This is a genomic window from Brachybacterium sp. FME24 (assembly GCF_014897705.1).
In the GTDB taxonomy this organism is placed as follows: domain Bacteria; phylum Actinomycetota; class Actinomycetes; order Actinomycetales; family Dermabacteraceae; genus Brachybacterium.
Map to the genome: position 1 here is coordinate 1 of NZ_JABUXV010000008.1, position 57,671 is coordinate 57,671.

44 protein-coding genes and 3 tRNA genes (1 of these 47 running past the window's edge) are annotated in these 57,671 nt (G+C 69.2%); 38 read left to right on the forward strand and 9 right to left on the reverse strand.

What is annotated here, in order from left to right; genetic code table 11:
• Positions 1–399 precede the first annotated feature (399 nt).
• The 17 genes from INT51_RS10280 (at position 400) to INT51_RS10360 (ending at position 28,530) form a co-directional block, all read left to right on the forward strand.
• Positions 400–1,407, forward strand: coding sequence for a polyprenyl synthetase family protein (locus INT51_RS10280; RefSeq protein ID WP_193105222.1), 1,008 nt, complete (start codon positions 400–402; stop codon positions 1,405–1,407).
• A 216-nt stretch (positions 1,408–1,623) separates the two neighbouring features.
• Complete coding sequence (locus INT51_RS10285) at positions 1,624–7,878, forward strand: Ig-like domain-containing protein (RefSeq protein ID WP_193105223.1); 6,255 nt, start codon at positions 1,624–1,626, stop codon at positions 7,876–7,878.
• 49 nt (positions 7,879–7,927) lie between these two features.
• Positions 7,928–8,902, forward strand: coding sequence for a MoxR family ATPase (locus tag INT51_RS10290; RefSeq protein ID WP_193105224.1), 975 nt, complete (start codon positions 7,928–7,930; stop codon positions 8,900–8,902).
• Positions 8,899–10,323 carry a DUF58 domain-containing protein gene (locus INT51_RS10295; RefSeq protein WP_193105225.1) on the forward strand — a complete coding sequence of 475 codons (1,425 nt, stop codon included), beginning with the start codon at positions 8,899–8,901 and terminating at the stop codon, positions 10,321–10,323. The genes INT51_RS10290 and INT51_RS10295 overlap by 4 nt, the downstream gene beginning before the upstream one ends.
• On the forward strand, positions 10,320–12,833 hold the full coding sequence (locus tag INT51_RS10300) for a transglutaminase domain-containing protein (protein WP_193105226.1): 2,514 nt from the start codon (positions 10,320–10,322) through the stop codon (positions 12,831–12,833). The genes INT51_RS10295 and INT51_RS10300 overlap by 4 nt, the downstream gene beginning before the upstream one ends.
• The gene (locus INT51_RS10305) at positions 12,833–14,851 is read left to right on the forward strand and encodes an RDD family protein (RefSeq protein ID WP_193105227.1); all 2,019 of its coding nucleotides are present in this window, start codon (positions 12,833–12,835) and stop codon (positions 14,849–14,851) included. Before INT51_RS10300 ends, INT51_RS10305 begins: the two co-directional genes overlap by 1 nt.
• The gene (locus tag INT51_RS10310) at positions 14,848–15,729 is read left to right on the forward strand and encodes a PP2C family serine/threonine-protein phosphatase (RefSeq protein ID WP_193105228.1); all 882 of its coding nucleotides are present in this window, start codon (positions 14,848–14,850) and stop codon (positions 15,727–15,729) included. Before INT51_RS10305 ends, INT51_RS10310 begins: the two co-directional genes overlap by 4 nt.
• Positions 15,726–18,512 (forward strand): FHA domain-containing protein, encoded by a 2,787-nt coding sequence (locus INT51_RS10315; protein WP_193105229.1) that lies wholly within the window; start codon positions 15,726–15,728, stop codon positions 18,510–18,512. The genes INT51_RS10310 and INT51_RS10315 overlap by 4 nt, the downstream gene beginning before the upstream one ends.
• Positions 18,509–20,155: a serine/threonine-protein kinase gene (locus tag INT51_RS10320; RefSeq protein ID WP_193105230.1), complete on the forward strand. Its 1,647-nt coding sequence runs from the start codon at positions 18,509–18,511 to the stop codon at positions 20,153–20,155. Before INT51_RS10315 ends, INT51_RS10320 begins: the two co-directional genes overlap by 4 nt.
• Before the next feature lie 84 nt (positions 20,156–20,239).
• Positions 20,240–20,950 (forward strand): hypothetical protein, encoded by a 711-nt coding sequence (locus tag INT51_RS10325; RefSeq protein WP_193105231.1) that lies wholly within the window; start codon positions 20,240–20,242, stop codon positions 20,948–20,950.
• A gap of 142 nt (positions 20,951–21,092) precedes the next feature.
• On the forward strand, positions 21,093–25,556 hold the full coding sequence (locus tag INT51_RS10330; protein WP_193105232.1) for an FtsK/SpoIIIE domain-containing protein: 4,464 nt from the start codon (positions 21,093–21,095) through the stop codon (positions 25,554–25,556).
• Positions 25,557–25,768: 212 nt separating this feature from the next.
• Positions 25,769–26,038: a WXG100 family type VII secretion target gene (locus tag INT51_RS10335; protein ID WP_304502147.1), complete on the forward strand. Its 270-nt coding sequence runs from the start codon at positions 25,769–25,771 to the stop codon at positions 26,036–26,038.
• A 117-nt stretch (positions 26,039–26,155) separates the two neighbouring features.
• Entirely contained in the window at positions 26,156–26,638 is a 483-nt protein-coding gene (locus tag INT51_RS10340; protein WP_193105233.1) for a hypothetical protein, read from the forward strand.
• A gap of 240 nt (positions 26,639–26,878) precedes the next feature.
• Positions 26,879–27,139, forward strand: a complete 261-nt coding sequence (locus INT51_RS10345) for a hypothetical protein (protein WP_193105234.1) — start codon at positions 26,879–26,881, stop codon at positions 27,137–27,139.
• Positions 27,140–27,198: 59 nt separating this feature from the next.
• Positions 27,199–27,468 (forward strand): hypothetical protein, encoded by a 270-nt coding sequence (locus tag INT51_RS10350; RefSeq protein ID WP_226832223.1) that lies wholly within the window; start codon positions 27,199–27,201, stop codon positions 27,466–27,468.
• Positions 27,469–27,940: 472 nt separating this feature from the next.
• Positions 27,941–28,201 carry a hypothetical protein gene (locus tag INT51_RS10355; RefSeq protein ID WP_193105234.1) on the forward strand — a complete coding sequence of 87 codons (261 nt, stop codon included), beginning with the start codon at positions 27,941–27,943 and terminating at the stop codon, positions 28,199–28,201.
• A 59-nt stretch (positions 28,202–28,260) separates the two neighbouring features.
• Entirely contained in the window at positions 28,261–28,530 is a 270-nt protein-coding gene (locus tag INT51_RS10360) for a hypothetical protein (protein WP_226832223.1), read from the forward strand.
• 93 nt (positions 28,531–28,623) lie between these two features.
• Here INT51_RS10360 and INT51_RS10365 read toward each other — a convergent pair whose 3' ends face one another.
• Positions 28,624–29,112, reverse strand: coding sequence for a YajQ family cyclic di-GMP-binding protein (locus INT51_RS10365; protein WP_193105235.1), 489 nt, complete (start codon positions 29,110–29,112; stop codon positions 28,624–28,626).
• A 254-nt stretch (positions 29,113–29,366) separates the two neighbouring features.
• Between INT51_RS10365 and INT51_RS10370 the strand changes: the two genes are divergently transcribed.
• The 11 genes from INT51_RS10370 (at position 29,367) to INT51_RS10420 (ending at position 36,644) form a co-directional block, all read left to right on the forward strand.
• Positions 29,367–29,448, forward strand: a tRNA-Tyr gene (locus tag INT51_RS10370).
• 84 nt (positions 29,449–29,532) lie between these two features.
• Positions 29,533–29,605, forward strand: a tRNA-Thr gene (locus tag INT51_RS10375).
• Between the two features lie 54 nt (positions 29,606–29,659).
• Positions 29,660–29,736: transfer RNA gene (locus tag INT51_RS10380), tRNA-Met, on the forward strand.
• A 97-nt stretch (positions 29,737–29,833) separates the two neighbouring features.
• Complete coding sequence (gene rpmG / locus INT51_RS10385; protein WP_029360274.1) at positions 29,834–30,004, forward strand: 50S ribosomal protein L33; 171 nt, start codon at positions 29,834–29,836, stop codon at positions 30,002–30,004.
• Between the two features lie 200 nt (positions 30,005–30,204).
• Entirely contained in the window at positions 30,205–30,654 is a 450-nt protein-coding gene (locus INT51_RS10390) for a MaoC family dehydratase N-terminal domain-containing protein (RefSeq protein ID WP_193105236.1), read from the forward strand.
• 119 nt (positions 30,655–30,773) lie between these two features.
• On the forward strand, positions 30,774–31,310 hold the full coding sequence (locus tag INT51_RS10395) for a MaoC/PaaZ C-terminal domain-containing protein (protein WP_193105237.1): 537 nt from the start codon (positions 30,774–30,776) through the stop codon (positions 31,308–31,310).
• Entirely contained in the window at positions 31,307–32,434 is a 1,128-nt protein-coding gene (locus INT51_RS10400) for a UDP-N-acetylmuramate dehydrogenase (protein WP_193105238.1), read from the forward strand. Before INT51_RS10395 ends, INT51_RS10400 begins: the two co-directional genes overlap by 4 nt.
• Before the next feature lie 62 nt (positions 32,435–32,496).
• Positions 32,497–33,765, forward strand: a complete 1,269-nt coding sequence (gene glyA / locus INT51_RS10405) for a serine hydroxymethyltransferase (protein ID WP_304502150.1) — start codon at positions 32,497–32,499, stop codon at positions 33,763–33,765.
• A gap of 79 nt (positions 33,766–33,844) precedes the next feature.
• Positions 33,845–34,744, forward strand: a complete 900-nt coding sequence (locus INT51_RS10410; protein WP_193105239.1) for a bifunctional methylenetetrahydrofolate dehydrogenase/methenyltetrahydrofolate cyclohydrolase — start codon at positions 33,845–33,847, stop codon at positions 34,742–34,744.
• A complete protein-coding gene (locus INT51_RS10415) occupies positions 34,741–35,562 on the forward strand; it encodes an exodeoxyribonuclease III (protein ID WP_193105240.1) in 822 nt (273 codons plus the stop codon). The genes INT51_RS10410 and INT51_RS10415 overlap by 4 nt, the downstream gene beginning before the upstream one ends.
• A 209-nt stretch (positions 35,563–35,771) precedes the next feature.
• Positions 35,772–36,644: an alpha/beta fold hydrolase gene (locus INT51_RS10420; RefSeq protein WP_193105241.1), complete on the forward strand. Its 873-nt coding sequence runs from the start codon at positions 35,772–35,774 to the stop codon at positions 36,642–36,644.
• A gap of 103 nt (positions 36,645–36,747) precedes the next feature.
• Here INT51_RS10420 and INT51_RS10425 read toward each other — a convergent pair whose 3' ends face one another.
• From INT51_RS10425 to sdhC, 4 genes are all read right to left on the reverse strand, one after another.
• Entirely contained in the window at positions 36,748–37,518 is a 771-nt protein-coding gene (locus INT51_RS10425) for a succinate dehydrogenase iron-sulfur subunit (RefSeq protein WP_193105242.1), read from the reverse strand.
• Positions 37,518–39,293 carry a succinate dehydrogenase flavoprotein subunit gene (sdhA, locus tag INT51_RS10430; RefSeq protein ID WP_193105243.1) on the reverse strand — a complete coding sequence of 592 codons (1,776 nt, stop codon included), beginning with the start codon at positions 39,291–39,293 and terminating at the stop codon, positions 37,518–37,520. The genes INT51_RS10425 and sdhA overlap by 1 nt, the downstream gene beginning before the upstream one ends.
• Before the next feature lie 80 nt (positions 39,294–39,373).
• Entirely contained in the window at positions 39,374–39,832 is a 459-nt protein-coding gene (gene sdhD / locus INT51_RS10435; protein ID WP_193105244.1) for a succinate dehydrogenase, hydrophobic membrane anchor protein, read from the reverse strand.
• A 2-nt stretch (positions 39,833–39,834) separates the two neighbouring features.
• Positions 39,835–40,212 carry a succinate dehydrogenase, cytochrome b556 subunit gene (gene sdhC, locus INT51_RS10440; RefSeq protein WP_193105245.1) on the reverse strand — a complete coding sequence of 126 codons (378 nt, stop codon included), beginning with the start codon at positions 40,210–40,212 and terminating at the stop codon, positions 39,835–39,837.
• Between the two features lie 277 nt (positions 40,213–40,489).
• Between sdhC and INT51_RS10445 the strand changes: the two genes are divergently transcribed.
• The 8 genes from INT51_RS10445 to INT51_RS10480 all read left to right on the forward strand — a co-directional run bounded on the left by INT51_RS10445 (position 40,490) and on the right by INT51_RS10480 (position 50,829).
• Entirely contained in the window at positions 40,490–41,719 is a 1,230-nt protein-coding gene (locus INT51_RS10445; protein ID WP_193105246.1) for a mannose-1-phosphate guanylyltransferase, read from the forward strand.
• 95 nt (positions 41,720–41,814) lie between these two features.
• The gene (locus INT51_RS10450; protein ID WP_193105247.1) at positions 41,815–43,056 is read left to right on the forward strand and encodes a M20 family metallopeptidase; all 1,242 of its coding nucleotides are present in this window, start codon (positions 41,815–41,817) and stop codon (positions 43,054–43,056) included.
• A gap of 176 nt (positions 43,057–43,232) precedes the next feature.
• The gene (locus tag INT51_RS10455) at positions 43,233–44,351 is read left to right on the forward strand and encodes a BMP family protein (RefSeq protein WP_193105248.1); all 1,119 of its coding nucleotides are present in this window, start codon (positions 43,233–43,235) and stop codon (positions 44,349–44,351) included.
• Between the two features lie 99 nt (positions 44,352–44,450).
• Positions 44,451–46,022 carry an ABC transporter ATP-binding protein gene (locus INT51_RS10460; RefSeq protein WP_193105249.1) on the forward strand — a complete coding sequence of 524 codons (1,572 nt, stop codon included), beginning with the start codon at positions 44,451–44,453 and terminating at the stop codon, positions 46,020–46,022.
• Complete coding sequence (locus INT51_RS10465; protein ID WP_193105250.1) at positions 46,019–47,569, forward strand: ABC transporter permease; 1,551 nt, start codon at positions 46,019–46,021, stop codon at positions 47,567–47,569. Before INT51_RS10460 ends, INT51_RS10465 begins: the two co-directional genes overlap by 4 nt.
• The gene (locus INT51_RS10470; protein ID WP_193105251.1) at positions 47,566–48,903 is read left to right on the forward strand and encodes an ABC transporter permease; all 1,338 of its coding nucleotides are present in this window, start codon (positions 47,566–47,568) and stop codon (positions 48,901–48,903) included. The genes INT51_RS10465 and INT51_RS10470 overlap by 4 nt, the downstream gene beginning before the upstream one ends.
• 131 nt (positions 48,904–49,034) lie before the next feature.
• Positions 49,035–49,493: a cytidine deaminase gene (locus tag INT51_RS10475; protein ID WP_193105252.1), complete on the forward strand. Its 459-nt coding sequence runs from the start codon at positions 49,035–49,037 to the stop codon at positions 49,491–49,493.
• Entirely contained in the window at positions 49,486–50,829 is a 1,344-nt protein-coding gene (locus tag INT51_RS10480; protein ID WP_193105253.1) for a thymidine phosphorylase, read from the forward strand. Before INT51_RS10475 ends, INT51_RS10480 begins: the two co-directional genes overlap by 8 nt.
• A 91-nt stretch (positions 50,830–50,920) precedes the next feature.
• Here the strand turns inward: INT51_RS10480 and INT51_RS10485 are convergent, their stop codons facing one another.
• On the reverse strand, positions 50,921–51,982 hold the full coding sequence (locus INT51_RS10485) for an NUDIX domain-containing protein (RefSeq protein WP_304502151.1): 1,062 nt from the start codon (positions 51,980–51,982) through the stop codon (positions 50,921–50,923).
• A 395-nt stretch (positions 51,983–52,377) separates the two neighbouring features.
• Here INT51_RS10485 and deoC point away from each other — a divergent pair, with 395 nt between their 5' ends.
• Entirely contained in the window at positions 52,378–53,043 is a 666-nt protein-coding gene (gene deoC / locus INT51_RS10490) for a deoxyribose-phosphate aldolase (protein ID WP_193105254.1), read from the forward strand.
• Between the two features lie 67 nt (positions 53,044–53,110).
• Here deoC and INT51_RS10495 read toward each other — a convergent pair whose 3' ends face one another.
• Positions 53,111–54,859, reverse strand: a complete 1,749-nt coding sequence (locus INT51_RS10495) for a phospho-sugar mutase (RefSeq protein WP_193105255.1) — start codon at positions 54,857–54,859, stop codon at positions 53,111–53,113.
• Positions 54,859–55,710 carry a purine-nucleoside phosphorylase gene (locus INT51_RS10500; protein ID WP_193105256.1) on the reverse strand — a complete coding sequence of 284 codons (852 nt, stop codon included), beginning with the start codon at positions 55,708–55,710 and terminating at the stop codon, positions 54,859–54,861. Before INT51_RS10500 ends, INT51_RS10495 begins: the two co-directional genes overlap by 1 nt.
• An 80-nt stretch (positions 55,711–55,790) precedes the next feature.
• Between INT51_RS10500 and INT51_RS10505 the strand changes: the two genes are divergently transcribed.
• Positions 55,791–57,257 (forward strand): NAD(P)H-quinone dehydrogenase, encoded by a 1,467-nt coding sequence (locus INT51_RS10505; protein WP_193105257.1) that lies wholly within the window; start codon positions 55,791–55,793, stop codon positions 57,255–57,257.
• Position 57,258: 1 nt separating this feature from the next.
• Here the strand turns inward: INT51_RS10505 and INT51_RS10510 are convergent, their stop codons facing one another.
• On the reverse strand, positions 57,259–57,671 hold the final stretch of the coding sequence (locus INT51_RS10510; RefSeq protein WP_193105258.1) for a biotin carboxylase N-terminal domain-containing protein. It continues 1,366 nt past the right edge of the window; only the last 413 of its 1,779 coding nucleotides appear in the window; the start codon falls outside the window, past its right edge — the gene reads right to left on this strand; its stop codon occupies positions 57,259–57,261.

The following is a 57,671-nucleotide window of genomic DNA, read 5'->3' on the forward strand; positions in this document are numbered from 1 at the left end:
GAGAGTAGGTCGCCGCCGGACATCTTTGTGGGAGTGGGAGAGTGCTGGAGACCCTGTTGAGGGGCTCGCCTCTCCCACTCCCTTTTTTCATGCCCAAAAGCTCTGCCGGCGCCGGAGTGGTGCCCCCCGATGCCGGCTGTGCGGGCTTGCGCCCCAGCGCGATCGCCTGCGCCGCGCGGACTCCGGGGCGGCAAACGACTCCCCGACGTACTACCGGTCACGGCGGGACCTTCGGTACCGTCCAGTTCGAGGCGTCGTGGGTAGACTGGGCGGTCGTGCGAGCGCTCGCGTCGCACAGTGCCACGCACGCCGTCGGCAAGTACACCGCCGTCGAGCAGCCAGTTATCCGCGCTGGGGGAGAGCCACGAATGGTTTCCCCTGCCGAGCCCCAGGAGAGCCATGCCGTCCTCGCTGCCGGTCGTCCCCGACATCGATGAGCAGCTCGCGACGAGTGTCGCAGAACGCCTCGTGCTCATCGAGGATCGACTGCGGGATTCCGTCGCGACCTCCGATGACATGGCGCGCTGGACGTCGCGCCATCTCATGGACGCTGGCGGCAAGCGGGTACGCCCCATGCTCGTGCTGCTTGCGGCCGCGCTCGGAGACCTCGAGCAGGAGAGCGTCCTCGACGCTGCCGTGCTGGTCGAGCTGACGCACCTCGCGAGCCTGTACCACGACGATGTCATGGACTCGGCCCCCACCCGTCGCGGAACGGACAGCGCCCACGCTCTCTGGGGCAACAATGTGGCGATCCTGACCGGAGACTTCCTCTTCGCACGCGCGAGCGGCCTGAGCGCCCGTATCGGCGTCGAGGCGGTCGGTCTGCACTCGGAGACGTTCGAACGGCTGTGCCTCGGCCAACTCCACGAGACCGTCGGCCCGTCTCCGCAGGACGATCCCTTCACGCATTACATCTCGGTCCTCTCGGACAAGACCGCCTCGCTGCTCGCTCTGGCGGGAGAGCTCGGGGCCGTGCTCTCCGGGGCGCCAGAGGCAGCTGCGGACGTGATGAGGCGCTATGGCGAGAAGGTCGGCGTCGCGTTCCAGCTGGCCGACGACGTCCTGGATCTCGGCAGCGACGCGGAGACCAGTGGCAAGACTCCTGGTATCGACCTTCGAGAAGGTGTTCCGACGATGCCGACCCTGCTCGTGCGGCGCCGCGCGGCAGATTCGGCAGAGCCCCGCAGCCTCGAGATCGTCGAACGTCTCGACGGCGATCTCAGCACGGATTCGTCGTTGCGCGAGTTGGTGGCGATGCTTCGTCAGGATCCGGCCCTCGAGGAGACTCGTGCGCTGGCCCAGCGGACGGCCGACGAGGCCGTCGCGATCCTCGAGGAGCTTCCCCGGGGCGCAGTGCGCGACGCGTTGATGGAGTTCACGCGGACCCTGGTGCAGCGACGCCGGTGAGCTCGATCTGACCGCGTGCGCACCGTGCGCGGTGATACGGCCGTGCACACATCTCGGTGAGCCGTGACTCGTGGCACGCATCGGTGCCACCGAGTACCCTGAGACGGTTGCGCGCGCGGCAGGGCCGACACCTGGGGTGGAGTGCCCCGTGGACACGCAGTGGGGGCCACTGCGTGCGCGTGACGAGAAATGAATCTGGTTCTGGGGGTATCCACCATGTCTGTCACCACTGGGGTGAAGCGGCGCCGGCGACGTTCCACCGTCGTCTCCAGTGCCGTACTCGCTGTGGTGGCGCTGGTCGTGACCGGGTTCGCGGTGCACTACCCGGGCCTGTCCTCCTCCGATGTCGACGTCTCCAACGGGGGCGTCTGGGTGATGAGCGAAGAGGACCGGCTCATGGGCCGTGTGAATGTCGATGCGGGCGAGCTCGATGCCCGACTCTCCATGACCGGTGACGACCTCGATATTCTCCAGTCCGGGTACACCGTGTTCGAGACGGGCTCACGGGGCATCAGCTCGATCAATACTGCGTCGATCCAACGTGGGGGTCTGGTCGAGCTGCCGCTGGATTCCGAGGTGAAGCTCGGTGGCGATCGGGTGGCCATCGCAGCACAGGATGGCCGCGTGTGGATCCTGAGCCCGGGCGAGGCAGCAGCGTTCAGTCCCGACAGTGTCGAACCCGTGCACACGACAGACTCCGGAGCTCCCAAGGTCGCGGTGAGCACCGACGGCACCGTCTTCGTGCTGGACGGGACATCTCTGCTGAAGTTCCCGCACACCCCGGATACGCGCACGACGAAGGCGGACAAGCCCATCGACGTCGATGGCATCTCCTCCAAGGAGGAGCTGCTGCAGCTGAGCGTCGTCGGCCAGAAGCCGGTCATCCTGGACAAGGAGACCGGCGTGCTGCGCGGCGGCGAAGATATGGAGGAGTACAGCCTCGACGCTCAAGGAGCCCCGAACTACGAGTCGGCCGAGCTCCAGCAGTCCAGTCCCGCGTCGGACAACTTCGTCGTCGCCACCGAGGACACCCTGTTCGTGGTTCCGTTCGACGGGGGCCAGGCCCAGAGCATCGCAGCTGGTGGAACCGGTGCCCCGACCCCTCCTGCACAGGCCAAGGGCTGTGCGTACGGCGCCTGGTCCCAGTCGCTGCGGTACGTGCGCGCCTGCGAAGGCAGCGAACCTGTGGACGACGTCGTCCCCGAGGCGGACAGCGCAGCGGACCTCAAGCTCCGCGTGAATCACGATCTGGTGCTCCTGAACGATCAGAAGTTCGGTCTCTCCTGGGAGATCGCCAAGAACATGGAGCCCGTGGACGACTGGCCCATCGAGCAGGATCTCCAGACCGATGAGGCCAAGGAGAAGGAGAAGGAGACCCTCACCACCACGATCACCAATATCGCGGCCGAGCGCGACGAGGAGAACCGGCCGCCGACGGCGAACGACGACGAGTTCGGCGTGCGGCCGGGCGCGAGCGTGGTCCTCCCGGTGACTCGGAACGACACTGACCCCGACGGCGACATCCTCTCCGTCGCCGTGGACGGGAAGCAGCCTCCTATCGGGACGGTCACGCCGATCCGTGGGGGAACGCAGCTGCAGGTCGCCGTCGACGAGGACGCCTCCGGCAGCGCGACATTCACCTACCAGGCGGACGATGGGCGCGGGGCGGACGACACCGCGACCGTCACCCTCGACGTGCGCGAGGAAGGGGAGAACTCTGCGCCTCGCGCGGCAGAGGATGCCATCACCAAGGTGCAGGTGCGCTCCGGACAGGACATCAGCTTCAATCTCAAGCCGTACTGGGAGGACCCCGACGGCGATGCCTTCTACCTCACCAACGCGACCGTGCAGGGGGAGGACGTCGTCACTTTCCAGCCCGACGGGCTGATCACTTTCAACGACGCCGGGATCGCCACGGGCACCAAGAAGATCGAGGTGTCGTTCGTCGATGAGCAGGGCGAGACCGGAAAGGGGACCGTCGAGGTCGAGGCGGTGACCGACAGCGATCTCGCCCCGATCACCACAGGCGATCATGCCAGCATCGTCGCCGGCCGCGAGACGACTATCAAGCCGCTGGTCAACGACCTCAACCCCAACGGCGGCACCCTCGAGCTGACCAATGTCTCCGAGATCGACGGGCTCGAGGTCGATGCGGTGCTGGAGGCGGGCACCCTCAACGTGACCGGGCAAGCACCCGGCACCTATTACCTCGAGTACACGGTCGCCGCCAGCGGCTCGAGCACGGCGTCATTGGGCATCATCAGGGTCGACGTGGTCGAGCCCGCCTCGGAGGACCTCGCCCCTGTTGCGGTCGACGACCTGGGAACCGTCACGACCGGCACCGACACTTTGATCGATCCGTTGGAGAACGACGTCGACCCCACCGGGGGCGTCCTGGTGGTCAACTCTGTCGAGGTGCCCCCGGACAGTGGTCTGAAAGCGACGATCGTCGCCCATCACCTGGTGCGCGTGGAGGCGGAGCCCGGTGCCGCGGTATCGGACGAGCCGGTGGCACTGACCTATGAGGTCGCGAACTCCGCGGGCAGCACCAGTGGGACGATCCGCGTGATGCTCGCGGGCACGGATACGCAGTTCGCCAACCCGATCGCCGTGCCGGATCGAGCCGTGGTCCGCGCCGGCGACATGGTCACCATCGACGTCGTCGGCAACGATGTGTCCCCGACCGACTCCGAGATGCACCTGGGGGACATCCTCGACTCGGGCGACGCCGACGAGGAGGGCCACGTCGAGCCCCATCAGGACCAGGTGCGGTTCCGGGCCGATGACGATGCCAGCGGCGAGACCACGGTGACGTACCAGGTGATCGATGAGACGGGCCGTGACGGCGCGGCGAGAGTCACCATCACGATCGTTCCCCGCGATGCCGCGAACGCTGCGCCCCGACCCGACAACCTCACTGCTCGTACGGTCGCGGGGACCTCCGTGCGAATTCCGGTCCCGTCCTCGGGGATCGATCCCGACGGCGACTCGGTGATGCTCACCGGGATCACCAGTCCCGCCCCGCAGCTCGGTGAGATCACCAGCGCCAACGGCGAATGGATCGAGTACGAGCCGTACGAGGATTCGGTCGGCACGGACCGTTTCCGGTACCAGGTGATGGATCGCCACGGCGCGATCGGCACCGGTGAGGTCCTGGTCGGCGTGGCCGAGCCGCACGAGCAGAACCAGGCTCCCTACGCCGTGGACGACACGGTCGAGGTCCGACCGGACCGCGAAGTCCAGATCCCGGTCCTGGAGAACGACACCGACCCCGAGGGGACGACGCTCAGCGTCGTGCGCGACGACGTCGAGGCGACCACTGATATCGAGGTCGCGCCGCCGGACGAGGAGAACATCAGCGGGATGGTCACTGTGACCACCCCGACGGAGCCCGGCACGCACACCGTGCTGTACAGCGCGACGGACGGCTCGTTGAAGAGCACCGCCTCGATCACCATCAAGGTCGACCCGAACGCGCCGCTGCGTGCCCCGGTCGCACGCGATGACTTCGTCCCGGCCGAAGAGGTGATGGATCCCGAGGCGGAATACATCGACGTCGACGTGCTCGCCAACGACACCGATCCGGACGGCAGCTCCACCGATCTCGACGTCACGCTCGAGGGCTCCCCGGAAGGGGCCCGGCATCAGGGCGAGGGGACGGTGCGCGTGACCCCGCAGGAGGAACAGCAGCGGTTGCGCTACATCATCGAGGATGTCGACGGACAGACGTCCGCCGGGTACATCTGGGTGCCCGGCACCGCCAAGCAGGCGCCCGTGTGGGTCGGCGAGCCCGTCGAGGTCCAGGCCGGATCCGAGGTGGACGTGGACCTCTCCGACCCGGCGAACGTCCGCGTGCGCCCCGGTGGCCAGGCCGCCACCATCACCGATCCCGCACTGGTGACGGCATCCCACACCGATGGCTCCGAGCTCGTCACGGGCACGTCGACCCTGGCCTATCGCCCCGCGGAGGACTTCTCGGGCAAGGACACCATCTCCGTGGAGGTCACCGATGGTGAGGCCGGCGACGCCACAGCAGCGACCTCGACGCTCGCGATCCCGGTGGTCGTGGCCGCGGAGGACACCAACCTGCCCCCGACCCTGCAGGGAGCTCTGCTCGAGATTGCGCAGGGCGATGCCCAGGACCAGGTCGATCTCGCTGCGAACGCGAAGGACCCGGAAGGGGATGACCTCAGCTTCGCGCTCGGGGAGGTGCCCAGTGCCGAGGGCGTCGAGATCGCTCTGGACGGTTCCGAACTGACCGCGTCGGCGACTCCGCGCACGCCCAAGGGAACGGTTCTCGACGTCCCGGTCTCCGTCACCGACGGCACCAACCCTCCCGTCACCGCGACCGTGCAGCTCAGTGTGGTCGCCTCGACGAAGCCGCTGCTGGCTGCGGTGCTCGATGAACGGGAGATCGACGCCGGCAAGAGCGACACGATCGACGTGCTCGAGAACGACTCGAATCCCTTCCCAGGAGGCGAGCGAGCGGTGACCGACGCGAGCCTCGTCAGCGGCAAGGGCACGGTGGTCCGTGACGGCAACTCGGTCACGATCACGCCGGACGAGGACTTCCACGGAGTCCTGACCGCCCAGTACGCCGTCCTGGACGAGACCGGGGACCCTGCGCGCCAGGCCACCGGAGAGATCCGGGTGGAAGTGCGCGGGAAGCCCGCTGCTCCCTCGGCCCCGCGGATCGGCGAGGTGGGCGACGGCTTCGTCGAGCTCAACTTCACCGCCGGCGACGACAACGGGGCTCCGATCACCGGCTACGAGGTGACCCCGGCCGGCGGTCCCGCCGATACGACGACGTGTCCGTCGACCTCGTGCACGATCTCCGGACTGAGGAACGACACGGAATACACCTTCCAGGTCGTCGCGATCAACGACGTCGGCACCTCGGATCCCTCGGCGTCCTCAGCCGTGGCGCGCCCGGATGTGCGGCCCGAGACGCCGAGCGCGCCGTCAGTGGAGCGGGGAGACTCGCAGCTGACCGTCAACTGGGCCGCCCCGGTCAACCAGGGCTCCGCCATCCAGCGCTACGACCTGCAGATGCAGGACACCTCCACCGGAGAGAACCGGACGCAGGAGCTGGACGCGGGCACGACCCAATTTGTCTGGGAGGGTCTGACCAACGGGACCGACTACCGGTATCGCATCCGGGCGCACAATCTTGCCGAGAAGCCCTCGGACTGGTCTGGCTGGTCGCAGGCGGAACACCCGGCGGGGAAGCCGGCCACTCCGAGCGGCACCCCCACCGCGAGCCGCATCCAGGACCCGCTGGGCGGTGGCGTCGCTGTCTCCTGGCCTGCGATGTCGAAGGACGAGGCCAACGGGGAACCGATCACGCAGTACATCGTGACGTCCTCCTCCGGAAAGACGAAGGAGGTGAATGCGAACACGACCGAAGCAACCTTCTACGACCTCGACCAGGATGCCCAGCACACCTTCACCTACACCGGCGTGAACTCCGTCGGCACGGGGGTCGGAGCATCGGCGGCGTCCAATGCGGTGGTCCCCTGGGCGCGGGCCTCCGCACCGACGACCGTGAAGGCGTCGCTGCCCAGCACGGGGACGGCCGACGGGCCGAACGGGAGTGCCACGGTCTCCTGGTCCGGGGCGAAGGGCAACGGCACCACGATCAAGGACTACGTGGTCACGTGGAGCGGTGGCGGCAGAGCCGTCGTCGATGCCTCGAAGTCGTCCTACACGGCCTCGGGGCTTACCAACGGCAAGGCATACGCCTTCACGGTGCAGTCCAGGAATCGCTTCGAAGGGGGCGAGAGCGGCCTCTCGAAGGAGTCGAACTCGGTGACCCCGTACACCAAGCCGGACAAGGCGACGATCTCCTCGAGCAACGCCAAATGCGCCGACGGCTCGTCCTGCCCGGTGTCCTTCTCCATTACCGCGAACGGATCAGACGGCGGTGGAGGCGGCAAGACGCTGCAATATCGGGTCAACGGTGGAACCTGGCAGAGCGCCTCGGGCACCTCGTACACCCACAAGAAGAACCTGAGCTCCGGGAAGTCGATGACCGTCGAGGCACGCGTCGTCAACGGCAAGGAGCTGACCAGCGGCGTCGCCAAGCAGTCGCAGAAGGCGCAGACGTACACGCCGCCGCCCGAACCGCGCATCACGAACGCCCACGGCTACGGTGATGCGACCGGTGAGTCAGGCTGCCAGAACGGCTGGTGCTACTACATCGACTTCACCGTCACCGGACTTGAACCGAACACGACGTACGAATACTGCATCCGCGCCGATGGCCCCGCCGGCGGAGACTGCTGGTACCCGACGACCGATGGCGCGACCCCGACGACCGGCACCCTCACCACGGACTCCAACGGTCAGTGGGGCCTCCAGGACAGCGGCCGCAAGCCGTATTGGGGACACCCCGATGTGGACATGTGGGTCTGGGTGAGCGCTGACGGCCAGACCGGCAGCTCGAACAAGGTCCGGATCGGCTCCTCCTGACAACACGCGCATCCCGCCCCCACCACTCTTCGTAAGGAAGACATTCACCGTGAGCATGACCCCTGAACAGGCCCGCTGGTTCGCCGAGACCTTCGACAAACTCGTCCAGAGCGTGGGACAAGCCGTCCTGGGCAAGAACGAGGTCATCCGCCTGGTGTTGACCGCGATGATGGCGCCCGGTCACGTGCTGCTGGAGGATGCGCCGGGCACCGGCAAGACCTCGCTGGCCCGCTCCATCGCGGCCACGGTGCAGGGCACCAGCACCCGCATCCAGTTCACTCCGGACCTGCTGCCCTCCGACGTCACCGGCGTGACGATCTACGACCAGAACACGAAGTCCTTCGAATTCCACAAGGGCCCCGTCTTCGCGAACATCGTGCTGGCCGACGAGATCAACCGCGCCTCGCCGAAGACGCAGTCGGCGATGCTCGAGGTCATGGAGGAGGGACGGGTCACGGTCGACGGCGTCACCCACGAGGTCGGCAACCCCTTCATGGTGATCGCCACCCAGAACCCCATCGAGCAGGCCGGCACCTACCGTCTGCCCGAGGCGCAGCTGGACCGCTTCCTGATGAAGACCTCCCTGGGGTACCCGGACCACGCCTCGAGCGTGCAGATCCTCCAGGGCTCGGCCCTGCGCGACCGCTCCAGCCAGCTCAGTCCGCGCATCTCGCTGCAGGCCGTCAACGACATGACCGAACTCGCCTCGACCGTGCACGTGGACCCCGCAGTGCTGGAGTACGTCTCCCGGCTCATGGAGGAGACCCGGTTGGCCGCCGAGGTGCGCGTGGGCGTGTCAATCCGCGGTGCGATCGCGCTGATGCGCACGGTCAAGGTATGGGCCGCGGTCAACGGCCGTCACTATGTCGTCCCCGACGACGTCAAGCATCTGGTCGAGCATGTGTGGCTGCACCGCTTCGTCCTCGACCCCGAGGCCGAATTCTCCGGGACCACGCCCAAGACCGTCATGACCAAGATTCTCAGCGAGGTGGCGCCTCCCCAGGCGCGTCAGCAGACCGCATGAGCCCCGAGCCCTCCCTCCCCACCGATACCGCTGACGCCCGGGCCGCCAAGGCCCAGGCGAAGAAGCGGCGCGCCGCCACAAAAGCCGAGACCCGGGCAGAAGCCCGTCGTCAGCGCAAGCAAGCCACAGCGGAAGCGCGGAGCCCCTCCGGGGAGGCAGGTGCGTCCGGATCTCCCGACGGCCCGGGCGCGCAGGCTCACGCTCCTGGCAGCACCGGGCCCGCCGCGTGGCGAGACCGCATGGTCGACCTCTGGATGCGGCGTGTCCACCCCGTGCTCGATGTGGTGTCACCGATCGGGTGGGCGGTCCTCGCGGTCGCCGTGTTCTGCTGGGTCCTCGGCCTCGGGCTGCACATCACCGAGATGAATGTCGTCGCGCTCGTCCTCACGATGCCGCTGGTGATCGCAGGCCTGTTCGTGCTCGGCAGGGCCAACTACGCTGTCACCCTGGATCTGCAGACCCATCGCGTGGTGGTCGGTACCCGCGCCGTCGGCCGCATCGAGGTCGCCAACCCCACTCCGCGCCCGATCCTGCCCTCGCGCATCGAGCTGGCCGTCGGTTCCGCCACGGCCCAGTTCATGGTGCCGCGCCTGCCCCCCGACGCCGAGCACGAAGAGCTGTTCGCGGTGCCCACCAAGCGCCGTGCTGTGCTGGTCGTCGGCCCTGTGCGCTCGGTCCGCGACGACCCGCTGTCGCTCATGCGCCGACAGGTGACGTGGGCGAAGGCGCAGGAGCTGTTCGTGCACCCTCGTACCGTGCGTCTGGACGAGGCCGCCAGCGGCTTCCTCCGAGATCTGGAGGGGACGCCGTCCTCGGATCTCTCCAGCTCCGACATCGCCTTCCACGCCTTGCGCGACTACTCGCCCGGAGACGACCGCCGTCACGTTCATTGGCGCACCACCGCCCGCACCGGCAAACTCATGGTCCGCCAGTTCGAGGAGACCCGCCGCTCCCACGTGGTCGTCGCGCTGGACAACCTCGCCGCGCACTACGCCAGCGACGACGAGTTCGAACTGGCCGTGTCCGTCGCAGCGTCGATCTCCGCCCAGACCGTGCGGGAGGAGAAGGAGCTGACACCGTTCACCTTCGATGCGCGCCAGCGCACTGGCACCTTTCGTCGCCTGATGGACGACTACACCGTGGTCGACCCGCTCAAGGAACGGTTCTCCTTCCATGAGCTGGGTCAGAAGGCGACGGATCTGGCCGCCAATGCCTCGGCCGTGATGATGGTGGTCGGTTCGCACACGACGGCGCGCGAGCTGAACTCCGCCGCCAACCAGCTTCCGATCGGCGTGATGGCCGTGGCGATCCGATGTGTCGATGACGCCGAGGTGCGACGCTCCGCGATCGGTGCCCTGGACGTGGTCACGCTGGGATCCCTCGACACCCTGGCGCGGGCATTGCGGGCGGTGGGGCGATGACGACGACCGACACGAGAGGCGCCCGTTCCCGCTATTTCTCGAGTGTGCCCAACGGCCGCCGGGCGGTGGACATCGCCGTCCTCGGCGCCCTGTTCGTCCTGGCTCTGCTCGGGTTCCAGCAGGTCTACGGCGGCATCCAGTACCTTCTCACGGGCGTCATGGCCCTGGTGTTCGGAATCCTGATCGCTCTGGTCGCGGCGCGCTTCGGGTGGGGGCCACTGCGGATCACCCCGGCGGTGATCGTGGTGCACTTCCTGTTCGGCTCGATGTTCGCGGCCCCCACCCGGGCCATCTGGGGCGTCATTCCCAGCCTCGGCTCCCTGAAGGAACTGCTGTTCGCCCCGGTGACGAGCTGGAAGTCCGCCCTCACGATCGCGCCGCCGGTGGGCACCGCCCAGGGTGTCCTGGGGATCGTGTGGATCAGTGCCCTCCTGCTGGCGCTGCTGGGGATGTCCCTCGTGCTGCGCACCCGGTACTACGTCCTCGCGTGGCTGTTCCCGCTCGCGCTCGTGCTGGTGAGCATCGTGTTCGGGACCACCGAGGCGTTCTTCCCGGTGCTGCGCGGCGTGCTGTTCGCCGTGATCTCCGTGGGTTGGCTGACGTGGCGCTTCGAAGGCGGGCGCCTGGACAACGCGCAGTCCACGATCATCTCCGACACCGTCCGACCGGGTTCCTGGAAGAATCCGGTGCTGCGCAGGCGCGTGATCGGCGGCGCCGTGATCATGGCCCTCGCCGGGGGAATCGCCGTCGGGGCGCAGTCGCTGCTGGACCCGCCGGAGGGCACCGGGCGCTATGCGGTGCGCGACCACATCAAACCGCAGTTCGATCCCCATGAGTACGTGTCGCCGCTGACCGAGTTCCGGGGCTATCTCAAGGACCAGCGCGAGGCCGAGCTGTTCACCCTCACGGGCGTGTCCGGTGGCGAGCACGTGCGCCTGGCCACCATGGATGAATATGACCTGCAGGTCTACAACGTCGCCGGGAACTCCGACAAGGACAGTGTTTCCGGTGCCTTCCTGCGTACCGCGACGGGCGTGAACCTCCACGACGCGAGCGCCGCGCAGCGCAGCTCGACGGTCACGATCGGAACGTACACCGGGGTCTGGCTGCCCACACTCGGGGAGCGCACCGACATGGTCGGCATCGACGACATGCCGACCGAGCGCGCCGGCTTGACCGCGGAGAGCCTGTATCTCAACGAGAAGTCCCAGACCGCGGTCAATGCCGCCGGAGTGCGGGAGGGCGATACCTACGAGCTCAACTACGAGCCGTACACGGAACCGGACGCCGAGCAACTGCGCACAGCCCGCTTCGCCGAGTTCCCCGAGCAGGGGGACGAGCGCATGGAGAAGATGGCCGCGCTCGCCGAGGAGTGGGCAGGTTCCTCGGACTCCGACTACGAGCGGTTCCAGAACCTCTCGCGGTCCATCAAGCACGATGCCTACTTCTCCCACGGCATCGACGATGAACCGGCGTCGCTGTCCGGGCATGGCTCGAGCCGTCTGCTCGCCATGCTCGAACCGGTCGGCTTCGACAAGGACCGGGACGACGCACAACCCCTGGGACGCATCGGGGACGAGGAGCAGTTCGCCGCCCTGACCGCCGTGATGGCCCAGTCGATCGGTATCCCCGTCCGGGTGGTGATGGGATTCGAGGTCCCTGAGGAGCAGGAGGGGACCGTCTCCGTCACCGGCGACGACGTGACCGCGTGGGTCGAGGTCGCCTTCGAGGACATCGGCTGGGTGCGCTTCGAGCCCGCGCCGCAGGAGGACGAGGACCCGACGCAGCCCAAGCCCAAGGAAGTGGACAAGCCGCTGCCGCAGGTCGCCCAGCCTCCGCCCCCTCCGGCTGAGCCGCCGAACCCGCCGCCGGGTGCGATGAGCGACGATTCCGAGGACGAGGAAGACCTTTCGGACGAGACGTCCTCGTGGGTCGTGTATGTGGCCTACGGGATGATCCCCGTCCTGCTGGCGATCCTGGCCATGGTGGCGGTCATCGTGGCCAAGTTGGTCCGCCGGGGCCGTCGCCGCATTCGCGGAGCGTTGCCCGCTCGGATCGACGGCGGATGGCAGGAGATCCTCGATCGCATGACTGATCTCGGTCTCAGGCCCGATCCGATCATGACGCGCGCGGAGACTGCAGCGCGCCTGGAGGCGGATCTCCCGGCGATAGGGGCGCTGACCTTGGCCGGCAGGGCCGATCGTGCCGTCTTCGGCCCCGACGATCTGCCCGACGCCGCGGCTGAGGAGTACTGGTCCCATGTGATGGTCGCGCGACGGCAGATGTCTGCCACCATGCCGTGGCACAAGAGGCTCCGTGCGGCGATCTCCCTGCGCTCCTTCCGCAGCCGTTCCGCGGATCGTCACCGGGAGAAGAGACGCCTGCGCGCCACAGTGCGTGCTCGGGAGAAGGCACGACGCAGAACCGATACGATGCGGCGGCGACGCTCATCGTGGCGAGGTACGACCAGCAGCGCGAAGAAGAAGATGTCGAGGAGAGGCCCGTCCTGATGAGCCAGACGCGATATTGCAGCACCTGCGGGACGCTGCTGACCGAAGGGGCCGCGATCTGCGGAGAGTGCGGAGCGCGCTACCAGGCCTCGCCGTACGAGCGCCGCGCCACCGATGCGCCCGGTGCCTGGTCGCAGGCGCCCAAGCCGCGTTCCCGTGACCTCGGGAACCAGGAACCGGCTCCGGTGGAGGACGAGGGGGTCGAGCTGATCTCCCGGGACGCACTGTCCCCGAAGCAGCCCGGCGCGACGACGGTGCGTTCCCCGGAACAGTACGATCAGGTGATGGTCTCTCAGTCACCGATGCACCAGAACGGCCCCGGGGAATCCTTCGGCCAGTCCTACGGGCCGGGGTCACCGGGCTCCGCCCCTGCGCCTGGTACGTCGGCCAGCGCGACGGGGATCGTCTCCGAGATGGAACCGCCGCTGGACGGCTGCGCGCCGGCTTCGCCGGTCAAGCGACTCGTCGCTGCGCTGATCGATGGCGTGATCGCCACCGTGGTCCTGATCCCCCTGATCATCGGCATCGTGCTGCTGGTGGTCCAGGACCCCATCACCCTGCTTCCCCAGATCCTGGTCGGCGTGGGGGTTGCGCTGCCGGCGGCCTACACGGTGCTGATGATCTGGCTCTCCGGTGCCAAGGGCATCACCATCGGCAAGGTGATCCTGGGACTGCGCATCACGCGATTCAGCCAGGGCGGGCCCCTCGGCTTCCTGCGCGCGCTGGGACGCTGGGCGCTCTACGCCATCATCTGGTGGCTCATGGCACTGTCCATCTTCCTCGACCCGAAGAAGATGCTGCGAGGCTTCCATGATCGGGCGATCGATTCGGTCGTGGTCGATGTGAAAGCCGGCCGCAACCCGCTCCATCCGCGTCCTGATGACTTCGAACGCGCGAGCGACGAGCAGTACCTCGGCGCGCCGTCCGTGCCGGTGAGCACCCACGAGAACCTGCTGTCCGAACCAGGCGCCGCGTGGAGCCACGACCCCCAGGGCGCTGCAGGGGGACAGTCGCCCGCCTCCAGCGCCTGGGGCTCGGAGCAGCCGGCCGCCGCGAGCCCGTACGCACCGCCGGCCTCGAGCGGCTCCTCGGCGCCCGACGCGCCGATCGGCGGTTCCCCCTGGTCGTCGCCGCCACCGATGCAGGAGCCGGCAGCGTCCGGGCAGCACAGTGCCGGTGAGGGCTGGGCTCCGCCGCCGGTCGAACCCGTCGGACAGTCCGCGTGGGGCCAGCAGGCACCCACCCCGTCCTCCCAGCAGAGCGAGCAGCAGTGGGGGCACCCCGCTCCGATCGCGCAGCCCGAGCAGCAGTGGGGCCAGCCCGCTCCTTCTGCACAGCAGAGCGAGCAGTGGGGCGAGCAGCCTCCTGCTCAGCCTGTGTGGGGCCCGCCCCCGTCGGCCCCGGAACGCGAGCAACCGCCCGTACCGCAGTACGGCGAGCCGGAGGAGCCGTACCAGAATCCTGCCCCGCAGGGGGCGGTCGATATGTTCCCGCAGCCTCAGCAGTCGGACGGCTGGGACCAGGGTGCTCCTGCTACGGCCACGGGGCGGGCCGGCGGACCGAACGAGCTCACCGGGGATGCCTGGGGCGGTCACGACGACGGCGTCGACGAGCAGACGCGGATGTCCACCTCCCAGGAATCGATCGAGGATCTCGAGCAGACGCGAGTCTCCGCGGTCAAACTGCCCGCGGTCAAGAAGCTCCGTCTGACCGCGGACGACGGCTCCGATCGGGTCGTGGACAAGGCCGTCGTGATCGGGCGCAATCCCGCCGCGGAGGGCCAGGAGATGCTGTTCGTCCTGAAGGACGACACCCGCTCCGTCTCCAAGACGCACCTCCACATCGACGGCACCGGGGACGACATCACCGTCATCGACCTCGGGTCGACGAATGGCTCGAGCATCCTGCGTGAAGACGGCTCCCGCGAGGAGCTGGTCCCGAACACCCCGACAGTCCTGCCCTCCGGGGCGAAGCTGACGCTGGGGGACCGGACCCTGTCCGTGGAGAGGGAGCAGTGATCGACCGATCCCTGTCGGATCCCGATATCCAGGGAACGATCCGTGTCGTCTCGGCGTCCGCGACACATGTGGGACACGTGCGGGCCACCAATGAGGACAGCATCCTCAATGCCACGCCGATCTATCTGGTCGCCGACGGCATGGGCGGTCACAACGCCGGTGAGGTGGCCAGCGCCATCGCGGTCGAGGAGTTCGAGAAGCTCACGATCCAGCAGAACGTCACCGTCGAGCAGCTCGGGGAGGCGCTGAGCAGCGCGGCCGACCGGATCGGGGAGCTCGGGGGAGAGTCCACGCTGGGCGCCGGCACCACGGTCGCCGTAGTCGCCACGATGGTGCTGGACGGCATCGGGTACTGGGTGGTCCTGAACCTCGGCGACTCCCGGGTGTACCGACTCTCGGGGGAAATCTTCGAGCAGGTCAGCGTCGATCACTCCGTAGTCCAGGAGTTGATGGACCGCGGCGAGCTCACGATGGAGGAAGCTCGCGTCCACCCCTATCGGCACATGGTCACCCGAGCGCTCGGCGCGGGACCGGAATCCGATCCGGATTACTGGCTGATCCCCGCCGAGGTGGGGGACCGGATGCTGATCTGTTCCGATGGGCTCACCGGCGAGGTCGACGACGCCACCATCGAGCGTCGACTGCGCGGCACTGCGGACGTGCGCACCATCAGCGAGGATCTCGTGAGGCTCGCCCTGGACGGCGGCGGCCGAGACAACGTGAGCGTGGTCGTCGTGGAGTCCGTCGAGATCCTCGGGCTGTCCCTGTCCTCCGAGAACACAGCGGGCAGCAGCGCCGACTCCCCGCAGGAGGAGTTCGAGGTCGACGAGGACACGTTGCCGCGAGCGATCTCCGACGGTGGAGACGTCAGCCGATGAGTGAGGCCAGCGAACCGTCCCCGCCCGCCACTCTGCTCGGGCTCGGAACCTGGACCCAGCAGGGCCCCGCCATGCTGGTCGTGCGGCAGGCCGGTTGGGTGGTGCTGGTTCCCGGGCTCCGCAAGGAGATCACCGAGGCCGCATGGACGGTGCTGGGGGAGAAGCCCGCGCCCGAGAAGTTCCTCGAGCGGCTGGTCGAGGTCGCGGACCTCGACAGCGCGGACACTCTGACCGCGATCCTCTTCGGCCTCCTCGACGGGACGACCGGGACCTTCGGTGTGAAGGGGAAGACTCCGATCGCGGTGTACACGCCGGACGGCTCCCATCTCGTGGCCGGGACGGAGGACGAGCCGTTCGTCCTGCGAACATTCGAGGGCGTGCGGCGCACGGCCTTCGGGGACCTCCCTGCGGAAGAACCTGTGGGCGCTCCGCGTGTGTCCGACGGCATCGCCCGGGTGAGGGGGTTCGTGCACGTCACCGTCGATCCCGCAGAGCTGGGGGACGAGTCCCGCGTGGCGCTCGCCGACCAGGTGGAGGCGCATGGCCGATCCATCGCGGACCCGGAAGCCGCAGCGCGGCGCGAGAACTCGTCCTCCTCGCCGGCGCCCCCGGCGGCGTCCGGTGGCTCCTCGGCCTCGATGATCCGCAAGCCGGCGGTCGCAGGCCGGAAGTCGGGGGAGATGCCCTCGTCGGTCTCCCGCGGCGGGTCCCCCTCCCGGGAAGCAGCTCCCACGGCGGAGTCCGCAGGCCCGAACATGTTCGCCGGCCTGTTCTCGGATCCGACGCCTGAGAACCCGGCGCCGGCAGCCGAGCCCGTGAGCGCGATGCCGGAAACGACGGGACCCACCTCAGCGGGGACGACCGCGGGGCCTGCTTCTGCGGTGTCCGCACCTGTGACACCGGATCCTCCGGGGGTGACGGCAGCGCCACCGGAGGTCACGACTCCGGCAGCGCCCGTTCCTGCAGCACCGGCGCCCGCTGCGCCGACCGTTCCCCCGCAGAAGAAGGCCGAGGGAAGTCGCCGACGACTGGTGAGCACGTCGTTGTTCGACCGCAAGCGACGCAGCGCGGAGCCCTCCGACCGACGCCCGGACGAGGCGACGGCAGCTCCCGCCGACGCAGCAGCAGGGGCGGACTCCTCGCCCCCGCCCGCCCAGCCTCTCACCGCACTGCCATCGGAGCCGAGCTCCGCGCCGGAGGCGAGCAGTGCGCCGGAGCCGGGTCCGGCACGTGCCCCCGCTCCGGAATCGACTGCTCCGGTGGCGCCGATTCCGACCCGGTCGGCGGCAACCCCGATCCCCGAGCCGACGGTCTCGATTCCCACGCCGGACCCTCCGGAGGACGGCGACGAGGAGCTCAGCTCCCCGGTCACCCAGATCGCGCCGATCGACGACGGTGACGGCGAACCGCCGTACGAGGAGGAGCCGCCCGCGCCGGCACCTACCCCGGCCCCGAGGCCGGCGGCGACCGGTCGGCGTCATGCAGCCACCGAGCTCGACAACACCGGTGCCTATGACGATCTGTTCGGCAAGACGGTCTTCCGGCGGATCGAGGACGCGGCCATCCGCAGGGCCGAGGCCGACGGTGAGGAGGACGAAGCCGGTGAGGAGTCGCAGCATTCCCCCAGCGGCGGCCTCGCCCCGTCGTCGGTTGCTTCGCCATCGTCCGTCGCCGAGCCGGTTCAGAGTGAGATCGACCCTCCTGCAGAGCAGCCGGCTCCGGCCGCGCCGGCGAACGGTGGGGAGTTCATCGATTGGGTTCCCGGGGTCGGCCGGACGGCTCCGGAGATCGCTCAGGCCGCCGCGCGCCGTGCCGCGCAGCCGTCCCGCCCGGAACCGGCCTATCCGCAGGTCAACATGGCAGAGCGTCCACCGGCGCCCCGACCCGGGCCGCAACCAGCCCCGGTCCGGCCCGACAGCGGCATGCACAACGGCCAGGTCGGGCCGCCCCACCCCCACGGCGAGCCGATGAGCACCGGCTACGCCGGGCAGCAGCTCGGGTACCCGGCTCCAGAGGATGCCTCGCAGCAGCATCGCAACGGCCCGGTCGATCCCATGGCAGCCGCGAACCAGGTCGGCTTCCCCGGACGGCAGCCGACCGGTGGGCCTGCCCACCTCGGCCGCCCGGCCCAGAACGTCGGCGCGCCGTACGACGGAGCCCCGCCGCAGCACCGCGGTGCGCGCCATGCCAGCGCCCCGCACCCGGTGGCGCCGTCCGGACCGCCAGCCTCCCCGGGCGGGGCTCCCGGGCCGGCTGCGCGCTCCGGTCCGCTGCCGGGGAGCTCAGCGCCGTCGACCTCCGGGCCCGGGCAGCCGTCCGGTGGTGCGGTCGCATTGTCCGGTCTGGTCTGCCCGAACGGTCATGCGAACTCACCGGAACGCTCGACCTGCCGCGCCTGCGGCAGTCCGCTCCACGGGGCACCCCGCACCGTCGCCAGGCCGCCGCTGGGCGCGATCGAGATGTCGACCGGTGAACGGATCGTGCTGGACCGCTCCGCGATCATCGGGCGCCGGCCCCGGGCCTCCCGGGTCAGCGGGAACGACGTCCCGCAACTGGTCACCGTGCCGAGCCCGCAGCAGGACATCTCCCGTTCCCACCTCGAGCTGCGGCTCGAAGGGTGGCATGTGGTCGCGCTCGATCTCGGCACCACCAACGGCACCACGCTGTACCGCGAGGGGGCAGATCCTTTGCGCCTGCGCACCCGCGAGGGCGTCGTCCTCCACGAGGGTGACCACCTCGACCTCGGCGACGACGTCCACCTGTGGATGAGGGAGCGGGCTTGAGCCGCCGACCGCCCTCCCCGGAGCCCCGCCTTCCCGGCTACGAGTACGAGCAGCTGCTGGGCTCCGGAGGGTTCGCCGACGTCTTCCTGTATCGACAGTTCCGCCCGCAGCGTCGGGTCGCGATCAAGGTTCTGCTCTCGAACGTGCTGGACGAGTCGGTACGACGGCAGTTCGACGCCGAAGCGAACGTCATGGCGCAGATGTCGACGCATCCGTCGATCGTCACGATCCACCAGGCCGAGGTCTCCGACGACCACCGGCCCTACATCGTCATGGAGTACTGCCCGCGCCCGAACTACGGGGTGCGTTTCCGCAAGGAGCGCATCACCGTGGCGGAGGCATTGCGCGTGGGTGTGCAGATCGCGGGCGCCGTGGAGACCGCGCACCGCGCCGGCATCCTGCACCGCGATATCAAGCCCGCGAACATCCTGGTCACCGACTACAACAGGCCGGCACTGACCGACTTCGGCATCTCGATCGCCACCGGTCAGGCGCACGACGTCGACGATGCGCAGGGCATGTCGATCCCGTGGTCGCCCCCGGAGTTCTTCGCCGATCCGCCGCGCGCCGATGTGCGCAGCGATGTCTTCTCGCTGGCCGCGACCGTGTACTCGATGCTCGCAGGGCAGACGCCGTTCGAGCATCGAGGGCAGCGCAACACCGCCTCCGATCTCATCCATCGCATCGCCTCGGAGCCGCTGCCCCCCTTGAACCGGCCCGACGTGCCGCCGGAGCTGAACCGGGTGCTGTCCATCGCGATGGCGAAGGACCCGGGCGGACGCTACGACACGGCGCTCGCCTTCGGCCGCGGTCTGCAGCAGGTCGAGCTCGCCCTGTCGCTGCCGGTCACCCAGATGGACGTGCTCGACGACCGTGGGACCGCTGCGGCCCACAGTCACGACGACGACGAGCTGGACATGCATACCCGGATCCGGAAGGTCGCCACGGTCGATCCCGACTCCCGTCCGACTCGGACCGGCGGACGTCGCCGCCTCGACCCGTACGCCGGCATCGCCCCGGCGATCGGTTCCGCCTCGCCCTCGGCCGTGGGGCCGACGTCCTCGGCGCCCGCGTCGGAGTCTCCCGGGGAGGCGACCCTGCTGCGTCCGGCGGGTGGGCCGCTGACCGCGGCGTCCGCTCCCATACCCCCGACGGCGCCGGGCGGCGACCGGGAACCGGCCGTGAAGCAGAAGTCTCCGGTCTGGCCCTTCGTCCTCCTGGCCGCGATCCTCGTGATCGTCCTCGGCGTGGGCGCGACGCTGGCGGTGCGCTTCCTGGTCGTGCCCGAACCCGAGGAGCGGGCCTCCACGGAGATCAACACGCCGGACATCGCACAGGAGCCCCCGGGGGAGCCGACCTCGGTCACGGTCGAGGTCATCATGCCCGAGAAGGACGGCGACACTGCGCGCGCGCAGGTCGCCTGGGCCGCCCCCGAGAACTACGGCGAGGACGATTTCTACCAGGTGCAATGGAAGGATCTGCCCGAGAACTACGAGAAGTTCTCCGAGACGGAAGATGTCTACGATCACCAGTCTCTCGTGGTCGAAGTCCCGCCGAGTGTGGCTGCACCGTGCGTGGAGGTGCGTACCGTCACCCGCGACGGCCCTGCGAGCGCTTGGGTGGAGAAATGTCTTGAGCAGTAGTGACCGGTACGGTGCACCAAGGACCGTTGAGACAGCAGACCGCGCCGATCGCGGATACAGGAACGACAGAGGGGAAGGCTGACGATGGCGTCGACGATTTCGGTCGAGTTCTGCGGTGAGTGGTTCCGCGTGGCAGAGGGCGAGGAGATGACGATCGGTCGCGAGGCCGATCTCACGGTCGATGAGGACAACCATTTCCTGCACCGGCGGTTCCTGACGATCGTGCAGGTCGAGTCGATGTGGTGGCTGGTCAACATCGGCTCACGACTGTCGGCGACGATCACCGACGGATCCGGGTCCATGCAGGCGTGGCTCGCACCCGGAGCTCGCCTCCCACTCGTCTTCGACGAGACCAAGGTCGTCTTCACCGCGGGGCCCACCACCTATGATTTCTCGGTCCATGCCGACTCCCCGGAGTTCGCGCGGGTCGCGGGTCCGGACGACCCGGTAGGTGAGACCACCGTGGGGTCGGTGCAGCTCACGCCGAGTCAGAAGCTGCTGATCCTCGCGCTGTCCGAGCCGATGCTCTCCCGCGAAGGGTCCGGTATGAGCTCCGTGCCGACCTCGGCCCAGGCCTCGAAGCGACTGGGCTGGCAGATGACGAAGTTCAATCGCAAGCTGGACAACGTCTGCGACAAGCTCGACAGGCTGGGTGTGCGGGGGCTGCGCGGCGGCCCCGGCAAGCTGGCCAGCAACCGGCGTGCCCGACTTGTCGAGCATGCAGTCTTCTCACGGCTGGTCTCCCGCGACGACCTCCCGCTGTTGGACCAATCGCAGGATCTCGACGAAGACTGAGCAGACTGAGCAGGCTGAGCACATTGGGCAGGCCGGAAGGGCGATCTGCCCGGGCGCCGGCTGCAGGCATTGACGGATCGGATCACCCGCTGAGGGCGGATCCGGACGGCGGGCAAGGGTCCCGCCAGGGGGAGGAACACCGATGCGCATCAAGCTCACGCTGCGCAGGCCCGAGGACCGGCTCACGGACCTCGAGGTCACGGCCGATGCCACGGCCTCCGTGGCCGATGTCGCCAATGCGCTGTACCTCGCCGACCCGCTGCGCGATGACGTCGAGGCTCCCGAGGGACTGACGCTGCAGGTCCAGGACCCCGGTGCCGGACCGGGCGCGAACGGCGTCCGGTCCCTGGACCGCGAGATCGACCTGATCCAGGCCGGGCTGCGCTCCGGCAGCATCGTCTCGATCGCCCGTTCGTCGACCCAGTACGCCACCCGGTCAGAGTCCCGCGGCGCGGCGGTCGCTCTGATGAGGGTCCTCTCCGGCCCGGAGGCGGGTCGCGAGTACCCGCTCCCCAGCGGCTCGAGCGTCGTCGGCCGTGAAGGCGACCTCGACATCCGCATCGCCGATCCGATGCTCTCCAAACGTCACGCGCGCCTCAACGTCGGCGACTCGATCGAGATCGTCGACCTGGAATCCTCCAATGGCGTGGTCATCGGCGGCGAGCAGGTGCAGCGTGCCGTGATCGGACCCGCCGACACCGTCCTGATCGGACAGACCACGTTCTCCGTGATCGCCCTGCATCGACTGGGAGGGACCGCCCCGAGCTCTCCGGTGGTCGAGTTCAACCGATCCCCGCGGGTGGTTCCCCGGTTCCCCTACCGACCGCTGAAGTCACCGACTCCGCCGAAGGAGCCGGCTCCGCAGTTCTTCCCGATCTTCATGATGTTCGCCCCGATCCTCATGGGTGGATTCATGTTCTCGCTGACCCGCAGCCCGTTCTCGCTCATGTTCGTGTTCATGATGCCGATGATGGCCACGGCCGGGTATCTGAACCGCAAGTTCCAGGCGAAGAAACAGCTCGAACGGCAGATCAAGAACTTCGAGGACGGCCTGGCCTCCCTCAAACGGCGGGTCACCGCGGCGCAGGATCTCGAGCGCGCAGTGCGCCTGGTCGAGACCCCCTCCGCGGCGGACACGGTCGATGCGGCCTTCCGGCTCGGTCGACTGCTGTGGACCCACCGGCCGGAGCACAACGCCTTCGCCACCGTGCGTCTCGGACTGGGCGTCGCGGAGTCGCGCGTCGGAATCGAGATGCCGGGCGAGAACGACGCCATCCCCAAGTACTACGACATGCTCGATGACATGCATGAGGAGTACAAGCTGCTCGCGGGGGTGCCGATCGCCGCGGAACTACGCTACGCCGGCAACATCGGGGTCGCCGGAGGTGGGGGTGAGGCCGACGGGGTCGCCCGCGGCATCGTGACCCAGATGTTCTCCCTGCATTCGCCGGCGGAACTCGCGATCGCTGCGATCACCTCCCGGGCCAGCCGCGACATGTGGGAATGGCTGAAATGGCTTCCGCACACCTCGAGCCCGCATTCACCGCTGCCCGGCGATCACCTCGCCGATACCCCGGGCCGCGGCACGTCCCTGCTCTCGCGGATCGAGGAGCTCATCGCGCAGCGCGCCGGGGATGCCCCACCCACTCTGCGCACCCCGATGACACCGGACATCACCAGCGACCCGGAGATCCCACCGGAGCCGATCACCCCGAACCTCGTGGTGATCATCGAGGATGACGCACCCGTGGATCGTGCCCGTCTGGTCCGCATCGCCGAGCGCGGCCCGGACGTGGGCGTGCACGTGATCTGGTGCGCCTCGAACGTGGCTGCCCTCCCCGCCGCCTGCCGCACTTATGTGTCGGTGGAGGAGGCCATCGAAGGGGCGAGCGCCGGGCACGTGCGCCTGGGCGAGCGGTTCTACCCGGTCGCTGTGGAGACCGTATCGGTCGAGGTGGCTGCGGGCGTGGCCCGCCACCTCGCGCCGGTGGTCGACGCCGGGGTGCCGATCGACGATGACTCGGATCTGCCGCGGGCGATCTCCTACCTCAAGCTCGGCGGCCTGCAGATCGCCGAGGACCCGAACTACATCATCGAGCGGTGGAAGGAGAACAACTCGCTGACCCCGCGGGACGGCTCCGAACCCCAACGTCGCAAGCACGATGCGAATCTCCGCGGGCTCATCGGCCACAACGGCCAGGATGCCTTCCACCTCGACCTGCGCACCAACGGCCCGCACGCCCTCGTCGGAGGGACCACCGGTGCCGGCAAATCGGAATTCCTCCAGGCCTGGGTGATGGGCATGGCCACGGCCCACAGCCCCGACCGCGTCACGTTCCTGTTCGTGGACTACAAGGGTGGTGCGGCCTTCGCCGACGCCATCGAGCTGCCCCACGCCGTGGGCCTGGTCACCGACCTCTCCCAGCACCTGGTGCGTCGAGCCCTGACCTCGCTGCGCGCGGAGCTGCACTTCCGTGAGCACCTCCTGAACCGGAAGAAGGCCAAGGACCTGGTCTCCTTGGAGCGCACCGGCGATCCCGAGACACCGCCGAGCCTGATCATCATCGTCGACGAGTTCGCGGCACTGGCCAAGGAGATCCCGGAGTTCGTCGACGGGGTCGTGGACGTCGCCGCTCGAGGACGTTCCCTCGGACTGCACCTGATCCTCGCGACCCAGCGCCCGGCCGGCGTCATCAAGGACAACCTGCGCGCCAACACCAATCTCCGCATCGCGCTGCGGATGGCCGACGAGGCGGATTCCAAGGACATCCTCGGGGACAAGATGGCCGCCCATTTCGACCCCGGTATCCCGGGGCGTGCGGCCGCGAAGACCGGCCCGGGGCGGATCGCGACCTTCCAGACCGGATACGCGGGCGGGTGGACCACCGGCGAGCCCGAGCGTGCACGTATCGACATCGTCGAGAAGGATTTCGGCACCGGTGAGCAGTGGGACCTCCCCACGCCACCCGCCAAGGAGGTCAAGGACCCCGGCCCGAACGACATCAGCCGAGTGGTTACCACGATCATCGGGGCAGCCGAGCAGGCAGGGGTCCCCACCCCGCGCAAGCCGTGGCTGTCCGAGCTCGCCGACGCCTACGACCTCTCTCGACTTCCCACCCGACGGACCGACGAAGAACTCCTCATGGGTGTCATGGACGTCCCGGAGAATCAGGCACAGCCCACGGTCTCCTACTATCCGGACCGCGACGGCAACATGGCCATCTACGGCACCGGCGGTTCCGGCAAGTCGACCACCCTGCGCACGATCGCGATCTCCTCGGCTGCGACAGTGCGGGGCGGCCCGGTCCACATCTACGGACTGGACTTCGGCGCTTCGGGTCTGACGATGCTGGAGGACCTGCCGCATGTGGGCTCCATCGTCGCCGGTGACGACGAGGAGCGTGTCATCCGCCTGCTGCGCACCCTGCGCGAGCTGATCGATGACCGCGCGAAGGATTTCGCCAAGGTGCGGGCCGGTTCCGTGGCCGAGTACCGCGAGCTCTCGGGCAAGCCCGAGACCCCGCGCATCCTGCTGCTGGTCGACGGCATGGCCGCCTTCCGTGAGGCCTACGACTACTCGAACCTCACGAAGTGGTTCACGGCCTTCGTGCAGATCGCGACCGATGGGCGCCAGGTGGGCGTGCATGTCATCGTCACCGGTGACCGCCCCAACGCGATCCCGACCTCGCTGGGCTCGTCGATTCAGCGCCGCCTCATCCATCGCATGTCCAGCGTCGACGACTATGCCGGGTTCGGTGAACCCAAGGACGTACTGGACGGGAACTCCCCGGCGGGACGTGCGATCCTCAGCGGCCACGAGGTGCAGGTCGCCGTGCACGGCGGTGACTCGAACGTCGCGATCCAGTCACGCGAGGTCTCCAAGCTCGCCAAGGCCATGCGCCGCGCCGGAGTGCCCGAGGCCCCCGCCATCAAGCGGCTGCCCGAGCGCGTGGAACTCTCGCAGCTGCGCCCCGTGGTGGGTGACCGGCCCGTGCTGGGCCTGGCCGACGAGACGCTCGCGGAGATCACCTACGAGCCGCGCGGCGCCTTCATGGTCTCGGGCCCGATGGGGTCGGGCCGCACCACCGCGCTGCTGACCATCGCCACCGGGCTCAAGGAGATGAAGAACCCCATGCGCCTGGTGCGAGTCTCCTCGCGCCGCACGCCGCTCACGGGCCTGCCCATCTGGGACGTGGAGGCCTCGGATCCTGACAGCGTCCGAGAGCTCGCAGCACAGCTGCGACAGACCATCGAATCCGGTGCGGTGGGGGAGGGCCGTCTGGCCCTGTTCATCGATGGCGTCGCTGATTTCACCGGCACCGGGATCGAGAGCGACCTGGACAAGCTGATCCGCGCCAGTACCAGGGAGGGCCAGTTCGTGGTCGGGGAGAACGAGTCGGCCTCGTGGTCGCAGGCCTACGTGCTCGCACAGCCGTTCAAGGCCGGCCGTCGCGGTCTGCTGCTCCAGCCCAGCGACATGGACGGAGACTCGCTGCTGGGGACAGGACTGGGGAGGATCCGTCGCGCGGACTTCCCGGCCGGTCGTGGGTTCCTCGTCCACAGCGGCCGTGCCATGAAACTGCAGGTCGCGCAGATCACCGACTGACGTCACGGCCCCAGGCGAGCAGGGCGAGGCAGGTTTCGTGCTCTCTCGTGCAGCTCCCGGGCAGGGGCTGTACGGGGAGTTATCCCCATGGGGATAACTCCCCATGGTCCCGCCCGGCGCTTCGCTCTACAGTGAGGTGATCAGCACGACGGACGGGCCGGTGCACCGGATCAGGGCGCGGGCGCGAGAGACCAGGAAGGGGAACCCGAACCGTGAACGCCACGAAGGGTATGAATGTCGAAGAGGTCCGCCGGATGTCGGGCCAGCTGCGCGAGGCGGCCGAGGAGATCACTCGGATCGAGCAGGAGCTGACCTCCGGTCTCGAGGGCGTGGACTGGACCGGACCGGATGCGGATCGCTTCCGTGGCCAGTGGTCGGGGGAGATGGTCCCCGCGCTGCAGCAGATCATGAATTCCGTGAACGAACTGGGGGAGACGGCGGATCGCAATGCCGCCGAACAGGACGCGACCTCGTCGAACTGACGGCGCCCACCGCGGTTCTCGCGGTCTCCCCGCAAGCCCGAGCAGGACGACTGCTCGGGCTTGCGGCGTCCCTGATATGTTTGACGCCGTCACCCGTGGGAGGAGCGGAGCAATTTCATGGCCAAGAGCATTACCTATCCGAGCGTGGACTTTCCCGGTCCGCCGCGCATAGCTCTCGACATCCCGGACGATTGGGAGACTTTGACGGTGCCCGGCGTCCAGCTCGCCGCTGCACAGCCACGAGTCGATGGACAGTTCCGGGCGAACGTCGTCGTCACGGTGCAGCGTTTCGGCCCGGACTTCACCCTCGAGGCGGCCAAGGCCGGCCTCGAGCAGCGCAAGGCGGCGCTGCCTGAGCTCGAGGAACTCGGCACGGGGCAGATCGACGTGGAGGGGACCACGTGGATCGCCAGCGAGTACGGATATACCCAGCCGGGACGACCTACCGTGGTGCAGGCTGCCCGGTACACCATCATCGACCGCGGAGGGGTCGCCACGGACGTGCTCGAGATCGTCGGCAGCTGCGGCGCCGAGACGGCCGAGGAAGAGATCGAGATGGTCCGCACCATCCAGGACTCGGTGAGTCTCGATCTGAGCTGAACGGCCCTCTGCACGCCGCGCACCACCATTCCTCTGAAGGCCCCGGACCCGCACTGCAGGTCCGGGGCCTTCGGCGCGGGTGGGGGCCCGACACGGGGAGTTCTCCCCATCGACGGTGCGCAGACCCGAACCTAGGGTTGGGTCATCACCTGGAGGGCAGGGGTCGAGGATGCGGTCGGTGGCCGTGGAGATCGGGGCCGATGGGTGGGGACCAGTGGCAATGACGAGATGGAGGACATCATGAAGAAGGGTATGACGCCGGAGTCTGTTGAGCAGATGGGCACCCAGATCACCACTGCGGGCGAGCAGACGCAGCAGATCTTCACTCAGGTTCAGAGTCGTGTGACGGACTTCGATTGGACGGGTGAGGACCGTGATCGTTTCGTCAGCGAGTTCGAGGGTGAGCTTGGTCAGTTGGTGCAGCAGATCGTGCAGCAGGCCGGCGATTTTGCTGATCGTGCGAGTCGTAATGCTGCCGGTCAGCGCGATGCTTCTGCCTGATTCTCGGCGGAGTATTTTTCTGTAGCTTCAGTTTCTGATTTTTCTCGAAGGGGTATGTGATGGCTTTCAAGGGTATGAGTCCGGACGAGGGACGCGAGGTTGCGGGTGCGATCAATGACGCCGGTCAGCAGATTCTCGATGCGATTGATTCGGCGACGAGCACTGTGAATTCGGTGGAGTGGGTTGGTCCGGATTATGACGCGTATCAGGAGGATTGGAACACGTTTATCTCTGGTCCGGTGAACAGCCTGATTGAGGGTTTCCAGAAGCGTGCGGATCAGTTGAACACGCATGCTGATCAGCAGGATGAGACCTCGAACCAGCGGTGATTCGGTGGTGAGGTGGGGTGAGGGCCCCGTTCCCCGGGTGGGGGACGGGGCCCTTGTCATGTCCGGGCGTGACTGCCGCGCCACGACCCGCTGCCGGCACGGCCAGGAAGACTGGGAAGGTCGGGGAGGCGGAAGGCTTGGCCGGCGCGTCCGTCATGCACCCGCGCGGCGCGGAGCCGGCCGCACAGGGAGTGCGGAGCCTCCCGGCCCCATGCCGGGCGCCGGCGGCGCACGTCTCCCGGTCCTGGGTTGTCCACAACCCGAAGGAAGGCCGAATGTCATGTTGACCGGGATGGATGCCGATATCGTCGGCTGGGGAGGACGATGGGGAGTAGTCCCCATGGTCAACCCGGAGCGGCCGGTCTAGGGTTGGGTCATCACCTGGAGGGCAGGGGTCGAGGATGCGGTCGGTGGCCGTGGAGATCGGGGCCGATGGGTGGGGACCAGTGGCAATGACGAGATGGAGGACATCATGAAGAAGGGTATGACGCCGGAGTCTGTTGAGCAGATGGGCACCCAGATCACCACTGCGGGCGAGCAGACGCAGCAGATCTTCACTCAGGTTCAGAGTCGTGTGACGGACTTCGATTGGACGGGTGAGGACCGTGATCGTTTCGTCAGCGAGTTCGAGGGTGAGCTTGGTCAGTTGGTGCAGCAGATCGTGCAGCAGGCCGGCGATTTTGCTGATCGTGCGAGTCGTAATGCTGCCGGTCAGCGCGATGCTTCTGCCTGATTCTCGGCGGAGTATTTTTCTGTAGCTTCAGTTTCTGATTTTTCTCGAAGGGGTATGTGATGGCTTTCAAGGGTATGAGTCCGGACGAGGGTCGCGAGGTTGCGGGTGCGATCAATGACGCCGGTCAGCAGATTCTCGATGCGATTGATTCGGCGACGAGCACTGTGAATTCGGTGGAGTGGGTTGGTCCGGATTATGACGCGTATCAGGAGGATTGGAACACGTTTATCTCTGGTCCGGTGAACAGCCTGATTGAGGGTTTCCAGAAGCGTGCGGATCAGTTGAACACGCATGCTGATCAGCAGGATGAGACCTCGAACCAGCGGTGATTCGGTGGTGAGGTGGGGTGAGGGCCCCGTTCCCCGGGTGGGGGACGGGGCCCTTGTCATGTCCGGGCGTGACTGCCGCGCCACGACCCGCGATCAGCGGAAATTGATGAACTGCAGGGCGACGTCGAGGTCCTTGCCCTTCAGGAGGGCGATGGTGCTCTGCAGATCGTCACGGCTCTTCGAGGAGACGCGCAGCTCGTCCCCCTGGATCTGAGCCTTCATGCCCTTGGGGCCCTCCTCGCGGATGAGCTTCGAGATCTTCTTGGCGTCCTCGGTGCTGATGCCCTCCTTGAGGTCGGCTGCCAGGCGCATCTCCTTGCCGGACTGCTTGGGTTCACCGACGTCCAGGGCCTTCAGCGAGATCCCGCGACGGATCAGCTTGGACTGCAGCACGTCGAGCACTGCGAGCACGCGCTCCTCCGCGTTGGCGGTCATCACGATCTGGTCGCCGCTGAGGTTGATCGAGGCGCCGGTGCCTCGGAAGTCGTAGCGCTGGCCCACCTCCTTGACGGCCTGGTTGACGGCGTTGTCGATCTCCTGTCGATCGAGCTTGCTGACGATGTCGAATGATGAATCTGCCACGGTGCGTCCTTCCTTCCTGCGGTCGCCCTCGAGGGCGACCCTGTGCGTGTCCTCCGGCCAGAAGGGGTCCGGCCTCTCTGCTTTCGAGCATGCCTCTGTGCGGCGACAGGCCTGCTCAGCGGGCCTGTGACCTTCTTCATGCACCACAGACGGCCTCTGGGTTCGCGCCGTCGGCAGTGCGCCGGTATGCTGTTTCGAGTCCGCTTCCGGCGGCCACCCGATCGTGATCGGATGGGCAACGGAGGTGAACTTCCGGCAGGTTACCCGAGTGGCCAAAGGGAGCTGACTGTAAATCAGCTGGCATCGCCTTCGTGGGTTCGAATCCCTCACCTGCCACCGCGGAGGATCCTTGTGATCCGAAGCACCGGGCCTGCCCGCGAATTGCCTCGCAGCAAGGAGACGGGTAAGGTTTACCGGGTTGCCCTGATAGCTCAGACGGCAGAGCATCTCCATGGTAAGGAGAAGGTCAAGGGTTCGATTCCCTTTCAGGGCTCTGATGGGTGCGGCGGCCCGGTCTCGTGCGAGATCGGGCCGCTTCATCGGTCACGCCGGGGTAGCTCAGACGGTTAGAGCGCACGACTCATAATCGTGAGGTCGCGGGTTCGATCCCCGCCCTCGGTACCACGCCGGTTCCCACCGGAGTGCACGATCCACATCCCCCGAGTACGGGGACCCACGAGGCGCGCCGTTGTGCGTGTCACCCGGACGAAAGAGGCGAACCGTGGCGAGCAAGAGCTCTGACGTGCGTCCCAAGATCACCATGGCTTGTGTTGATTGCAAGGCGCGCAACTACATCACCAAGAAGAACCGCCGTAACACCCCTGATCGGCTGGAGCTCTCGAAGTTCTGCCCGACCTGCGGCAAGCAGACGGCGCACCGCGAGACCCGCTGACCGGGACGAGCGCACTTCACCAAAGGCCACACGGGATGTCCCGGGTGGCCTTTTGTGCGTCCGGCCACCGTCCGGTCCGGTGAGCTGCATGACAGGCATCGGCGCTCCGCGCAGGCCGCCACGGACTCGTGGCCGACGATGAGATCATCGGTGTGACAGCACCCATCGGTCCCAGTGGCCGTGCCCTCCCGGGAGATGACATGACGACCACCCCAGATCCAGCCTTCGCCGGCCGCACCTACCCGGCCGGCCCCGTGCACACCGTCTCGGCCGCGAAGATCGGCGAGTTCGCCCGCGCCACCGGTTCCCGCTCGGCGCTCCATACCGACGTCGATGCCGCGCGCGCAGCCGGTCACGCCGACGTGATCGCTCCGCCCACCTTCCTGGTCTCCCTGGCCCAGGCCACCGAGGCCCAGTACATCGAGGATCCGACCGCCGGCATCGACTTCACCCGCGTCGTCCACGGTGAAGAGTCCTTCACCCTGCATCGTCCCGTCGTCGCCGGTGACCACTTGGTCCCCACGCTGACCGTGGAATCGATCCGCGCCGCCGGAGGCCACGCCATGGTCGCCACGCGAGTCGACCTGGCCGATGAGGCCGGGGAGGACGTCGCGAGCGTGCGCAGCATGATCGTCGTGCGCGGCGACTGAACCTGCTCGCTCCACCCGGCCACCCGGCCCGCTCCACCGGCGCGTGGGCCCCTCTCGTCGATCCGTCCAGCATCTGTCCATCACGCCGCCCGCCCGGCACCAGGAACCCAGGAGCAGACATGACTGCCACTCCCGCCACCCCCTCCACTCCGGCCGCCTCCGCGAGCTCCTCGACGCCCGCGCCGTCGTCCGCCGCACCGCTCGTCCTCGCCGACCTGAGCATCGGCCAGGAGCTCGCACGCACGCAGCATGAGATCACCCGAGACACCCTGGTGCGCTACGCCGGGGCCTCCGGGGACTTCAACCCCATCCACTACAACGACACCGTCGCCACCGAGGCCGGGCTCCCGGGCGTGATCGCGCACGGCATGCTCACCATGGGCTCGGCGATCACGGGCCTGCTCGACGCCCTCGGGGACCCGACCCTCGTGCGCGCCTACTCGGTGCGATTCACGAACCCGGTCCCGGTCCCCGCGACCGGTTCGGTCACCCTCGAGGTCGTCGCTGTCGTCGGCGCCCTCGACGAGTCCGCCGGTACCGCCCGGGTGGACATCGCCGCGCAGGTCGACGGCACCAAGGTGCTCGGCCGGGCACGCGCCACCATCGCCCCCTCGGCCGCGGCGCCGTCGACCGTCGGCCAGGGCGCCGCGGCATGAGGCTCTCCGATCTGACCACGCTCCGAATCGGGGGAACCATCTCGAACCTGGTCGAGGCCCGCAGCGCGGACGAGGTCATCGAGGCCGTCCGCAGCGCGGACGAGGCCGGCCAGCAGTTGCTCGTGCTCGGAGGCGGCTCGAATCTGGTCGCCTCCGATGAGCCCTTCGACGGCACCGTGGTGCTGCTGCGTGACCCGGAGGACCCGCCGCTGCTGGATGCCACCTGCGAGGTCGGCGCCTCCGGCGAGCCCGATGGCATCCCCGTGGACCCTGCGGACCTCACCCCGCTGGATCCGACCTGCGGCGGAGCGATCGTCGAGTACTTCGCAGGCGTCAGCTGGGACCGCGCCGTGCGGTACGCGATCGCCCGCGAGATGGTCGGGATCGAGGCGCTCTCGGGCATCCCCGGGACCGTCGGCGCCACCCCGATCCAGAACGTCGGCGCCTACGGACAGGAGATCGCTGCGACGATCTCCCGCGTGCGCACCTGGGACCGGGAGGCGAATGCCGTACGCACGTTCTTCGCCGCCGACTGCGACTTCTCCTACCGCGACAGCCTCTTCAAGCGCACCCGCTACGGCGGGCCCGTCCCGTCGGCCACGGGCCGGTATGTGGTGCTGTCCGTGACCTTCCAGCACACGATCGGCAGCAGGTCCGCACCGATCCGCTACGCGCAGCTGGCCGACGCCCTCGGCGTCGAGGTGGGGGAGCGCGCCCCGATGCGCGAGGTCCGCGAGGCCGTCCTCGCCATCCGCGGATCCAAGGGCATGGTCCTGGATCCGGAGGACCATGACACCTGGAGTGCCGGTTCCTTCTTCACCAACCCGATCCTCGAGTCCGAGCGCGCCGCGCAGCTGCCCGAGGCGGCCCCGCGCTATGACGTCGGTGGGGGCCTCGTGAAGACCAGTGCTGCGTGGCTGATCAGCCACGCAGGGATCGAGCGCGGCCACGCCGTGGGGGAGCGGGCCGCCATCTCGACCAAGCATTCCCTCGCACTGACCAACCGCGGCGGGGCCACCAGCGACGACCTCCTCGCCCTCGCGCACGACGTGCAGGACCGGGTCGAGGAGGCCTTCGGGATCCGACTGGTCCCGGAACCCGTACGCCTGGGCATCGACCTGTGAACGCCGCCTAAGATGTGAGGACGGCGCCCGCCGCCGTCCCGCCCGTCACCGCAGGAGGCCCCGTGAACGTTCTTGACCAGTCCATCGCCGATCTCGACCCGGACATCGCCCAGGTGCTGGATCGCGAGCTCGCTCGTCAGCAGCGCACGCTCGAGATGATCGCCAGCGAGAACTTCGTGCCGCGCGCGGTGCTCCAGGCCCAGGGCTCGGTGCTGACCAACAAGTACGCCGAGGGATACCCGGGACGTCGCTACTACGGCGGTTGCGAGGAGGTCGACGTCGCGGAGCAGATCGCGATCGACCGGGCGAAGGCACTGTTCGGGGCGGAGCACGCCAACGTGCAGCCGCACTCGGGTGCCTCCGCGAATGCCGCCGTGATGCACGCTCTCGCCCGTCCCGGCGACAAGCTCATGGGTCTGTCGCTCGCGCATGGCGGTCATCTCACCCACGGCATGAAGATCAACTTCTCCGGCCGCCTCTACGACATCGTCGCCTACGAGACCGAGCCCGAGACCGGACTCATCGACATGGACAAGGTGCGGGAGCTGGCCGTGGCCGAGCAGCCCAAGGTCATCGTCGCCGGCTGGTCCGCCTACACCCGCCAGCTCGATTTCGCGACGTTCCGCGAGATCGCGGACGAGGTCGGCGCTGTGCTGTGGGTCGACATGGCGCACTTCGCGGGCCTCGTCGCGGCGGGTCTGCACCCCAGCCCCGTCCCCTACGCGGACGTCGTCTCCACCACGATCCACAAGACCATCGGCGGACCCCGCTCCGGCATGATCCTGTGCACGCAGAAGTGGGCCAAGAAGATCGACTCGGCGGTGTTCCCCGGTCAGCAGGGCGGTCCGCTCATGCACGTCATCGCCGCGAAGGCGGTGGCCCTGAAGATCGCCGCCACCGAGGACTTCAAGGATCGTCAGGTCCGCACCCTCGAGGGCGCGAAGATCCTCGCCGACCGGCTCCAGGCCGAGGACGCCGTGGCAGCCGGCGTCAAGGTGATCTCCGGCGGCACCGACGTGCACCTCGTGCTGGTGGACCTGGTCGACAGCGAGCTCGACGGCCAGCAGGCCGAGGACCGCCTCCACGAGGCCGGCATCACCGTGAACCGCAACGCCGTCCCGAACGACCCCCGCCCCCCGCGCGTCACCTCCGGCCTGCGGATCGGCACCCCGGCCCTGGCCACTCGCGGTTTCGGCGTCGCGGAGTTCATCGAGGTCGCCGACGTCATCGCCCTGGCGCTGACCGGTGGGGAGGACCTCGAGTCCCTCCGCCGGCGCACCGCGGCCCTCGCCGACGCGAAGCCGCTGTACGCCGACCTCCAGCAGTACTGATCCATCTGGTGGGGCCCGGCACCTCGACGCCGGGCCCCACCGCTGTTCCCACGACCCCTCACCCCCACGAAGGAGCGCCATGACGGCCCAGATCCTCGACGGCAAGGCCACGGCCACAGTGATCAAGGAGGAGCTCACCGGTCGCGTGACGCGGCTCCTGGAGGCCGGGCACGAGCGACCCGGGCTGGCCACCGTGCTGGTGGGGGAGGACCCGGGCAGCGCCGCCTACGTGCGGGGCAAGCACCGCGACAGCGAGCAGATCGGCCTGCACTCGATCCAGAAGCATCTGCCTGCCGACGCCTCCCAGGCCGACGTCGAAGCCCTCGTCGACGAGCTCAATGCCGACCCGGCCTGCACCGGCTACATCGTGCAGCTCCCGCTGCCGAAGCAGATCGACACCGACGCGATCCTCGAGCGGATCGACCCGGACAAGGATGCCGACGGCCTCCACCCCATGAACCTGGGCCGACTGGTCCTGAACGCCTACACCCCGATCCACACCCCACTGCCCTGCACCCCGCGTGCGGTCATCGAGCTCGTCGAGCGCCACGGACTGGACTTCCGCGGCAAGGACGTCGTGGTCGTCGGCCGAGGCATCACCGTGGGCCGCTCCATCGGGGCGCTGCTGACCCGCCGCGAGTACAACGCGACGGTGACGCTGTGCCACACCGGTACGGCGGACCTCCCGGCCCAGCTGCGGCGCGCGGACGTGATCGTGGCCGCCGCAGGCTCCGCCCACCTGGTGCGCCCCGAGGACGTCAAGCCCGGCGCGGTCGTGCTCGACGTCGGCGTCTCGCGTCGCGAGGACCCCGAGGGCGGCAAGGCGAAGCTGGTCGGCGACGTCGACCCGGCCGTTGCCGAGGTGGCCGACTGGATCAGCCCGAACCCCGGCGGCGTCGGTCCCATGACCCGTGCGCTGCTGATGAAGAACGTCGTCGAGGCGGCCGAGCGCGCCGCCGGGATCGAGGAGGACGCATGAGCCTGACCATCGCCACCGTCAACGTCAACGGCCTGCGGGCCGCAGCCCGCAAGGGGATGCCGGAGTGGATCGCCGAGACCCCCGCCGACGTCATCACGCTGCAGGAGGTGCGCGCGCCCGATGAACTCGTCGCCGATCTGGTGGGTGAGGGCTGGTCCGTGGCCTCGGTGGCCTCGCAGCTCAAGGGCCGCGCGGGCGTCGCCATCGCCGTGCGCTCCGCCCGCGAGGACGTCGACCTCGAAGGGGTGCGTCGCGGGCTCCCGGGCCTGGCCGAGGATGCGCACACCGGCCGCTGGCTCGAGGTGGACCTCGCCGATCCCTTCGGCGACGGGCGCACGCTCACCGTCATCTCCTGCTACATGCACTCGGGCAACACCGAGAAGCCGCAGACCATGATCGACAAGTACGCTTTCCTCGATGTCATGATGGAGCGTCTCGAGGAGCTCCGGGCCGATGGGCGCCACGTCGTGCTCACCGGCGATATCAACATCGCCCACACCGAGTGGGACATCAAGAACTGGAAGGGCAACAAGAAGTCCGCCGGATTCCTGCCCGAGGAGCGCGCCTACCTGGACCGCCTCACCACGGAGCGGGGCTTCGTGGATGTGCACCGCACCGTGCACGGTGACGGACCTGGGCCGTACACCTGGTGGTCACAGCGCGGGAAGGCCTTCGACAACGACTCGGGCTGGAGGATCGACTACCAGCTCGCCACCGAGGATCTCGCCGCGCGTGCTGCCACGGCCCAGGTGGACAGTGCCCCCAGCTACGACACTCGCTGGTCCGATCACGCACCCCTGGTGATCTCCTACACCTGACCTCGCGAGCCGAGTTCACTGGTGAGCGTGGGCCCTCTCCGACGTCATGGAGAGGTCCCGCGCTTCGTGGTGTCGCGGATGCCGATGCTGTGGGGACGGGTCTCGTCGAGGCCGCGCCGGGACTGTTCCCTCGGCTCGCCGGGCGGTCTACTCTGAACGCGACCGGCTCGTTCCGGACCGGGACCCGTACTCCGATGGAGGAGACGCCCATGGACGTCCGTACCCGCACGCTCGCCCTGCCCGACGCCAACATCGTCCACCACGTCCGAGGCCCTCTCCCCGCTGGGGAGGGCTCCCCGGTGCTGCTGATGATCGGCCAGCCCATGACCTCGGAGGGCTTCACGGAGCTCGCCGCGCACTTCCCGGATCGCACGGTGGTCACCTACGACCCCCGCGGGCTGGGCGAGAGCACCCGGGCAGACGGACGCAACGACAACCGCCCGCAGACCCAAGCCGAGGATCTGCATGCCCTGATCGGCGAGCTCGGCGGGGCCGTCGAGATCTTCGGCAGCAGTGGGGGCGCGGTCGCCGGCCTCGCCCTGGTCACCGCCCATCCCGAAGACGTCGTCACACTGGTCGCCCACGAGCCGCCTCTCATCCGGCTGCTGCCGGATGCCGAGGGCGCGGCGCGCGCGGATGCGGCAGTCACCGAGGCCTACCAGCAGCGAGGTTGGGGCGCCGGCATGGCCGCCTTCATCAACATGGTCTCCTGGCAGGGGGAGTTCACCGAGGAGTTCGCGAACCGCCCTCTGCCGGATCCTGCCCAGTTCGGCATGCCCACCGCCGACGACGGATCTCGGGACGACCCGCTGCTGTCCGATGCCAGCGTCGAGGTCGCCGGGTACGTGCCCGATGTCGAGGCGCTGCGCGAAGCTTCGACGCGCGTGGTGATCGCGGTCGGCGAGGAATCGGGGGAGAACCTCACCGGACGCACTGCGCGAGCCACCGCCGAACTGCTGGGACAGCAGGCCGCGACCTTCCCCAGCGACCATGGCGGGTTCCACACCTTCGACCCGATGAACCCCGGGCAGCCCGAAGCGTTCGCGGCCCGCCTGCGCGAGGTCCTCGCCGACGGGAGCTGACACAGAGTGAGCGTGGGACCTCTCCGAGTGCTCCGGAGGAGTCCCACGCTCACCAAGGGGGTGGCGCGACGGCCGCTGGGCCGGGCGCCTGACAGGGTCGGGCTCAGACGCGACCGCGGATCACGGCCTGCTTCACCTCGGCGATCGCCTTGGTCACCTGGATGCCGCGGGGGCAGGCCTCGGTGCAGTTGAAGGTGGTGCGGCAGCGCCACACGCCCTCCTTGGAGTTCAGGATCTCCAGACGCTGCTCACCGGCGTCATCGCGCGAGTCGAAGATGAAGCGGTGCGCATTGACGATGGCTGCCGGGCCGAAGTACTGGCCGTCGGTCCAGAACACGGGGCAGGAGGAGGTGCACGCCGCGCACAGGATGCACTTGGTGGTGTCGTCGAAGCGCTCGCGCTCCTCGGCGGACTGCAGGCGCTCCTTGCTGGGTTCCTGGCCCTTGGCCACCAGGAACGGCATGACCTCCTTGTAGGAGTCGAAGAACGGCTCCATGTCGACGATCAGATCCTTCTCCACCGGCAGGCCCTTGATGGGCTCGACGGTGATCGGCTTGTTGATGTCGAGGTCCTTCAGCAGTGTCTTGCAGGCCAGGCGATTGCGGCCGTTGATCCGCATCGCGTCCGAGCCGCACACACCGTGCGCGCAGGAGCGACGGAAGGTCAGCGAACCGTCCTGGTGCCACTTGACCTCGTGCATCGCGTCCAGCACACGGTCGGTGCCGTGCATGGTGACGGTGAAGTCCTCCCAGTGGGTTCCCTGGTCGTCCTCCGGGTTGAAGCGCGCGATGCGCAGCGTGACGTCGAAGAAGGGAATCTCCTCGGCGCCCGCCTTCGGGGACTCGGCCTGGGACTTCTCAGCGACGGCAGTCATCAGAACGTGCGCTCCTTCGGCTCGTAGCGGGTGATCACGACGGGCTTGGTCCCGAGTCGGATCGAGGTGCCCTCTTCGCCTTCCTCACCCTCCAGGGTGCGGTAGGCCATCGTGTGCTTCAGGTAGTTGACGTCGTCACGCTTCTCGTGATCCTCACGGAAGTGGCCGCCGCGGGACTCCTTGCGGTTCAGCGCACCGAGGGCCACGATCTCTGCCAGATCGAGCAGGAAGCCGAGCTCGACGGCCTCCATCAGATCCAGGTTGTAGCGCTTGCCCTTGTCCTGGATGGCGACGGTCTCGTAGCGCTTCTTGAGCTCCACGATCTTCGCAAGAGCGATGCGGCAGGTCTCGTCGGTGCGGAACACCTGGACGTTGGCGTCCATGACCTCCTGCAGCTCGAGGCGGATATCCGCGATGCGATCCTCGGTCGCGGGACGATCGCGCAGCCGCTCGAGCAGCTCGACGGTCGGGGTCTCGAGGCCCGCGGGCAGCTCGGCGAGCTCCACGGTCTCGGCGTGCTCCGCGGCGGCGATGCCGGCGCGGCGGCCGAACACGTTGATGTCCAGCAGCGAGTTGGTGCCCAGACGGTTGCCGCCGTGCACGGACACGCAGGCGGTCTCACCGGCGGCGTACAGGCCGGGGATCACGTCGGTCGCATTGCGCAGCACCTCACCGCGGATGTTGGTGGGGATGCCGCCCATGCCGTAGTGCGCGGTCGGGAAGACGGGCACCGGCTCCGTGTACGGCTCCACCCCGAGGTAGGTGCGGGCGAATTCGGTGATGTCCGGGAGCTTGGCATCGATGTGCGCCGGCTCGAGGTGGGTGAGGTCGAGGTAGACGTAGTCCTTCTTCGGGCCGCAGCCCCGGCCTTCGCGCACCTCGTTGGCCATGGCGCGGGCGACCACATCGCGCGGGGCGAGGTCCTTCAACGTCGGGGCATAGCGCTCCATGAAGCGCTCCATGTTGCTGTTGCGCAGGATCGCGCCCTCACCGCGGGCGGCCTCCGACAGGAGGATGCCCAGGCCTGCGAGGCCGGTGGGGTGGAACTGGAAGAACTCCATGTCCTCCAGCGGGATGCCGCGGCGGAAGGCCATGGCCGGTCCATCACCGGTGAGGGTATGGGCGTTGGAGGTGGTCTTGAAGATCTTGCCGAAGCCGCCGGAGGCGAACACCACGGACTTCGCCCGGAAGATGTGGATCTCTCCGGTGGCCAGCTCGTAGGTGACCACACCGGAGGCGCGGACGCCCTCGTCGCTGCGGGGGTCGCCGGTCATGAGGATGTCGAGCACGTAGTACTCGTTGAAGAACTCCACCTGCTGCTTCACGCAGTTCTGGTAGAGGGTCTGGAGGATCATGTGGCCGGTGCGGTCCGCGGCGTAGCAGGCACGGCGCACGGGCGCTTCGCCGTGCTCACGGGTGTGCCCGCCGAAGCGGCGCTGGTCGATACGACCCTCGGGCGTGCGGTTGAAGGGCAGGCCCATCTTCTCCAGGTCGAGCACCGCGTCGATGGCCTCCTTGGCCATGACCTCGGCGGCGTCCTGGTCCACCAGGTAGTCGCCGCCCTTGACGGTGTCGTACGTGTGCCACTCCCAGTTGTCCTCCTCGACGTTGGCGAGGGCGGCGCACATGCCGCCCTGAGCCGCGCCGGTGTGGGAGCGCGTGGGATACAGCTTGGTGACGACTGCGGTGCGGGAATTCTTGGAGGATTCCAGGGCCGCGCGCATGCCGGCGCCGCCGGCACCGACGATGACCACGTCGTAGTTATGGGTCTGCATGTCTGGTGACTGCTCCGTTTCGGGGTCGACCGGGAAATACGTTGTCGGGAGCCGGACGGGCCGGCTCCCGGGGTGGGGCGTCAGCCTTCGCAGAACGAGGGCAGCAGGCTCGGCTCGGCGCCGACGGGGCACGGGTCGAAGGTGAAGATCACCAGGGTGCCCAGGACGATCGTGACGACGACCGCGAAGTACAGCAGGCCCTTGAGGGTCAACCGCAGCGTCGAGCTGCGCGCGTAGTCATTGATGATCGTGCGCACGCCGTTGCCGCCGTGGATGAGGCCCAGCCACAGCATGAGCAGGTCCCAGACCTGCCAGAACGGGGAGGCCCACTTGCCGCCGACGAAGGCGAAGTCGATGCCCTTGACGCCTTCGCCGAGCCAGAGGTTCACGAAGAGGTGACCGAAGACGAGGATCACGAGCAGGACGCCGGAGACGCGCATGAAGAGCCAGGACAGCATCTCGGAGTTGAGGCCTCGCTGACCGGTGCGACGGTAGCGGGTCGTGGGGTCGGGGATCGAGGGTGCGGACTGTGCGCTCATGATCAGGCTCCGAACATGTGCATGAGTTGGCGGGGGACGAAGCCGACCATCAGGACGACCCAGAGGATGACGACTCCCCAGAACATGCTGCGGTGGTGCTTGGTGCCTTGGGACCAGAAGTCCACGAGGATGATCCGCAGACCGTTCAGGGCGTGGAACATGATCGCGCCGACCAGACCGATCTCGCCGAGGCCGAACACGATGGTCTTGTAGTGCCCGATCACCTCGTTGTACGCCTCCGGGGACACGCGCACCAGTGCGGTGTCCAGGACGTGCACGAGCAGGAACAGGAAGATGAGCATTCCTGAGATGCGATGTGCGACCCAGGACCACATGCCCTCGCGACCGCGATAGAGCGTCCCGGATTGGGCTGATGCCACGGAGATCCTCCAGAAGCGACGGGATGACGCCGGGTAGCGGGATGCATCGCCGCTGAGGTGGGGCGCGCGGGTTCCAGGCTGGACCCGGACGACCTTCGCGGCGCTCGGGACGCCCTGTGGACGACCGTTTCACGACACGGCGACATCATCATCGCCCCCGACTGGGGCAGAGCCAGCCTAGCACCATGACGTGCAGGTTCTGCGCATCTTGCCGTGCCCGCTGGCGCGCCTGGGACGCCCCGCGCGGCACGCTTCAGGGCACGGATACGCTGGCCATATGCCCCAGGCTCCCTTCGTCCCCGTGATCCCTGCCGGCGGTGCCGGCACGCGACTGTGGCCGCTCTCACGCCGTAGCAGACCGAAGTTCCTGCTGGACCTCACCGGCAGCGGCGCCTCGCTGCTGCAGCAGACCGTGGACCGGCTCGCGCCGTTCGCGGATCGCCCGCCGATCGTGGTCACCGGGGTCGACCACGCGGTCGCGGTCAGGGATCAGATGAGAACCCTCCCCGCTGTCACGGCGCTGTCCGCTCTCTCCGGTCCGTCTGCGCAGCCCGGAGCACCGAGCGAGCCCGTACGGATCCTCGCCGAGCCGACGCCGCGCAATTCCATGCCGGCGATCGCTCTGGCCGCAGCTCTCGTCGAACGCGATGATCCCGACGCCGTGATCGGCTCCTTCGCGGCCGACCATCTGATCGGCGACCACGCGGCCTTCGCGGCGACCGTGACAGCTGCGCGGCGCGCCGCCGAGCTCGGCTACCTGGTCACCCTCGGCATCGAGCCCACCTATCCCGCGACGGGCTTCGGGTACATCCAGGAGGGCGGGGGAGTCGACGTGGACCCGCGTGCCCTGGCAGCGCTGCGCGCCACCGGCGCCCGCCCGGTGTCCCGCTTCGTGGAGAAGCCCGACCGCGAGAGGGCAGAGCAGTTCCTGGCCCAGGGGTCCTTCTTCTGGAACGCCGGCATGTTCGTCGTGCGGGCCCAGGTGCTGCTCGACGAGCTCGCCGCGCAGATCCCAGCTCTGGCGGCAGGGGCGCGGGAGATCGCCGCCGCGCACGGGACCGCGGACTACGACCGCGTCCTCGCGGCGACCTGGCCCCGGCTGACCAGCATCGCGATCGACCACGCCCTGGCCGAGCCGCTCGCCGCCGACGGCAAGGTGGCCGTCGTCCCGGCGTCGTTCGACTGGGACGACGTGGGTGACTTCGAGGCGCTCGCGCGCCAGCTGCGAGATGGTGGGCCCGGGTCCTCGGCTCCTGCCGCGCCGGGCGGTTCCGAGGGGTCCGATCCCTCGGATGTTCGGGTGCTGGGATCCTCGGCGGTCGATGCCATCGGCTCCACGGCGACGGTGTACGGTTCCACCGATCGCCACATCGCCCTGGTCGGGCTGCGCGGCATCAGCATCGTCGATACCGAGGATGTGCTTCTGGTGCTCGCCGACGAACAGGCCCAGGCCCTGACCGGGCTCGTCGCCCGACTCGACGAGCAGGGACGCGGCCGCCTTCTCTGACGTCGGCCCGCTCGCGCCCGAGGCCACCGCGCGTGACGGTCATGCTGTCGGCCCGAGGGGCACGGCGGCTTCACGGCGAACAGGGGAGTGCACAGGTGGAGCAGGCACAGCAGGTGCTGCTGGGGACGCCGCAGCAACGGTCGATGCTGGGGCCCGACGGCCTCATCGCGCGCACCCTCGCGGACCAGGCGCAGGACATGCGCGAGGTGCGCCGGCATCTCCACCGGCATCCCGAGCTCTCCCAGCAGGAGCATGCCACCACCGACTTCGTCGTCGAGCGCCTGAAGGCTCTCGGCCTGAGGCCGCGGCGCATGGCCAGCACCGGCGCGATCTGCGACATCCCCGGCAGTGATCCGACGCTCGCACCGATCGCGCTGCGCGCCGACATGGATGCCCTGGGCATCCCGGAGCTGTCGACGGTGTCCTTCCGCTCGAGGGTCGAGGGGATCTCCCACGCCTGCGGTCACGACGTGCACATGAGTGCCGTGCTCGGCGCCGCGACAGCGCTGGTCCGCGTGGCCGACGCCGGCGCCCTGCAGCGCGGCGTCCGCCTGGTGTTCCAGCCCTCGGAGGAGATGCACCCCTGCGGCGCCCTGGACCTGATCGGACAGGGCGTGCTGGACGGGGTGGATTCGATCCTCGCGCTGCACTGCGACCCCGGCGTCGACGTCGGCCATATCGGGCTCAAGTCCGGCCCGATCACCTCGGCCACCGACCCGGTCAAGATCCAGGTGCGCGGCGCCGGCGGCCACACCTCCCGCCCTCACCTCACCCAGGACCTCGTCTACGCGCTCGGTTCCATCGCGACCCAGCTGCCCGCAGCGCTGACCCGACGCATGGACCCCCGCTCCGGCGTGAACCTCACCTGGGGCAGCATCCATGCTGGTTCGGCCTTCAACGCGATTCCCAGCAGCGGCACCCTCGAGGGCACACTGCGCTGCCTGGACCACGAGGCCTGGGATCGGGCCGAGGAACTGCTCGAATCCGTGCTCGCAGACCTGGTACGCCCCTGGGGCGTCGAGGCACGCGTGACCCACGATCGCGGCGTTCCTCCGGTCTCCAACGCCCCGACCAGCGTGAACGTGCTCGCCGCGGCCGTGACCAGCGTGCTGGGCCACGAGAACCTCGATCCCACGGCGCAGTCCCTGGGCGGCGAGGACTTCGCCTGGTACCTCGAGAAGGTCCCCGGCGCTCTGGCCCGACTGGGCACCCGCACCCCCGGCGGGCGCACCTACGACCTCCACATGGGGGACCTCATGATCGACGAACGGGCCATCGGCATCGGCGCCTCGGTGCTCGCCAGCGCCTGCGTGCAGCGCGACCTCGTCGCCTCCTGACCTCCAATACGCGGTGGAGACATCCGCGTCGATTGCATAACGGTTCATTCCCAGCGTCGAAGGGCGCCACCGGAGTTGCCCGCGCGGGGCTAAGGTCCGAGTCGGAGCGCGACAACGCTGTTGCCCCCGACACCTCGAGGCCCGATCGGCCCTGCATCTCCACCGGAGGAACCCCCATGAAGAGCTTCACCCGCGCGCTCGCCCTGACGGGGGCCGGCGTCCTCACCCTCGCAGCCTGCGGAAATGCCCCCGAGACCGCTGGCGGCGGCGGGAACGGCAGCGACGGCGGCGGCGCCTCCAGCGACTACAAGGCCTGCATGGTCTCCGACGCCGGTGGCTGGGACGACAAGTCCTTCAACGAGTCCAGCTACAACGGTCTGCTGGCCGCCGAGGAGAACCTCGGCATCGAGAAGCAGACCGCCGAGTCCACGAGCGTCTCCGACTTCGCCCCGAACATCAACAACATGGTCACCGAGGGCTGCGACCTCGTCATCACCGTCGGCTTCCTGCTGGCCCCGGCCACCGGCGCCGCCGCCCAGGCCAACGAGGACACCGACTTCGCGATCGTCGACTCCACCGCTCAGGACGCCGACGGCAATCCGATCGAGCTGGGCAACGTCAAGCCCCTCGAGTTCAACACCTCCGAGGCCGCATTCCTGGCCGGCTACCTCGCCGCGGGCATGTCCGAGACCGGCAAGGTCGCCACCTACGGCGGCGTGAACATCCCGACCGTCACCATCTTCATGGACGGCTACGTCGACGGCGTGGCGCACTACAACGAGACCAAGGGCGACGATGTCCAGGTCCTCGGCTGGAACAAGGACACCCAGGAGGGCTCCATCGTGGGCACCTTCGAGGACCAGTCCAAGGGCAAGGCCGTCTCCGACGAGTTCTACAACGCCGGTGCGGACATCATCATGCCGGTCGCCGGCCCCGTGGGCGCCGGCACCCTCGCCTCCGCCAAGGAGGGCGAGGACCGCACCGTGATCTGGGTCGACGCCGACGGCTACGAGACCAACGCGAGCGACGAGGACGCCCAGTCGGTCATCCTCACCTCCGTCATGAAGGAGATGTCCACCGCGGTCGAGGACGTCATCGCCGGTGCCGCCGGCGACGAGTTCGATGCCGAGCCCTACGTCGGCACCCTCGAGAACGGCGGCGTGGGCCTGGCCCCGTTCCACGACTTCGAGGATGAGGTCCCCGAGGAGCTCACGACCGAGCTCGAGACCCTCAAGCAGGACATCATCGACGGCAGGGTCACCGTCGAGTCCGAGGCGTCCCCCGAGGGATCCTGATCCGCTGACTCCAGGCGGCCCCCGCCCCACCAGGGCAGGGGCCGCCTCTCTTGACCGCCCGGCCGACGATATCGGCCGCTGCCGACGGAAGCGAGAACCGTGAAGCTCGAACTGCGCGGGATCACGAAGACCTTCGGGTCCTTCGTGGCCAATGACGCCATCGACCTGGTCGTCGAACCCGGGGAGATCCATTCCCTGCTGGGGGAGAACGGGGCCGGCAAGTCGACCCTGATGAACGTGCTGTACGGGCTGTACCGGCCCGACGGCGGCGAGATCGTGATCGATGGCGCTGCGGTCTCCTTCTCGGATCCGGGGGACGCGATGGCCGCCGGCATCGGGATGGTCCACCAGCACTTCATGCTGGTGCCCGTCTTCACGGTCGCCGAGAACATGGTGCTCGGGCACGAGCCCACCCGGGGCGGCCTGCTCGACCTCGGCGCGGCCCGAACTCTGGTGCGGGAGATCTCCGCCCGCTTCGGCTTCGACCTGGACCCCGACGCTCTGGTCGAGAACCTCCCCGTCGGCGCGCAGCAGCGCGTGGAGATCATCAAGGCCCTCAGCCGGAGCGCCGAGGTGCTCGTGCTCGATGAGCCCACCGCCGTGCTCACCCCGCAGGAGACCGATGAGCTGATGGCGATCATGAGGCAGCTGCGCGACGAGGGCACCTCGATCGTGTTCATCACCCACAAGCTGCGCGAGGTCAAAGCGGTCTCCGACCGCATCACCGTGATCCGACGCGGCACGGTCGTCGGCCAGGCAGATCCGTCGGCCGACCAGGCGGATCTCGCAGGACTCATGGTGGGCCGCCAGGTCTCCCTCGCTCAGGACAAGGCGGAGGCGACCCTCGGCGAGATCGCCCTCCAGGTCACGGACCTGCAGGTCACCGACGCAGCCGGTATCCGCACGCTCGACGGAGTCTCCTTCGAGGTCCGCCACGGCGAGGTGCTCGCGATCGCCGGGGTGCAGGGCAACGGCCAGACGGAGCTCTCCGAAGCCCTGCTGGGCCTGCAGGAGACCGTGCACGGCTCCGCACGGCTCGAGAGCCGCGAGCTCGTCGGCCGCAGCACCAAGCAGGTCCTCGACGCGGGCGTCGGCTTCGTCCCCGAGGACCGCACCCACGACGCCCTGGTGCCCGACTTCACCGTCGCGGAGAACCTCGTGCTGGACCAGCACGACCGCGCCCCCTTCGGCACCGCCCTCGCGATGAGCCCGAAGGCGGTGCGCGAGAACGCCGAGAAGCTCATCCCCGAGTTCGACGTGCGCACCGAATCTGCCGTCTCGGCGGTGTCGACCCTGTCCGGCGGCAACCAGCAGAAGGTCGTGATGGCTCGCGCTCTGAACCGGGAGCTCGCGCTGCTGATCGCCTCCCAGCCCACCCGCGGCGTCGACGTCGGCTCCATCGAGTTCCTGCACCGGCGGCTGCTCGACGAGCGAGACAAGGGGACGCCGGTGGTCATCGTCTCCACCGAGCTCGACGAGGTCGTCCAGCTCGCCGACCGCATCGCGGTGATGTATCGCGGCGCGATCCTCGGGATCGTCCCCGGCGACGAGGACCGTGACGTGCTGGGGCTGATGATGGCCGGCTACACCGCCGAGGCTGCTCGTGAGGCCGTGGCGGCGGGTGCCCGGACGACCGACTCGCAGCTCGCCGACGAAGGAGAGATCGTATGAGCACCGCCGTCGCCGATCCTGGGAGCACCGGATCCGCTCCGGGAGTCGGGTCCGGGAGCACCGGGACCCCGCCACCACCCGAGGAGCAGGCCGAGGCCCGCTTCGCCCAGATGCTGCAGAAGATCGCCCGCGGCGACCTGCTCGTGGTGGTGATGAGCTTCGTCTTCGCCTTCCTGGTCGGGTCCGTGCTGATCATCATCGCCGACGAGGAGGTGCGCGAGACGCTCGGCTACTTCTTCGATCGCCCCTCCGATGCGCTCACCGCCATCTGGCAATCGGTCACCCAGGCCTACGGGGCCATGTTCCGCGGCGCCGTGTTCGACGGCCCCGGCTTCTCCCGGATCGTCGAGGACCTGCGCGCGGCCGGCGGCTCCGGCACCTACGTGCTCTTCCCGGCGCTGGCGACCGGACTGCGCCCGCTCACGGAGACCCTCACCGTCGCCACCCCGCTGATCATCGCCGCTGCCGGCATGGCGGTCAGCTTCCGCGCCGGCCTGTTCAACATCGGCGGCACCGGTCAGCTCATCGTGGGCGCCATGGCCGCCGGGTACATCGGGTTCACCTGGGACCTCCCGATCGTCGTGCACCTGCTGATCGCGCTGCTCGGCGGTCTGCTCGCCGGCGCAGTCTGGGGCGGCATCGCCGGCTTCCTTAAAGCCCGCTTCGGGGCCAACGAGGTCATCAGCACCATCATGCTGAACTGGATCGCGACCTACCTGCTGTTCTTCGCCCTGAAGACGGCGGCCTTCACCGGCGCCAACCAGTCCCAGCCGACCTCACCATCGGTCTCGGACTCCGCCATCCTGCCCTCCCTGCTGGGTTCGGGCTTCCGGCTGCACGCCGGCCTGTTCCTCGCGGCCGGCGCCGCCGTGGTGCTGTGGTGGCTCATGAGCCGCTCCACCCTGGGCTTCCAGTTCCGCGCCGTCGGCTCCAACTCGCGTGCCGCCCAGGTCGCCGGTATCTCGCCCTCCCGCACCGCCTTCCTGGTGATGGCCGTCGCCGGGGCGCTGGTGGGCCTCGCCGGCGCCGTCCACGTGCTGGGTACCGAGAAGCGGCTCACCGAAGGTGTGGCCGGCAGCATCGGATTCGACGCGATCACCGTCGCGCTGCTGGGCCGCTCCGGCCCTGTGGGCATCGTCCTGGCCGGTCTGCTGTTCGCGGCGCTCTCCACCGGCGGGCGTTTCATGGAGACCAACCAGGGCGTCCCGCTGGACCTCGTGCAGGTCATCCAGGTCCTCGTCGTGCTGTTCATCGCGGCTCCGCCGCTCGTGCGCACCCTGATCGGACTGCGCCGCGTCGATCATCCCGGCGCCGGTGCCCGCGTGCTCCGCGCCCAGCGTGCGACATCCGGTGCCACCCAGAGCTCGTCGGCCGGTACTCAGACCGAGGCCGATCCTGCGACTGATCCGTCGGCGATCCCGTCGGCCGAGGTGGCCGCGCAGGATCCGGGGGCGCCACCCCCGGCCGCCGGATCCCCATCCGGCGCCGCGACGGACGCAGCCACCGACGCAGACGACCCCACCGACGCGAAGGGAGACGAGCGATGACCACCGCATCCGCCGTCGTCGCCGACGACTCCGAGATCCAGAAGAAGGTCGCCGACGTCCGGCCCGACAGCTGGTGGCACCTGCCCGCCACCACGACGGTGCTCGGCGCGGTCGCGCTCGTGCTGTTCGGTCTGCGCGGGATCCCCGGCGCCGAGTCCTCCTTCGCCCTGGCGCGTGACGGTGATCTGAACCCCCTGGGCATCGTCCCGGAGCAGATCACGGTCCCCTCGATCGGCACCGCGATCGCCCTCGCCGTGATCGCGCTCGTCGCCTCGGCGGGTCTATGGGTGCTCCATGCCCGCGTCGCCCGGCCGCGCCCGGCTGCGCGCATCTCCCTGATCGCGGTGTTCGCCGCCGCCTGGATCCTCGCGTTCATGACGTGGGTGATCTCCGAGCGCGCCCTGGACGTGGCCACGCTGCTGCAGGGGACCTTGGCCCTTGCCGTGCCGCTCGCCTTCGGTGCCCTGTCCGGGGTGCTGTCCGAACGCTCCGGCGTCATCAACATCGCCATCGAGGGCCAGCTGCTGTTCGGCGCCTTCGGAGCGGCCCTGGTCGGCTCCCTCGCCGGGAGCGCCTGGGTCGGTCTGCTCGCCGCGCCCGTCATGGCCCTGGTGATGGGGGCACTGCTGGCCCTGTTCGCTGTCGGCTATCGGGTCCAGCAGATCATCGTCGGCGTGGTGCTGAACGTGCTCGCCATCGGCATCACCTCCTTCTTCTTCGGCACCGTGATGCGGCAGAACCCGGGCATGTTCAACTCGCCGATGCGCCTGCCCACGCTGCGTATCCCGGTGCTCGCGGACATCCCCGTCATCGGCCGCGTGCTGTTCGAGCAGAACGTCCTGGTCTACCTGATGTGGATCATCGTCGCCGTGCTCACCGTCGCCCTGTTCCGCACCCGGTGGGGGCTGCGTGTGCGCGCCGTCGGAGAGCATCCCCGCGCCGCGGACACCGTCGGCATCGCCGTGAACCGCACCCGCTGGATCAACGTGCTGCTGGGCTCCGCGGTCGCGGGCCTCGGCGGTGCGACCCTGACCATCGGCACCGGTGTCGCCTTCGGCGAGGAGATGTCCGCCGGCAAGGGCTATATCGCGCTGGCCGCGATGATCCTGGGCCGTTACCACCCGATCGGCGCCCTGCTCGCGGCGCTCACCTTCGCCTTCGCGGACTCCCTGCAGCTGCGCCTGGGCACCACCTCCGCCGCCGAGGGCGGGGTGGCCATCCCCGGAGACTTCCTGCTCATGCTCCCGTACGTGGTCGCCCTGTTCGCCGTCGCCGGTGTCGTCGGGCGCGTGCGCGTCCCCGCGGCCAACGGAACCCCGTACGTCAAGCAGTGACCGGTGCGGGGCCGGCCCTCCTGCGTCGCGCCGCTGTGCCAGGCTGGACCCGCACCGAGCAAGGGCTCCGAGCACAGGCATCGAGCTCGCGCGCCGAGCATCCGCACCGCCGCGAGCGACCAGGAGGAACCATGGCAGGACCAGCCGTCCCGATCCCGGAGAACGGGCAGGTACGCGACCACCGCATCGAGGAGCCCTTCGGACAACTGCTCGACGTGGCGCGGGACCTCGCGTCGCGCGCCTACGCTCCCTACTCCCACTATCCGGTGGGGGCCGCCGCTCTCGTCGACGACGGACGCATCGTCTCCGGCTGCAACGTGGAGAACGCCGGGTACGGCGTGACCCTGTGCGCCGAATGCGGACTGATCAGCGAGCTCATCGCCGGTGGCGGCGGGAAGCTCACGGCTTTCGCCTGCGTGAACGGCCACGGCGAGGCCATCATGCCCTGTGGGCGCTGCCGCCAGCTGCTCTCCGAGCACGCCGCCCCGGGCCTGCAGATCCTCACGCCGCTCGGCGTGCAGGGGATGGACACGGTGCTGCCACAGGCTTTCGGACCGAACGACATCGAGGAGAAGCGACGCCATGACTGAGAACGCTGAGAACGCTGAGAACGCTGAGAACGGTGGGAGCACCGGAGTCGTCGAGCCCTATGACGTCGTCGACGTCATCCGCACCAAGCGAGACGGTGGGGCGCTGGAGGACGGACAGATCGACTGGGTGATCGACGCCTATACCCGCGGCGTCGTCGCCGAGGAGCAGATGGCGGCGCTGGCCATGGCCATCTACCTGCGCGGCATGGAGCGCGGCGAGATCGCCCGCTGGACGCACGCGATGATCGACAGCGGTGAGCGGATGAACTTCGACGCGCTGTCCAAGCGCACCACCGACAAGCACTCCACCGGAGGCGTCGGCGACAAGATCACCCTGCCGCTGGCCCCGCTGGTCGCCAGCTACGGGGTCGCGGTCCCGCAGCTGTCCGGCCGCGGGCTCGGCCACACCGGCGGCACCCTCGACAAGCTAGAGGCGATCCCCGGCTGGCGCGCCGACCTCACCGGCGCCGAGATGATGGCCCAGCTCGAGGATGCCGGCGCGGTCATCTGCGCTGCCGGCTCCGGCCTCGCCCCGGCCGACAAGAAGCTCTACGCCCTGCGCGACGTCACCGGAACCGTCGAGGCGATCCCGCTGATCGCCAGCTCGATCATGTCCAAGAAGATCGCCGAGGGCACCGCGGCGCTGACCCTGGATGTCAAGACCGGCGCCGGCGCCTTCATGAAGGACGAGGCCGACGCGCGCGAGCTGGCCCGCACCATGGTCGAGCTCGGCACCGACGCGGGCGTGCACACGGTCGCGCTGCTGACCGACATGTCCGCGCCGCTGGGCCGCACCGCCGGCAACGGGCTCGAGGTGCGAGAGTCCCTCGAGGTGCTCGCCGGTGGCGGCCCGGCGGACATCGTCGAACTGACCTGCGCCCTGGCCCGCGAGATGCTCGCCGCCGCCGGGGTCCACGACGCCGATGTCGAAGCTGCGCTCGCCGATGGCCGTGCCATGGACACCTGGCGCGCGATGATCTCCGCCCAGGGCGGTGACGTCGATGCGCCGCTCCCGGTCGCGAAGCACGTCGAGGAGTTCCGGGCGAGCCAGGACGGCGTGGTGACCGGACTGGACGCCATGGGCGTGGGCGTCGCCGCGTGGCGCCTCGGCGCGGGTCGCTCCCGCCCGGGGGAGGCCGTGCAGGCCGCCGCCGGCGTGGAGCTCGCCGCACACATCGGGGATGTCGTGAAGGCCGGTGACGTCCTGGCACGACTGCACACGGACACGCCGGAGCGCATGGGCCGGGCCGTCGAGGCGATCGAGGGGTCGTGGACGCTCGCCGAGCCCGGCACCGCGGTGCCGGAGCGGAGGATCGTGCTGGACCGCATCGGCTGAGACGACGCCGACCGGTACGAACGCGGCGGAGGCGTTCCCCCGGGAACGCCTCCGCCGCTGTGTGTGCCTACTCGCGTCGAGCGATGGTCGATCAGAGCTCGCGCAGCGCCGGCAGGATGTGCTGCACCATCAGCGGTGCCAACCGGGTGCCGCTGCCCGGGTCCTGAATCCGGAACCAGCGATGATCGGCGAGCTCGGCGCGCACGGTCAGGGGCTCGGGCAGAGGAGTGCGGCAGACGAACACCGTGGAGCGGACCGTGGTGTCCGGCTCGTTCGCCGCGACCGCCTCGAACTCGCCGAGCAGGTCGAGGCCGGCGGGGTCCAACTGCACGCCGATCTCCTCGTCGACCTCGCGCAAGGCCGCTTCCAGGGCGGACTCGCCAGGCTCTAGCTTGCCCCCGACCTGCATGTAAGATCCCGTGCCGCGCTTGCGCACGGCGAGCAGCTCAGCGCCGCCCGGACCATCGCGCAGGAAGCTCACGGCCGTGATCCGCAGGACGTCGCCCATCTGGCCCGGGATGCGGTGACGAGACTCGGCCTCGGCGAGGGCAGTGAGGCGGTGCAGCCAGCGGGTCCCGGCATGGAGTCCTTCCGGGCGCATCCCGGCGCGGATCCAGCCGTCGATATCGGCGCGCTGGTCCCGGGCCAGGCCCCATCCACGGCGCAGGAGCGTCAGCGGGGGCTTGCGGCTCTCCCGGAGATCGCGCAGGAGTCGCAGGCCGAACACGACCGGTGTGGGGCGGTGCAGGACGATCGCGTCGGCCAGGAGCCCGGCGGCCGCCAAGGGGGCGATCAGCTCGGCGGCGAAGATGCCCTCGGCGATGATCAGCGGGGCGTCGCCGGCGTCGAGACGGGCACGGCCCGTGCGGCGCGACTGCGAGATCGAGTAGATGGGAACCTCGGCGGCGCCGTCGTGGGCGAGCGCCGTCAGCGCTTCGAGGGCCGCGCCGGCATTCCAGGAGGCCGGATCGTCCCAGTCCACGATGCCGAAGCGCCGTGGCAGACCGGGATCGTCCTGGTCCCGGTAGAACTCGTCCAGGCCCAGGACCGGCAGTCCCGAGCGACGCGACATCACGCCCTTGCCGCTGCCCGAGGGACCGGCGAGCAGGACGATGCGCCGCGGCGGACGGGAAAGGGTTCCAGGTCGAGTCACGAGCGTCGATTCTAGGCGCTGCGCCGCCTCCCGTGGCGGGTGTCCTGCTGGGCGGCGAGGCCGCTCACGCTCTGGCAGAGCATCTGGACGCAGTCGGCCAGATCGACACCCGCTCCGCCCGTGGTGGCGGCACTTCGATCTGCACGAGGACGGTTCCAGCCCGGTGGACCAGCCCACGCCTTCGCGTTGATCGAAATCCGCGAGCATCACCAAGAGTCCACAAGTGGCATCGCCGAGGAGCGGGGCGAGGGGCTGGGGAGGAACCGTCGTGGCAGGGCCTGCATGCCGGCTGATCATGGCGGACCCGAGCCCGGGTGATGGGCGGAGACGGCTTCGTGACGCGATCGTCGCCGGGGTGGATGCGGAGGGGGAGTCGGGTCTGCCAGGATCAGCCCATGACGACTTTCGACCGCGACCAGCTCGCCGCACTCATCGACCACACGCTCCTGAAGCCAGAGGCTATGCAGGAGGACGTCACCGCCCTCCTGCGCGAGGCCGAAGCGCTCGGCACCTACTCCGTGTGCGTCTCACCCTCGATGCTGCCGGTGGAGACCACGGTCAAGGTGGCGACCGTCTGCGGGTTCCCCTCCGGCCAGCACGCCCCGTCGGTGAAGGCCGCCGAGGCCGCCGACTCCGTGGCCAAGGGCGCCGACGAGGTCGACATGGTCCTCAACGTCGGCCTGGCCCGTGCGGGCGAGTTCACCGCCGTCGAGGACGAGATCCGCGGCGTGCGCGAGGCCGCGCCGCGGCCCGTGGTGCTGAAGGTGATCATCGAGTCCGCTGCCCTCACCGATGAGCAGATCATCGCCGTGTGCGAGGCCGCCGAGCGCGCCGGCGCCGACTTCGTGAAGACCTCCACCGGCTTCCACCCCGCTGGAGGGGCCTCCGAGCACGCCGTGCAGCTGATGCGCAGCACCGTCGGTGATCGCCTCGGCGTGAAGGCGTCCGGCGGGATCCGTACCCGCGAGGCCGCGGAGGCCATGGTTGCCGCAGGCGCCAGCCGACTGGGCCTGTCCTCCTCCCGCGCCATCCTCGACGGAGAGACCGGCACCGGGTACTGAGCTTCCTCCCGGAACCCGTCTGCGGTGCGCGCACGAGCCATCGGCGCGCACCGCGGATCGGGCGGGGTCAGGCCTGTCCGAGCACCACGCGCAGCTCGCCCTTCAGCGTCTCGAGGCGCTCGTCGGCGCGCCGGCGAAGTACCGACATCTCCGCTGACGGCGTTCCCGCGGGAACGTTCTGGACCACTTCGAGGTAGCACTTGAGCTTGGGTTCGGTGCCGGAGGGGCGCACCACGACCCGGGTGTCGTCCTGGCTGAGCAGCAGCACCCCCTCGGTCGGCGGCAGGCCTGTGGTCTCCACCGAACCCTGCGAGAGATCCTGATTCGTGGTCACGGCGGAGCCGAGCAGCTGGGACGGCGGGGCGCTGCGCAGCTGCTGCATCATCGAGGGGATCAGGGCGAGGTCCTCCACCCGGATCGACAGCTGCGAAGTCGCGTACAGGCCATGCGCCGCGGCGAGCTCGTCGAGCCGCCCGATCAGCGTGGTGCCCTCGGCCTTCGCGAGCGCAGCCATCTCCGCGACCATCAGCGCCGCCGACAGGCCGTCCTTGTCCCGCACCACCTCGGGCAGCACGCAGTAGCCGATCGCCTCCTCGTAGCCGAAGGCGATGCCCGGAGCCCGGGAGATCCACTTGAAACCGGTCAGCGTGGCCGCGGAGTCCACCCCTGCCTCTTCGGCGACCCGAGCCAGCCATCGGCTGGAGACGATCGAGCGGGCGAGCACGCCGCGGTACCCGTGCCGGCGGATCAGGTGGTCACCGAGCAGCACGCCGAGCTCGTCACCGGTGAGCATGCGCCAGCCATCGCGGTGCGGGTCGAGCACGGCGGCGGCGCAGCGGTCGGCGTCGGGATCGTTGGCGATCACGACATCGGCCTCGACGGTGCGGGCCAGCTCGAGCGCCAGATCGATCGCGCCGGGCTCCTCGGGGTTCGGGAACGCGACGGTGGGGAAGTCCGGGTCCGGATCGGCCTGCTTGGCGACCGTGTGGACCTCGACGAAGCCGGTGCGGTGCAGCGCCGCCAGCGCCGTCTCGGTGCCGACGCCATGCATCGCGGTGTGCACGATCCGCACGTCGCGGGGCCCGTCAGGATCAGGCAGCGCGCAGATCGCCTCGAGGTAGTCCTCGCGCAGCTGTTCGCCCAGCAGATCCCAGCCCGAGTCGGCGACCGGGATGTCCCGCACCGGGCCGACGGCGGCGATGCGCGCGGCGATCTGCCCGTCCGACGGCGGCACGATCTGGACGCCCTGCCCGTCGGGCTGCGCGGCGCGACCGCCGAGGTACACCTTGTACCCGTTGTCCGCCGGCGGGTTGTGGGAGGCGGTGACGACGATGCCGGCCTCGGCGTCGAGGTGGCGCACGCCGAAGGCCACCAGCGGGGTCGGGCCGAAGCGCTCGAGCAGCTGCACACGACAGCCGGCAGCCGTCATGATCGCCGCGGAGCGATGTGCGAACTCCTGCGAGTTGTAGCGGGCGTCGTACCCGATCACCACGAGCGGATCCTTCAGCCCGAGGTCGCCGAGCAGGTGATCGGCGAGGCCGCGAGCGGCGCGGGAGACCACGGCGAGGTTCATCCGGTTCGGCCCCGGGCCCATGCGCCCGCGCAGCCCGGCGGTGCCGAACTCCAGATCCCCGCAGAACGCGTCGGCGATCTCCTCGATGGCCGGATCGCCGGCGGTGCGGGACCGCTCCAGCAGCGAGGTCAGCGCGGAACCGGTCGCCGGATCAGGATCGTCCGCGAGCCACGCCTCGGCGCGCGTCCGCAGATCCGGATCGAGGCGGGGCCCGTCGGCGGCGGGGGGACCGTCCGGGGCCATCACGCCTGCTCCTGGGCGGCGGCCGACGGGGCCCCGCCGGTGAGTCGGCGAACGGTCTCGGCCAGGAGTGCCGAGATCCGCGGGCCCGCGTCGCGGCCTGCCTCGAGGACCTCGGCGTGGCTGAGGGGCAGCGCGCTGATTCCCGCGGCGAGGTTGGTGACCAGCGAGATGCCCAGGACGTCCAACCCGGCCTCGCGGGCGGCGATCGCCTCGAGCGCGGTGGACATGCCGACCAGGTGCGCGCCGATGGTCCTGGCCATCTGCACCTCGGCGGGGGTCTCGTACGTCGGCCCCTGGAACTGCATGTACACGCCCTCGTCCAGCGAGGGGTCGACCTCTCTCGCGATGTCCCGCAGCGCCGGGGTGTACAGATCGGTGAGGTCGACGAAGTTGGCGCCCACCAGCGGAGTGGCGCCGGTGAAGTTGATCTGGTCGGAGATCAGCACGGGGGTGCCGGGGGCCCAGGAGGGATCGATGCCTCCGCAGCCGTTGGTCAGGACCATGGTGCGTGCCCCGGTGGCGGCGGCGGTGCGCACGCCGTGCACGACGGCGTCGACACCGGCGCCTTCGTAGAAGTGGGTACGGGCACCGAGGACCAGCGCGCGGGCCCCGCTGCCGTGGACGCGGATCGAGCGGAGCGTGCCCACATGGCCGGCGACGGCCGGGGGTCGGAAGCCGGGGATGGTGGTGGCGTCCGCCTGCCACAGGGTCTCGCCGAGCAGATCGGCGGCGCCGGCCCACCCGGAGCCCAGCACCAGGGCGAGATCGTGGGAGGCGACACCGCTGGCCTCGGCGATCGCGGCGGCGGCATCGCGGGCGAGCAGGTACGGGTCCGAGACGGTTTCAGTCATGGCTCGAAGGTAGCGCAGCAGGGCTGATCCGCGCCCGCGAAACGGTCCGGTGTCCCGGCGTGGTGGGCCACAATGGAGGAGTGAGCGATCCCAGCACCGCCCTGCCGTCGGACCCCCATCGCGTCGCCCGCGCGGGCGACCGCTCGCGGGTCGTGATCATCGGCGGCGGGCCTGGGGGATACGAGGCCGCGCTGACTGCGGCCCGCCACGGCGCGCAGACCGTGCTGATCGAGGAACGGGGCATCGGCGGCGCTGCCGTGCTGACCGATGTGGTCCCGTCCAAGACCCTGATCGCCACCGCCGACGTGCTCGACCAGGTCGCGGGCTCCCAGGAGCTGGGCATCCGCAACGCCGACGACGGTTCCGCCCCTGGCACAGGCACCCTGAACGTCGACCTCGCCGCGGTCAACCAGAGGGTGCAGCGACTCGCGACCGCGCAGTCCGACGACATCCGCAAGAGCCTGCTCGCGGCGGGGGTGGAGATCCTCGATGGACGAGGTCGCCTCACCGGCCCCTCCCGCGTCGAGGTGGTGGACCACGCCGGCTCCGTGACGGACACCGTCGACGCCGACGTGACCCTGCTGGCCGTCGGGGCCCGGCCCCGCGAGCTGGAGACGGCGCCGTGCGATGGGCAGCGCATCCTGAACTGGACCCAGCTGTACGCGCTGGAGAGCCTGCCGAAGCACCTGATCGTCGTCGGCTCCGGGGTGACCGGTGCCGAGTTCGCGAGCGCCTACCGGGCCCTGGGGAGCGAGGTCACCCTGGTTTCCTCCCGCGAGAAGGTGCTCCCAGGCACCGACGCGGACGCCGCCGACGTGCTCGAGCACGCCTTCTCCCGTCGCGGGGTCACGGTCCGCTCCCGGACCCGGGCCGCGACGGCGCGTCACGAGGGGGACGGGGTCGTCGTCACCCTCACCTCGGGCGAGGAGATCGCCGGCAGCCACACCCTGATGGCCCTGGGCGGGATCCCGTCGACCCTCGACCTCGGACTGGAGGAGGCCGGCGTGCGGGTCACGGACAGCGGCCACATCGACACCGACCGCGTCTCGCGCACGTCCGTGCGCGGCATCTACGCCGCCGGCGACTGCACCGGCGTGCACCCGCTGGCGTCGGTCGCGGCGATGCAGGGCCGCATCGCCATGCATCACGCCCTCGGCGATGCCGTCTCCCCGCTGATCTCCGCGCAGGTCTCCTCAGCCGTGTTCACGAGCCCCGAGATCGCCGTGGTCGGGGTGAGCGAGCAGGACGTGGCCGACGGCACCATCTCCGGCGAGGTGCTGGCGCTGCCGCTGGAGACCAATCCGCGGGCGAAGATGCAGGGCCTGATCGAGGGCTTCGTGAAGCTCATCGTGCGCCCCGGCTCCCACACGGTGATCGGCGCGGTCGTCGTCTCGCCTCGGGCGAGCGAGCTGATCCTGCCCTACACGCTCGCCGTCGCGCATCGGCTCACGGCCGAGCAGGTCGCCGGGACGTTCACGGTCTACCCCTCGCTCACCGGGTCGCTCGCCGAGGTGGCCAGGCGGCTGACGACCTCCCTCGGCGACTGACTCAGTCGTCGATCGCGCAGAGCACGGCGCCCGCGGAGACGGTCGCGCCGATCTCGGCGCTCAGCCCCGTGACCACACCGGAACGGTGCGCGGTGATGGGCTGCTCCATCTTCATCGCCTCGAGCACCACGAGCAGGTCGCCGTCGGCGACGCTCTGGCCCTCCTCGGCGACGATCTTCACGATGGTGCCCTGCATCGGCGCAGTGACCGAGTTGCCGCCTGCGGCGGTCCCGCCGGCCTCGCGGTGCTGGCGCTTGCGGCGCGAGCGCACAGCGGCCTGCGGTGCGCGCAGGGAGGCCGGAAGGCTGATCTCCACCCGGCGGCCGTCGACCTCGACCACGACGGCTTCGCGGTCCTCGGGATCCTCGGGCTGCGCCGGCAGGGGCGCCGCGGGGATGTCGTTGTCGAACTCGG

Bases quoted from the DNA above. Each gene is read 5' to 3' on its own strand.
- INT51_RS10470 (WP_193105251.1), top strand. From the start codon at position 47,566: ATGACCACCGCATCCGCCGTCGTCGCCGACGACTCCGAGATCCAGAAG.
- INT51_RS10345 (WP_193105234.1), top strand. From the start codon at position 26,879: ATGAAGAAGGGTATGACGCCGGAGTCTGTTGAGCAGATGGGCACCCAG.
- INT51_RS10280 (WP_193105222.1), top strand. From the start codon at position 400: ATGCCGTCCTCGCTGCCGGTCGTCCCCGACATCGATGAGCAGCTCGCG.
- INT51_RS10480 (WP_193105253.1), top strand. From the start codon at position 49,486: ATGACTGAGAACGCTGAGAACGCTGAGAACGCTGAGAACGGTGGGAGC.
- INT51_RS10415 (WP_193105240.1), top strand. From the start codon at position 34,741: ATGAGCCTGACCATCGCCACCGTCAACGTCAACGGCCTGCGGGCCGCA.
- INT51_RS10495 (WP_193105255.1), bottom strand. From the start codon at position 54,859: ATGGCCCCGGACGGTCCCCCCGCCGCCGACGGGCCCCGCCTCGATCCG.
- INT51_RS10300 (WP_193105226.1), top strand. From the start codon at position 10,320: ATGACGACGACCGACACGAGAGGCGCCCGTTCCCGCTATTTCTCGAGT.
- deoC (WP_193105254.1), top strand. From the start codon at position 52,378: ATGACGACTTTCGACCGCGACCAGCTCGCCGCACTCATCGACCACACG.
- INT51_RS10355 (WP_193105234.1), top strand. From the start codon at position 27,941: ATGAAGAAGGGTATGACGCCGGAGTCTGTTGAGCAGATGGGCACCCAG.
- INT51_RS10425 (WP_193105242.1), bottom strand. From the start codon at position 37,518: ATGACTGCCGTCGCTGAGAAGTCCCAGGCCGAGTCCCCGAAGGCGGGC.
- INT51_RS10305 (WP_193105227.1), top strand. From the start codon at position 12,833: ATGAGCCAGACGCGATATTGCAGCACCTGCGGGACGCTGCTGACCGAA.
- INT51_RS10330 (WP_193105232.1), top strand. From the start codon at position 21,093: ATGCGCATCAAGCTCACGCTGCGCAGGCCCGAGGACCGGCTCACGGAC.
- INT51_RS10325 (WP_193105231.1), top strand. From the start codon at position 20,240: ATGGCGTCGACGATTTCGGTCGAGTTCTGCGGTGAGTGGTTCCGCGTG.
- INT51_RS10455 (WP_193105248.1), top strand. From the start codon at position 43,233: ATGAAGAGCTTCACCCGCGCGCTCGCCCTGACGGGGGCCGGCGTCCTC.
- sdhA (WP_193105243.1), bottom strand. From the start codon at position 39,293: ATGCAGACCCATAACTACGACGTGGTCATCGTCGGTGCCGGCGGCGCC.
- INT51_RS10420 (WP_193105241.1), top strand. From the start codon at position 35,772: ATGGACGTCCGTACCCGCACGCTCGCCCTGCCCGACGCCAACATCGTC.
- INT51_RS10360 (WP_226832223.1), top strand. From the start codon at position 28,261: ATGGCTTTCAAGGGTATGAGTCCGGACGAGGGTCGCGAGGTTGCGGGT.
- INT51_RS10285 (WP_193105223.1), top strand. From the start codon at position 1,624: ATGTCTGTCACCACTGGGGTGAAGCGGCGCCGGCGACGTTCCACCGTC.
- INT51_RS10350 (WP_226832223.1), top strand. From the start codon at position 27,199: ATGGCTTTCAAGGGTATGAGTCCGGACGAGGGACGCGAGGTTGCGGGT.
- INT51_RS10390 (WP_193105236.1), top strand. From the start codon at position 30,205: ATGACGACCACCCCAGATCCAGCCTTCGCCGGCCGCACCTACCCGGCC.
- INT51_RS10340 (WP_193105233.1), top strand. From the start codon at position 26,156: ATGGCCAAGAGCATTACCTATCCGAGCGTGGACTTTCCCGGTCCGCCG.
- INT51_RS10315 (WP_193105229.1), top strand. From the start codon at position 15,726: ATGAGTGAGGCCAGCGAACCGTCCCCGCCCGCCACTCTGCTCGGGCTC.
- INT51_RS10410 (WP_193105239.1), top strand. From the start codon at position 33,845: ATGACGGCCCAGATCCTCGACGGCAAGGCCACGGCCACAGTGATCAAG.
- INT51_RS10465 (WP_193105250.1), top strand. From the start codon at position 46,019: ATGAGCACCGCCGTCGCCGATCCTGGGAGCACCGGATCCGCTCCGGGA.
- INT51_RS10500 (WP_193105256.1), bottom strand. From the start codon at position 55,710: ATGACTGAAACCGTCTCGGACCCGTACCTGCTCGCCCGCGATGCCGCC.
- INT51_RS10395 (WP_193105237.1), top strand. From the start codon at position 30,774: ATGACTGCCACTCCCGCCACCCCCTCCACTCCGGCCGCCTCCGCGAGC.
- INT51_RS10475 (WP_193105252.1), top strand. From the start codon at position 49,035: ATGGCAGGACCAGCCGTCCCGATCCCGGAGAACGGGCAGGTACGCGAC.
- INT51_RS10400 (WP_193105238.1), top strand. From the start codon at position 31,307: ATGAGGCTCTCCGATCTGACCACGCTCCGAATCGGGGGAACCATCTCG.
- INT51_RS10445 (WP_193105246.1), top strand. From the start codon at position 40,490: ATGCCCCAGGCTCCCTTCGTCCCCGTGATCCCTGCCGGCGGTGCCGGC.
- sdhD (WP_193105244.1), bottom strand. From the start codon at position 39,832: ATGAGCGCACAGTCCGCACCCTCGATCCCCGACCCCACGACCCGCTAC.
- INT51_RS10295 (WP_193105225.1), top strand. From the start codon at position 8,899: ATGAGCCCCGAGCCCTCCCTCCCCACCGATACCGCTGACGCCCGGGCC.